Annotated in this window: 47 protein-coding genes and 2 tRNA genes (2 of these 49 cut by a window edge); 19 read left to right on the top strand and 30 right to left on the bottom strand. The window is 49.7% G+C overall.

Annotated features, from left to right (window positions below):
* From NV375_RS00810 to dnaE, 6 genes are all read right to left on the bottom strand, one after another.
* Positions 1 to 258, bottom strand: the beginning of a protein-coding gene (locus tag NV375_RS00810) for an efflux RND transporter periplasmic adaptor subunit (RefSeq protein ID WP_258806548.1). 981 nt of this gene lie to the left of the window's left edge; only the first 258 of its 1,239 coding nucleotides appear in the window; the start codon lies at positions 256 to 258; the stop codon falls past the left edge of the window.
* 99 nt (positions 259 to 357) lie between these two features.
* Positions 358 to 2,325, bottom strand: coding sequence for a monovalent cation:proton antiporter family protein (locus NV375_RS00805; protein WP_258806547.1), 1,968 nt, complete (start codon positions 2,323 to 2,325; stop codon positions 358 to 360).
* A complete protein-coding gene (locus tag NV375_RS00800; RefSeq protein WP_258806546.1) occupies positions 2,322 to 3,215 on the bottom strand; it encodes a DMT family transporter in 894 nt (297 codons plus the stop codon). The genes NV375_RS00805 and NV375_RS00800 overlap by 4 nt, the downstream gene beginning before the upstream one ends.
* A gap of 9 nt (positions 3,216 to 3,224) precedes the next feature.
* A complete protein-coding gene (gene tilS, locus NV375_RS00795) occupies positions 3,225 to 4,232 on the bottom strand; it encodes a tRNA lysidine(34) synthetase TilS (protein WP_258806545.1) in 1,008 nt (335 codons plus the stop codon).
* Between the two features lie 21 nt (positions 4,233 to 4,253).
* Positions 4,254 to 5,210, bottom strand: a complete 957-nt coding sequence (gene accA / locus NV375_RS00790; protein WP_258240589.1) for an acetyl-CoA carboxylase carboxyl transferase subunit alpha — start codon at positions 5,208 to 5,210, stop codon at positions 4,254 to 4,256.
* Positions 5,211 to 5,248: 38 nt separating this feature from the next.
* Positions 5,249 to 8,761, bottom strand: a complete 3,513-nt coding sequence (gene dnaE / locus NV375_RS00785) for a DNA polymerase III subunit alpha (protein WP_258806544.1) — start codon at positions 8,759 to 8,761, stop codon at positions 5,249 to 5,251.
* Between the two features lie 144 nt (positions 8,762 to 8,905).
* Between dnaE and NV375_RS00780 the strand changes: the two genes are divergently transcribed.
* Positions 8,906 to 9,772, top strand: a complete 867-nt coding sequence (locus tag NV375_RS00780; RefSeq protein WP_258806543.1) for an SMP-30/gluconolactonase/LRE family protein — start codon at positions 8,906 to 8,908, stop codon at positions 9,770 to 9,772.
* Positions 9,773 to 9,782: 10 nt separating this feature from the next.
* Positions 9,783 to 11,180 (top strand): serine hydrolase, encoded by a 1,398-nt coding sequence (locus NV375_RS00775; protein ID WP_258806542.1) that lies wholly within the window; start codon positions 9,783 to 9,785, stop codon positions 11,178 to 11,180.
* Here NV375_RS00775 and NV375_RS00770 read toward each other — a convergent pair.
* Positions 11,160 to 11,837, bottom strand: a complete 678-nt coding sequence (locus tag NV375_RS00770; RefSeq protein WP_258806541.1) for a hypothetical protein — start codon at positions 11,835 to 11,837, stop codon at positions 11,160 to 11,162. The two genes, NV375_RS00775 and NV375_RS00770, sit on opposite strands and share 21 nt — an antisense overlap.
* Positions 11,838 to 11,958: 121 nt before the next feature.
* Between NV375_RS00770 and NV375_RS00765 the strand changes: the two genes are divergently transcribed.
* Complete coding sequence (locus NV375_RS00765) at positions 11,959 to 12,552, top strand: YqiA/YcfP family alpha/beta fold hydrolase (protein ID WP_258240594.1); 594 nt, start codon at positions 11,959 to 11,961, stop codon at positions 12,550 to 12,552.
* 97 nt (positions 12,553 to 12,649) lie between these two features.
* Positions 12,650 to 14,659 carry a GGDEF domain-containing protein gene (locus tag NV375_RS00760; RefSeq protein WP_258806540.1) on the top strand — a complete coding sequence of 670 codons (2,010 nt, stop codon included), beginning with the start codon at positions 12,650 to 12,652 and terminating at the stop codon, positions 14,657 to 14,659.
* A gap of 65 nt (positions 14,660 to 14,724) precedes the next feature.
* Here the strand turns inward: NV375_RS00760 and NV375_RS00755 are convergent, their stop codons facing one another.
* Positions 14,725 to 16,950: an NADP-dependent isocitrate dehydrogenase gene (locus NV375_RS00755; RefSeq protein ID WP_258240596.1), complete on the bottom strand. Its 2,226-nt coding sequence runs from the start codon at positions 16,948 to 16,950 to the stop codon at positions 14,725 to 14,727.
* A 255-nt stretch (positions 16,951 to 17,205) separates the two neighbouring features.
* Here NV375_RS00755 and NV375_RS00750 point away from each other — a divergent pair, with 255 nt between their 5' ends.
* Positions 17,206 to 17,697: a DUF2165 domain-containing protein gene (locus tag NV375_RS00750; protein ID WP_258806539.1), complete on the top strand. Its 492-nt coding sequence runs from the start codon at positions 17,206 to 17,208 to the stop codon at positions 17,695 to 17,697.
* A 53-nt stretch (positions 17,698 to 17,750) separates the two neighbouring features.
* Here the strand turns inward: NV375_RS00750 and NV375_RS00745 are convergent, their stop codons facing one another.
* From NV375_RS00745 to NV375_RS00725, 5 genes are all read right to left on the bottom strand, one after another.
* Positions 17,751 to 20,327, bottom strand: a complete 2,577-nt coding sequence (locus tag NV375_RS00745; protein WP_258806538.1) for a TonB-dependent siderophore receptor — start codon at positions 20,325 to 20,327, stop codon at positions 17,751 to 17,753.
* Positions 20,328 to 20,511: 184 nt separating this feature from the next.
* Positions 20,512 to 22,710 (bottom strand): M3 family metallopeptidase, encoded by a 2,199-nt coding sequence (locus NV375_RS00740; protein ID WP_258806537.1) that lies wholly within the window; start codon positions 22,708 to 22,710, stop codon positions 20,512 to 20,514.
* 134 nt (positions 22,711 to 22,844) lie between these two features.
* A complete protein-coding gene (locus tag NV375_RS00735) occupies positions 22,845 to 23,192 on the bottom strand; it encodes a YkgJ family cysteine cluster protein (protein WP_258240600.1) in 348 nt (115 codons plus the stop codon).
* 37 nt (positions 23,193 to 23,229) lie between these two features.
* Positions 23,230 to 23,306: transfer RNA gene (locus tag NV375_RS00730), tRNA-Asp, on the bottom strand.
* Between the two features lie 27 nt (positions 23,307 to 23,333).
* Positions 23,334 to 23,410 (bottom strand) — tRNA-Asp (locus NV375_RS00725).
* A gap of 227 nt (positions 23,411 to 23,637) precedes the next feature.
* On the opposite strand from NV375_RS00725, the gene dnaQ reads away from it, so the two are divergent.
* Together dnaQ and rnhA are read left to right on the top strand one after the other, a co-directional pair.
* On the top strand, positions 23,638 to 24,339 hold the full coding sequence (gene dnaQ / locus NV375_RS00720) for a DNA polymerase III subunit epsilon (protein ID WP_258240601.1): 702 nt from the start codon (positions 23,638 to 23,640) through the stop codon (positions 24,337 to 24,339).
* Positions 24,336 to 24,809 (top strand): ribonuclease HI, encoded by a 474-nt coding sequence (gene rnhA / locus NV375_RS00715; protein ID WP_258240602.1) that lies wholly within the window; start codon positions 24,336 to 24,338, stop codon positions 24,807 to 24,809. Before dnaQ ends, rnhA begins: the two co-directional genes overlap by 4 nt.
* 11 nt (positions 24,810 to 24,820) lie before the next feature.
* Here rnhA and NV375_RS00710 read toward each other — a convergent pair whose 3' ends face one another.
* Both NV375_RS00710 and NV375_RS00705 read right to left on the bottom strand, forming a co-directional pair.
* On the bottom strand, positions 24,821 to 25,213 hold the full coding sequence (locus tag NV375_RS00710) for a rhodanese-like domain-containing protein (protein ID WP_258806536.1): 393 nt from the start codon (positions 25,211 to 25,213) through the stop codon (positions 24,821 to 24,823).
* Positions 25,210 to 25,959: a class I SAM-dependent methyltransferase gene (locus tag NV375_RS00705; RefSeq protein WP_258806535.1), complete on the bottom strand. Its 750-nt coding sequence runs from the start codon at positions 25,957 to 25,959 to the stop codon at positions 25,210 to 25,212. Before NV375_RS00705 ends, NV375_RS00710 begins: the two co-directional genes overlap by 4 nt.
* A gap of 56 nt (positions 25,960 to 26,015) precedes the next feature.
* Between NV375_RS00705 and gloB the strand changes: the two genes are divergently transcribed.
* Together gloB and NV375_RS00695 are read left to right on the top strand one after the other, a co-directional pair.
* Positions 26,016 to 26,729 (top strand): hydroxyacylglutathione hydrolase, encoded by a 714-nt coding sequence (gloB, locus tag NV375_RS00700; protein WP_258806534.1) that lies wholly within the window; start codon positions 26,016 to 26,018, stop codon positions 26,727 to 26,729.
* Positions 26,730 to 26,786: 57 nt separating this feature from the next.
* Complete coding sequence (locus tag NV375_RS00695) at positions 26,787 to 28,397, top strand: LysM peptidoglycan-binding domain-containing protein (RefSeq protein ID WP_258806533.1); 1,611 nt, start codon at positions 26,787 to 26,789, stop codon at positions 28,395 to 28,397.
* Positions 28,398 to 28,438: 41 nt separating this feature from the next.
* Here the strand turns inward: NV375_RS00695 and ligA are convergent, their stop codons facing one another.
* Genes ligA through smc form a run of 3 tightly spaced genes read right to left on the bottom strand, consistent with a single transcriptional unit; the run spans position 28,439 to position 34,947 of the window.
* Positions 28,439 to 30,451, bottom strand: a complete 2,013-nt coding sequence (ligA, locus tag NV375_RS00690) for an NAD-dependent DNA ligase LigA (protein WP_258806532.1) — start codon at positions 30,449 to 30,451, stop codon at positions 28,439 to 28,441.
* Between the two features lie 4 nt (positions 30,452 to 30,455).
* Positions 30,456 to 31,439, bottom strand: coding sequence for a cell division protein ZipA (gene zipA, locus NV375_RS00685; RefSeq protein WP_258806531.1), 984 nt, complete (start codon positions 31,437 to 31,439; stop codon positions 30,456 to 30,458).
* A gap of 40 nt (positions 31,440 to 31,479) precedes the next feature.
* Positions 31,480 to 34,947 carry a chromosome segregation protein SMC gene (smc, locus tag NV375_RS00680; RefSeq protein ID WP_258806530.1) on the bottom strand — a complete coding sequence of 1,156 codons (3,468 nt, stop codon included), beginning with the start codon at positions 34,945 to 34,947 and terminating at the stop codon, positions 31,480 to 31,482.
* A gap of 165 nt (positions 34,948 to 35,112) precedes the next feature.
* Between smc and cysZ the strand changes: the two genes are divergently transcribed.
* The 4 genes from cysZ to rimO all read left to right on the top strand — a co-directional run bounded on the left by cysZ (position 35,113) and on the right by rimO (position 38,984).
* Entirely contained in the window at positions 35,113 to 35,853 is a 741-nt protein-coding gene (cysZ, locus tag NV375_RS00675) for a sulfate transporter CysZ (protein WP_258806529.1), read from the top strand.
* A gap of 61 nt (positions 35,854 to 35,914) precedes the next feature.
* Positions 35,915 to 36,760: a hypothetical protein gene (locus NV375_RS00670; protein WP_258806528.1), complete on the top strand. Its 846-nt coding sequence runs from the start codon at positions 35,915 to 35,917 to the stop codon at positions 36,758 to 36,760.
* 33 nt (positions 36,761 to 36,793) lie between these two features.
* Positions 36,794 to 37,627, top strand: a complete 834-nt coding sequence (locus NV375_RS00665; RefSeq protein ID WP_258806527.1) for a S1/P1 nuclease — start codon at positions 36,794 to 36,796, stop codon at positions 37,625 to 37,627.
* Position 37,628: 1 nt separating this feature from the next.
* The gene (gene rimO / locus NV375_RS00660) at positions 37,629 to 38,984 is read left to right on the top strand and encodes a 30S ribosomal protein S12 methylthiotransferase RimO (RefSeq protein WP_258806526.1); all 1,356 of its coding nucleotides are present in this window, start codon (positions 37,629 to 37,631) and stop codon (positions 38,982 to 38,984) included.
* A 29-nt stretch (positions 38,985 to 39,013) separates the two neighbouring features.
* Here rimO and rmuC read toward each other — a convergent pair whose 3' ends face one another.
* Both rmuC and NV375_RS00650 read right to left on the bottom strand, forming a co-directional pair.
* Positions 39,014 to 40,360, bottom strand: a complete 1,347-nt coding sequence (gene rmuC / locus NV375_RS00655) for a DNA recombination protein RmuC (RefSeq protein ID WP_258240614.1) — start codon at positions 40,358 to 40,360, stop codon at positions 39,014 to 39,016.
* On the bottom strand, positions 40,353 to 41,864 hold the full coding sequence (locus tag NV375_RS00650; protein WP_258806525.1) for a fumarate hydratase: 1,512 nt from the start codon (positions 41,862 to 41,864) through the stop codon (positions 40,353 to 40,355). Before NV375_RS00650 ends, rmuC begins: the two co-directional genes overlap by 8 nt.
* A 120-nt stretch (positions 41,865 to 41,984) precedes the next feature.
* Here NV375_RS00650 and pabB point away from each other — a divergent pair, with 120 nt between their 5' ends.
* From pabB to NV375_RS00635, 3 genes are read left to right on the top strand one after another with little or no spacing between them, the layout of a single operon-like run.
* The gene (gene pabB, locus NV375_RS00645; RefSeq protein WP_258806524.1) at positions 41,985 to 43,397 is read left to right on the top strand and encodes an aminodeoxychorismate synthase component I; all 1,413 of its coding nucleotides are present in this window, start codon (positions 41,985 to 41,987) and stop codon (positions 43,395 to 43,397) included.
* Positions 43,394 to 43,993, top strand: a complete 600-nt coding sequence (locus tag NV375_RS00640; protein WP_258806523.1) for a CoA pyrophosphatase — start codon at positions 43,394 to 43,396, stop codon at positions 43,991 to 43,993. The genes pabB and NV375_RS00640 overlap by 4 nt, the downstream gene beginning before the upstream one ends.
* Before the next feature lie 11 nt (positions 43,994 to 44,004).
* A complete protein-coding gene (locus NV375_RS00635) occupies positions 44,005 to 45,378 on the top strand; it encodes an L-serine ammonia-lyase (protein WP_258240617.1) in 1,374 nt (457 codons plus the stop codon).
* On the opposite strand, the gene cysB is transcribed toward NV375_RS00635, so the two are convergent.
* Positions 45,379 to 46,353 carry an HTH-type transcriptional regulator CysB gene (gene cysB / locus NV375_RS00630; protein ID WP_258806522.1) on the bottom strand — a complete coding sequence of 325 codons (975 nt, stop codon included), beginning with the start codon at positions 46,351 to 46,353 and terminating at the stop codon, positions 45,379 to 45,381.
* Between the two features lie 94 nt (positions 46,354 to 46,447).
* Here cysB and NV375_RS00625 point away from each other — a divergent pair, with 94 nt between their 5' ends.
* The gene (locus NV375_RS00625; RefSeq protein ID WP_258806521.1) at positions 46,448 to 46,789 is read left to right on the top strand and encodes a translation initiation factor; all 342 of its coding nucleotides are present in this window, start codon (positions 46,448 to 46,450) and stop codon (positions 46,787 to 46,789) included.
* Here NV375_RS00625 and NV375_RS00620 read toward each other — a convergent pair.
* The 4 genes from NV375_RS00620 to NV375_RS00605 form a co-directional block, all read right to left on the bottom strand.
* Positions 46,786 to 48,462 (bottom strand): ATP-binding SpoIIE family protein phosphatase, encoded by a 1,677-nt coding sequence (locus tag NV375_RS00620; protein WP_258806520.1) that lies wholly within the window; start codon positions 48,460 to 48,462, stop codon positions 46,786 to 46,788. The genes NV375_RS00625 and NV375_RS00620 overlap by 4 nt on opposite strands.
* Positions 48,463 to 48,472: 10 nt before the next feature.
* Entirely contained in the window at positions 48,473 to 48,778 is a 306-nt protein-coding gene (locus NV375_RS00615; RefSeq protein ID WP_126769606.1) for an STAS domain-containing protein, read from the bottom strand.
* Between the two features lie 153 nt (positions 48,779 to 48,931).
* Positions 48,932 to 50,215 (bottom strand): amidohydrolase family protein, encoded by a 1,284-nt coding sequence (locus tag NV375_RS00610; protein WP_258806519.1) that lies wholly within the window; start codon positions 50,213 to 50,215, stop codon positions 48,932 to 48,934.
* Between the two features lie 2 nt (positions 50,216 to 50,217).
* Positions 50,218 to 53,304 carry an amidohydrolase family protein gene (locus NV375_RS00605; RefSeq protein WP_258806518.1) on the bottom strand — a complete coding sequence of 1,029 codons (3,087 nt, stop codon included), beginning with the start codon at positions 53,302 to 53,304 and terminating at the stop codon, positions 50,218 to 50,220.
* A 190-nt stretch (positions 53,305 to 53,494) separates the two neighbouring features.
* Between NV375_RS00605 and NV375_RS00600 the strand changes: the two genes are divergently transcribed.
* Positions 53,495 to 53,959 carry a cytochrome c gene (locus tag NV375_RS00600; RefSeq protein WP_258806517.1) on the top strand — a complete coding sequence of 155 codons (465 nt, stop codon included), beginning with the start codon at positions 53,495 to 53,497 and terminating at the stop codon, positions 53,957 to 53,959.
* A 10-nt stretch (positions 53,960 to 53,969) separates the two neighbouring features.
* Here the strand turns inward: NV375_RS00600 and NV375_RS00595 are convergent, their stop codons facing one another.
* The gene (locus NV375_RS00595; RefSeq protein ID WP_258806516.1) at positions 53,970 to 54,593 is read right to left on the bottom strand and encodes a cytochrome b/b6 domain-containing protein; all 624 of its coding nucleotides are present in this window, start codon (positions 54,591 to 54,593) and stop codon (positions 53,970 to 53,972) included.
* A gap of 110 nt (positions 54,594 to 54,703) precedes the next feature.
* Here NV375_RS00595 and NV375_RS00590 point away from each other — a divergent pair, with 110 nt between their 5' ends.
* Complete coding sequence (locus NV375_RS00590; RefSeq protein WP_258806515.1) at positions 54,704 to 55,087, top strand: response regulator; 384 nt, start codon at positions 54,704 to 54,706, stop codon at positions 55,085 to 55,087.
* Here the strand turns inward: NV375_RS00590 and tyrA are convergent.
* From tyrA to rimM, 4 genes are all read right to left on the bottom strand, one after another.
* Complete coding sequence (gene tyrA, locus NV375_RS00585; RefSeq protein ID WP_258806514.1) at positions 55,034 to 56,194, bottom strand: bifunctional chorismate mutase/prephenate dehydrogenase; 1,161 nt, start codon at positions 56,192 to 56,194, stop codon at positions 55,034 to 55,036. The two genes, NV375_RS00590 and tyrA, sit on opposite strands and share 54 nt — an antisense overlap.
* A gap of 95 nt (positions 56,195 to 56,289) precedes the next feature.
* Complete coding sequence (rplS, locus tag NV375_RS00580) at positions 56,290 to 56,649, bottom strand: 50S ribosomal protein L19 (RefSeq protein ID WP_126769592.1); 360 nt, start codon at positions 56,647 to 56,649, stop codon at positions 56,290 to 56,292.
* A 20-nt stretch (positions 56,650 to 56,669) separates the two neighbouring features.
* On the bottom strand, positions 56,670 to 57,440 hold the full coding sequence (gene trmD, locus NV375_RS00575; RefSeq protein WP_258806513.1) for a tRNA (guanosine(37)-N1)-methyltransferase TrmD: 771 nt from the start codon (positions 57,438 to 57,440) through the stop codon (positions 56,670 to 56,672).
* A protein-coding gene (rimM, locus tag NV375_RS00570; protein WP_258806512.1) for a ribosome maturation factor RimM crosses the window boundary here: on the bottom strand, positions 57,440 to 57,671 show its 3' portion. 299 nt of this gene lie beyond the right edge of the window; 232 of the gene's 531 nt are visible here — the last part of the coding sequence; its start codon lies beyond the right edge, outside the window; it ends in the stop codon at positions 57,440 to 57,442. The genes trmD and rimM overlap by 1 nt, the downstream gene beginning before the upstream one ends.

Below are 57,671 nucleotides of genomic sequence, written 5' to 3'. Positions count from 1 at the left end.
GAAATTAGGTGCGATCTCAATTACTTGCCCACTGACTTGCGTCACCAAGTTAGTCGTATGCTTGGCCATCACGTTACCTTGCCCGCTGACTAACAAATTAATGTCTTCGGGTTGCGCCTCTTGTACTTCAACAAGTACCGCAGGGCGCTCCATCGAGCGCATTGGTAGTTGCGGACGCAACATTCCTAGTAATACCACAAGGGCAATCGCCACAATGATGATCAAAGGGGGAAGTAAAGCACGTTTCTTAAAAGCCATTGAGATCATTCCATTCGAACATGAAGATGGCGCATAGTATGCGCCACCTTTAAGTGATTATTAAGGCAGATTATGTTGCGAGTTGTAACAACTGTAACATCAACCGTTCAGAAGGTAACTTTCGCCTGCTTCTATTGCGCGTGGACCACCGGCAAGCAATACCACGTCACCCTTCGCCAGGCTAAAATCACCTCGTACCTCGCTGAATTCGTCGTCACCACGGCGTACCGACTTCACTTGGACTGCAAGTTCATCTAGGCCGAGCTGACGGAGCTCTTTACCGCACGCATAAGCATTGTCACTGAGTTGTACCGCATGTAGAAACAACAGGCGGTCAATTTTTTCGGGATCCATATCGGTGGTTTCACCAGGGTAAAAGCCGTGCATGTCACCATAGTGTGAACGCCGAGCCTGATCCAAGCGCGACAAAATTCGACGAATCGGAATGCCTGAGCGACTCAAGACTTGCGATACCAACATGAGGCTCGCCTCTAAAGTGTCAGGTACGACTTGCGTCGCCCCAGCCTCCATCATTTCTTGGAGTCGTAAGTCATCCCGCGAGCGCACAATGATTTCGGCATGGTCGTTAACCTCACGAATCGCTTTAAGTACTTCCAGAGCTTTATAGTCTTCAGCAAAACTAATGATGATCAATTCGACCTGATCGGCGTGCACAGCTTTTAAAATGTCACGCCGCGCAGCATCACCAAAATAGACCTTTGCACCACCAGCAATAGCCTCTTGTACGCGCTTGGTATCATGATCAATGGCTAGATGGTCAATGCCTTCATTGGTTAAAAAGCGGCTAATGGTTTGCCCGACACGTCCAAACCCAAGTACGAGGACGCGTTTGGGCTCAGATACATCGGGTTGAGTGATGTCTTCTTCGTCACTTCGCGAGCGGCCACGTACCAGTGGTGTCACTAATTGCCGACAACGTTGAATAACCAGCGGCGTGACCGCCATTCCCAGTACACCGACCCCGACCAGTAGCGACGCGATGTCCTGCGGCAGTAATGCATAGGTCAGCGCTAAAGATACCAAGACGAAACCGAACTCTCCCATTTGGAACAGCATCAAGCCAGCACCCCAAGCGTCTTCTTCACGCTCGCCCATACCGCCCGCTAACAGGCGCACGACGACCATCTTTATCGCCCCAATAAGCAAAACGGCAAGTAAAATCCAATGTAGATTCTGCCAAAACACAGCCAGATTCAGCTGCATACCGACGGTGATGAAGAAAAGTCCCATAAGAATATCGCGAAATGGGCGAATATCCGCTTCAAGTTGATGCTTGTACTTACTTTCACCCAACATCATCCCAGCTAAGAAAGCCCCCAGCGCCATCGACAACCCAAACACGTGGGTTAAACCACCAGCAACCAATGCGACCAAAAGCGTCGCCAAGACAAACAGTTCATCGGTGCGTAAACGCGCGATCTCGCGAAAGATGTGGGGTAGCACCCATTTGCCTATTGCCATCAGAACGACCACAACACCAGCCCCTTTGAGCAACGCGATGCCGAGACTCTCCCAGATACCTACTTGTGCATTCTCAGCAGCAAGTAATGGAATAATGATCAACATTGGCACCACGGCAATGTCTTGGAATAACAAGACGGATACCGTGGCCTGTCCTTTACGGGTGGTTAACTGGGATGATTCGCCTAATTGCTTTATCACCACCGCTGTCGAGCTCAGCGCAAGTGTACCGCCAATAACCATTGCCGCCGTCCAATCGCCCATCCAAATGTAAGCTAATCCGGCGAAAATCAACGTGCAGATAATGACCTCACCAGCACCAAGCCCAAATACGAGCCGGCGCATAGCGATCATTTTCGGCAATGAGAACTCCAAACCGAGCGAGAAGAGCAATAGCACGACACCTAACTCGGCAACGAAATGATAGTCATTGGGATCTTTTATCCAAGCGGTTACATCGGGTCCAGCGATAATTCCGGCCACCAAATAAGCCAAAATAGCAGGCAATTTAATGCGCCGAAAAGCCCACACCAATGCCACCGCAATAGCTAGCAGCAGCAGTACGTCAGCGAAGGCTCCGTTCATACTTTTTTCCTTTGTAGATAAAGACCAAGACAAATCAAGCTTAGTCCAATTAAGGTCGTAACTTGAATAACTTCATCCAATATAAAGTAAATAAGTAACAAACTCATGAACGGACTCAAAAAAATCAACATTGATAGTTGCGACGTTCGTTCGGCTGTGCGCATGGCGGTTAACCAAAGTAAAAATGTGATACCCATCTCAAATAAGCCGACATAGGCCGCTGCCGCCAGAGCTCGCCACTCGTGCCAAGGCAACGGACGCGGGTCAAATAACACTGCCAGCGCTAACAATAGGCTGCCAAACGCAAAGCACCAAAACATTGCTGGGATAGGTGCATCTTTATTTTTGGTATTGATCAGCCAATAACTCGCCCACAACACGGTACTTAATAGCGCTAACCCTATTCCCAGCCAGTTGGTCGCAGCAAAATTCCATTGCCCGCCCGTTGCGATGAGTACCACGCCACCGTAGGCCACCACCATTGCCAACAACTCCCGCTTGGTTAAGCGTTGCTTTAACATCGGCACCGCTAACAAGGCCATGGTAATCGCCCACGTATAGTTGATGGCTTGGGCTTGCTGAGCGGGGAGTTGGTCATAGGCAGCGAAGAGCACCCAATAGTACACAAAGGGGTTAAGCGCACCTTGGCCCAAGTAGAAGAGCCAACGCTGCCGCCCTAGCCTTAGGGTTTCTATGCAGCGACCTTGCCAGACGAGCAGAGCAACAAAGGTAAGCGTGCTGGTCAGCGCGGCGAGAAACAACAGATGGAGTGGCGTGAGATAGCCCAGTGCAAGCTTAAACGCAGTGGCGACCGTCGACCAAAGCGCCACTGCGGCTAAGCCAAACATCAATGCACGACGTTGGTTCTGTGCCACTGGGGGAGCCGCCATGTTCTATCCTTAGCTGCTGGTACGTTGCTGCAATTGCAAGTAGCGGTCGCGAGACCGAGTCAGTAAAAAACGTCCCCATGCGACTTGGGGCTGTTTATCATTGCCGGTTTGCACCATTTGAGTGCGTATTTCTTCAAGTTGCGCATACGACGGCATAGTTGCACCATTTTGGTGCAGCCAAACGCGCAGTAAAGCTCGCTGCGTGGCCGCTGAATGCGATTTCAGTTGATCAACCGCCAGTTCCCCAGCTTCGTTCAACGCCGGTTTCAGTTGCTCATGCAGTAATTCTTCAAGAACATCTTGCTGTTCAGCGCAAAGCTGGGCACTACGTAACACCGAATTACCAAACTGAGGCCAGCGCTCTTCAAGTTTCGGCACCACCTCGTGACGCAAGAAGTTACGATCTATGGTTGTGTCATAATTGGTGTCGTCTTCGATCCAGTGTAATTTATGTTGTTCCGCGTAAGCATAAATTTCGGCCTTGCTTACCCCCAGCAAAGGGCGCAACCATGTCTGCGTGCCAGGACGATGGGTGGCTTCGCTAGCGATGGTTTGAGCCATTGCGGCCAAGCCTTTCGGTCCGGCACCGCGCTTGAGTTGTAGCAGAAACGTTTCGATCTGATCATTGCGATGCTGCCCGAGCAGCATTACCGCATCAGCGTCGGCAAGCTCATTGAGCCGCTGATAACGCGCTTCACGCCCCGCCGCTTCTTTGCTAATCCTTGCCCCCTGCGGCACCGGCAAAACTTCACAGTGCATTGGAAAGTTACGCCGTAAGCAATCCTTGCGGAGACCCTCGGCCCACTCGCCGGAACTCGGATGAAAACGGTGATCAAGATGAATAGCTAAATAATTAAAATGGGGATGCTCGCTGCGCCAGCGGTCGAGCAGATCAAGAATAGTTTGCGAATCGGCGCCGCCGCCAAGACAGGCAACGAGCTGTTGGTGCGGTCGCAGCGTTAGTTTGGCTAACGCTGCGGCAAATTTAGGATAAAGGTCGCGATACTCAGTGTTCACGTAAGTCGATGACGCCGCTGTTTAGCAATAACCAAACGACATGAGTTTCTGGTAACGCTGCTCGAGCAACGCGGTTTTATCCAGCCCTTTCAGCTCACCCAAGTCAGTCAACAAACGCTGTTTCAGGCTTTGCGCCATGGCCGTGTAGTCGCGATGCGCACCGCCCAATGGCTCGGGAATAATCTGATCAATCAAGCCCAGCTCAAGGCTGCGATCTGCGGTAACACCCATTGCTTCCGCAGCAATTGAGGCCTTCTCAGCGCTCTTCCACAAAATCGAAGCACAGCCTTCCGGCGAAATGACCGAGTACGTTGAGTATTGCAACATGTTAACGCGGTCACCGACGCCAATCGCCAATGCACCACCTGAGCCACCTTCACCAATAACAGTACAGACAATAGGTACGTTCAAGCGCGCCATCACTTTCAAGTTCCTTGCGATAGCTTCTGATTGCCCGCGCTCTTCAGCGCCGATACCTGGGTATGCCCCTGGCGTGTCGATAAAGGTAATAATCGGCATCTTAAAGCGTTCAGCCATTTCCATTAGACGCAGCGCTTTGCGATAGCCTTCCGGTTTTGGCATGCCAAAGTTACGAAAGATTTTTTCTTTCGTCTCACGCCCTTTCTGGTGACCAATAATCATAACTGGTTGACCATCAAGGCGCGCCGTACCGCCGACAATTGCACGATCGTCGGCAAACGCACGGTCACCAGCGAGCTCGTCAAAATCGGTAAAAATGTGCTCAATGTAGTCCAAGGTATAAGGGCGCATCGGGTGACGCGCCATCTGCGCAACTTGCCATGCACCTAGGTTACCGAAAATCTTTTCGATCAGCTGTTCCCGCTTCTCTTGCAGCTTAGCAATCTCTTCTTCGATGGAAATGTCGAAGTCACCTTTGGCACCGACTGCCTTCAGCTCGTCAATTTGTGCTTGTAGCTCAGCAATTGGCTTCTCGAACTCTAAAAATTGCAAATTCATTTGGACTCCCATATGCAACGCCAGTATGCCGTTGCGGATCAAAATTCTAGTGCGACCTGTTGCGGTCCAAGCTGCTGTTCCAGCTCATAAATTAATTCATCTTCTGGTGTTATGAACCATTCGGTTGCGGCTTGATAGCTCGCTTTGACATCGGGCCGTTGATAGTCGATCAACAGCGGGCAAGCGCCGCCCTTATAAGCTTGCAATGTCGCGAGGAGACGCTTCATACCTGCACCTTCAAGGTGTTCTGGCCGCACCGCAACGCGCAAACCTTTCGCATATTGCTCTCGCATACCCGTAATGGTCATCACTTCTCGGGCGGTCATTGTATTGCCCCCCGAGTAATCATCAAAGCTGACCTCTCCTTTTATGACCAAAATTTGGTCTTTCGCCAGCAAATGCTCGTAATTTTCATAATCTTGCGCAAAAAAGCGTACATCAAATCGGGCTGTTTTGTCATCTAGCGTCACAATCGCCCAACGCGCACCTTTTTTATTCACCATAACCCGCATGTCGATCACTAGCCCAGCGATGGTCGTCATTTGATCACGCCCTGTCGGCCGCACATCACTTAGGTTACAGGGCACATAATTGCGCAATTCACGGCGAAAGCGATTGATCGGGTGTCCGGTTAAGTATAGTCCAAGGGTTTCCCGCTCGCCGTCGAGCCATACGGCCTCGGGCCACTCAGCAACCTGCTCAAACTCATGTTCAATAGTGTCAGTATCGGCTGCACTCGTAAGGACCCCGAACAAATCTGACTGGCCAATGGCCTCCGCACGCGCATGCTGCTCTGCTTGGCGCATGGCTTTTTCCAAGGTTGCCATAAGCGCCGCACGGTGTGGTCCCAATGAATCCATCGCACCGGCACGAATCAAGCGTTCCAATACCCGGCGATTGAGTTTTTTCAAATCCACCCGACAACAAAAGTCGAATAGATCACTGAATTCGCCGCCTTCATTACGAGCGGCCAGAATGGCCTCAATCGGGCCCTCGCCAACACCTTTAATCGCGCCGATTCCGTAAACAACATGACCTTCATCATCCACGGTAAATTTGTACTGCCCAACATTGACGTCAGGTGGCAGCAACTTCAGTCCCATTTGTTCGCACTCGTCGACCAAAGTAACGATTTTGTCAGTGTTATCCATATCGGCCGACATCACTGCGGCCATAAACTCTGCGGGATAATGGGTTTTCATCCATAGCGTCTGATAGGACACTAAAGCGTAGGCAGCCGAGTGTGATTTGTTGAAACCATAACCAGCGAATTTTTCGACCAAGTCAAAGATTTTCATCGCTAGATCTGGGTCAATGCCGTTCTTTTCAGCACCTTCGGCAAAAACCGCGCGCTGCTTGGCCATTTCTTCTGGTTTTTTCTTACCCATGGCACGCCGCAGCAAATCGGCGCCGCCTAGTGAATAACCCGCCAAAACCTGAGCAATCTGCATGACCTGCTCTTGGTACAAAATAACCCCGTAGGTGGGCTCCAAAATGGGCTGCAGCAACTCATGTTGGTAGTCTTTATCGGGATACGAGATCTGCTCGCGACCATGCTTACGATCGATAAAGTTGTCGACCATACCTGACTGCAACGGCCCTGGTCTGAACAACGCTACCAAGGCGATAATATCTTCAAAACTATCGGGCAGCAGCTTCTTAATCAGCTGTTTCATACCGCTCGATTCAAGCTGAAATACGGCGGTAGTTTGGGCTTTCTTCAATAATTTAAAACACTTCGGATCATCAAGGGGGATCCGCTCAATGGCAATCGGTCCATCACCTTTGCGGGCACGTTTGCTATTCACCATATCCAATGCCCATTGGATGATGGTTAAAGTACGCAGACCTAAGAAGTCAAACTTCACCAAACCCGCAGCTTCGACATCATTTTTGTCAAACTGAGTAACCGGTTGCTTACCTTCTTCATCGCAATACAACGGCGAAAAATCAGTGATTTTTTCGGGTGCGATAACGACACCACCAGCATGTTTGCCGGCATTACGCGTTACCCCTTCAAGAATGCGAGCCATATCAATCAGATCACGCACATCTTCATCTTGATCGTACATTTCAGGTAGACGTGGCTCGACTTCAAAGGCTTTTTCAAGGGTCATACCCGGATCGCCCGGCACTAATTTGGTGATCTTATCGACAAACCCGTAGGGGTGGCCGAGGACACGGCCAACATCGCGAATTGATGCCTTGGCCGCCATGGTACCAAAGGTAATGATTTGCGAGACCGCTTCACGACCATACAATTCTGCCACATGGTCGATAACCTCGTCGCGGCGTTCCATACAGAAATCGATATCGAAATCCGGCATCGAAACCCGCTCAGGGTTCAAGAAACGCTCAAAAAGTAGATCGAGTTCCAGCGGATCAAGGTCAGTAATTTTTAACGCATAAGCAACCAATGAACCCGCGCCTGAACCACGCCCAGGGCCGACAGGTATGTTGTTATCTTTTGACCACTGAATAAACTCCATTACGATCAAAAAATAGCCAGGAAAGCCCATTTGATTAATCACGTCGAGCTCTATTTGTAAGCGCTCGTCGTATTCTTTACGCTTTTCTGTGCGCTCAACCTCGTCAGGAAAGAGTTGTTGTAATCGTTCTTCGAGCCCTTCTTGTGATTTCTTGACCAAGAAGTCCTCTGGCGTCATGCCACCGGTCGGAAACTCAGGCAAGACGTATTCGTCAAGCGTGATAGTGACATTACAGCGCTTGGCAATTTCCACCGTATTGGTAAGTGCTTCTGGAATATCTGCGAACAACTCCGCCATTTCAGTAGAGCTTTTTAAGTATTGCTCGCGGCTGTATTTTTTCGGACGGCGCTTGTCATCAAGGGTGTAGCCATCGGCGACTGCAACCCGTACTTCATGAGCATGAAAGTCATCCGGCTTGAGGAACACCACTTCATTAGTCGCCACCACTGGCACGTCATGTTCTGCCGCCAATGCCACCGCAGCATGCAAATAATCATCTTCTTGCGGGCGCCCAGTGCGCATTAACTCGAGATAGTAGCGATCAGGAAAATGCTGTTGGTAAAAGGCCAGTTCGGCTTCAGCTTCGGCTTTGCGGTTTTGTAAAAGTTTACGACCAACATCGCCGTCACGGCCACCGCTCAATAACAGTACGCCCTCTGCATGCTCAGCAAGCCACTCCTTATTCACGCACGGTCGCCCAGCGCGGTGCCCTGCTAGATAGCCGCGGCTAATCAGTTGGGTAAGCTGCTGATAACCGTCATTGTTCATCGCCAACGCAGTTAAGCGGAACGGAGGCTCTTGATGGTCCGGCGTCCAGCCCTCTGGCAGAACCCATAAATCGCAGCCAACAATGGGCTTTAGCCCTTTACCTTGAGTGGTGCGATAAAACCGCACAAGGCCGCACATATTCATTTGATCAGTTAGCGCCAGAGCTGGCATGCCAAGGTCTGCGGTCGCACCGCAAATGGGTCCAACTTTGGCAAGGCCATCGATCATCGAGAAATCGCTGTGTACCCGTAAATGAATAAAGGTCGGAGCTGATTCTTGAGCTTGTTCCGTCATGCGCAATCGGCTTTTCTTATCGTGAGACTATGCATCTATTGTGCCGCATGCTTCGACCGATGTCATGTTCTGATTCCATCTGTCATGGTGTCTTTTCTGTGTTAATCAGCTAAGCTCAGGCGACACCCATTTTGTGAGGTTAAAATGATGAAAAACCTACTGCTAAATACAATTTTTCTTATGGTTTTTGCGCCATTCGCCGTAGCGCAAGAACATCACGTCGAGGTGATTAGTGACGGTCACCAATTTACTGAGGGCCCTCTTTGGCATGATAACGCGCTATGGTTTTCGGATATTCCCGCCAACACCATTTGGCGTTGGCAGCCCGACGCAACCACCGAAGTTGCGGTGCGCCCCTCCAGCGAAGCGAACGGCTTAATCGTCGATCACGACGGTCAGCTAGTGATGGCACAACATTATGCACGACGCATCGCTCGGTTAAATAAAGATGGCACCCAAACAGCACTTGCCACGGAGTACCAAGGCAAACGTCTGAACAGTCCAAATGACCTTGTGCTTGGCGAGAACGGTGTACTCTATTTTACCGATCCGCCCTTTGCCATTAGCGCGGAACAACAAGAACTCTCTTTCTCTGGTGTTTTTGCGCTGTCTCCCACTGGCGATTTGACACTCATCGACGACAAACTGCATCGCCCCAATGGCATTATCCTTAACCCGCAACAAACAACGCTTTATGTAACTGACGCCTACCGCTGGCAAATTTTTGCTTACGACGTCACCGCCGAAGGAGTAAGTAACAAACGACTATTTGCCGAGCTCGACGGTGAATACGATCAAGGTATGGACGGCATGGCGGTCGCAGCCGACGGTACTTTGTACGTGGCAGGCCCCGAAGGAATTTACGTTTATGCGCCAACAGGCGAACTCAAAGAAACCATTTCGCTACCTAACTTTACGGCGAATGTGACATTAGTTGAGACCGATAAGCGGGTACTGTACGTGACCAATCAAACCGAGGTGGTTAAAATCACGCTTAACGATTCCCATTAAGGTATTCAGCATGCGACGTACTTCGATGACCACATTAAGCTCAGCCTTGTTGGCGCTGAGTGCTTTGCCGATAAGCAATGCGACAGAAACCGAAACTACCGAAAACGCTTATGCTGCAGGTTACCTCGCCGGCTTTACCTGTAGCGCAGTGTTTAATGGTAACAAAGAAATTAGCGCGATTCGTCGCGACGAGCTCACTGGGATCTATTCGCTCGTGGCTGACAAAGTTCAGCAATTGCAGCCTGAAATCAACCGTGACCACCGCTATGTTCGCGTTACCTACGATGAAGGACAACGTGCACGTATTTCGGTTTGGCGGCCAAAACTCGGTTGTGTCGACTTGCCAGTAGGCGCCAGCATCAAAGACCTCGCTAAGGTGGCAAATCCCTTTGCTGATGCGTTAGCTTCCGGTAGCGATGATGGCGCACCGTGGGCTGAACGTCCTCTGCAACTCAACGATGCACAACAACAAGCTTTAACTGCAGTGATTGATCGCGCGTTTGGCAAAGCGTACGGCAGTGGCGCCCGAACTTCGGCTGTGCTGGTGGTTAGTCCTGAACATATTATCGCCGAGAAGTATCAAACGGGTTTTACGCCAGAAACAGCACAACGCACTTGGTCGGTTGCCAAAAGTATCGGCGCCAGTGTCATTGGCGCCGCTGTGCAACAACGTTTGCTCGAACTTGACGAACCCGCAGGTATCGAAAACTGGTCCCATGATCTCGATCCACGTCGTGCCATAACCCTCGAAAACTTATTACACATGGCATCGGGTCTCGACAGTAATAAAGCGGGTAACCGCACCGACCGTGTCTACATGGGAGGCGGCCTGGTTAGCGATACCGCCACGGAAAGCGCATTAGAAGTCACCCCAGGTGAGCGTTGGAAGTACGCTAATAATGACACCTTGCTTGCCCTACGTACCTTACGCGAGCGGTTCGCCACATTCGACGATTACCTACGCTTCCCCTATGAACAATTGCTCGACAAAGTCGGCATGGAACACACGTTTTTAGAGACCGATTGGCAGGGAGATTTCATTCTTTCGTCGCAAGTGTGGACCACTGCGCGTGATCTTGCGCGACTCGGCGTTTTACACCTCAATAATGGCGTCTGGAACGGCGAACAAATCTTACCCGAGAACTGGCTGAGCTACATCAGCAGCCCTGCTCCAGCACAACCGCCGGCAGCAGCTCCCGGTTATGGCGCGCAATGGTGGCTGTACAACGAACGCTTTCCTGAACTCCCCAATGACACCATTGCGGCGCGCGGCAATCGCGGCCAGTTCTTAGTGATTATCCCCAGTCGTAATCTCGTCATTGTTCGTCGCGGCTACGACATCGCCGGTGAACCCGGTTTCAATGAGCACGACTTCACCCGAGATGTACTAAGGGCGCTCGCGCTCTAAGTAAATGCGATAAAAACCGTCACTGTCCGTGGCATCGAAGATTGTTGAATAGTCTTCGGTGTACCACGGCATCTCGATCAAACGCTTTTGCAAACGCATCATGGTATCAATTGGCGACTCTGTGCGTGCCGACACCAGTACCTCACATAACGTCATACGACAGGTAACGCCACCTAGATGCTCTTTATCAAGTCCAGTAACGTCCGTAAATACGCGCTCAACATCACTCGTTACTTGATAATTCCAATCTTGATCCACACCCTCACGCTGCAAACGTTGAGGATAACTTTGCGCACGTTGAAGCTGTGCTAGCATACGTTCGTTTGCATCGGCGTAGGCGTCATCGTCAGCCGCTTCCATCGCTGACGGCGATTGCTCGTCGTTGTCATCTGTCGCGCCATCGTTGGCCGTCGCTGTTGGTAGTACGCCATGCGCTTCGGCTTCAGGCATCCGTGTTGCAGTCACGCTACCATTAGATTCATCAGCTGCACTCGTGATTTCAGTTGGCCTTGCGGCGCTCGCCGTTGAATTGACCTCAGCACGTTTCCCAATAGTGGTTACCCCACTACTTGACGGCGTGTCTTGGTGCTCACGCCAAAGCAGCACTGCTAAAATGATAATCACCGACCAATAAATAAAGTGCATGAGCTTTGTCATGGTTGCTGTATCTCATAGTTGTTAAAAAATGATTTCATAAGCTAGCACAAATTGCTGCGATGTCACCAGTAACTATGATACAAATAGCCCCCACATAAGACTCAGTGCAATAGAGGTAGGCATGCAACCTGTCATTTTGTTTATTCATGGTTTCGGTTCCAATGGCTTTGGCAGTAAGGCGCAAATTATGCGTGACTATTGCGCTGCACACGACATCAGGTTTATTGCCCCGTCGCTATCTCATATTCCAGCACTCGCATGGCAAACCCTGACTGAGCTCGTCGAGCAACTCAATGCAATGTTAGCGCCTCAGCAATTGTGCTTGATGGGATCATCATTAGGTGGTTTTTATGCTCACGCATTAGCGCAGAAGTACGACCTCAAGGTCACACTTATTAATCCATCTATGCACGCAGGTAAATCGTTACGTCGCGCGTTAGGACAAGCGATCAATTACTTCGATGACAGCCCATATGAATGGCGCGAAAGCTACGTCGAAACGCTACAGCAGCTTGAGCCTCACTATCCATCGGCATTAACACCGCAAACCTGTTGGCTACTGGTACAAACTGGCGATGAATTGTTGGACTATCGTGAAGCGACAGCTGCCCTCCCCCATGCAAAACACACCATAGAGCAAGGCGGCGATCATGGGTTTGTCGGCTTTGCCCGTTATCCGAAGGAAATCGTTGCGTTTTTTTGTGCGCCAATTTAAGCATTTTCGGCACTAAAAGCGTGGACAAAATCTAGACAGCATGGCACTGAACGAGTAAGGTTAATGCATGTAACCGCAACCTTGGTATGGCACTGCAATGCACTATCAGAATAAACCTGCGATCACTTTAGTCGTTTTTGCATTGTCATTGCTAAACACTCCTGCTTACGCCGAAGTGCAAGAGGCTTATAAAGGACTCTTCGACGAGCAAGCAGTCGTTACACCTCCGACGAAGACATCACCACAAGATCCCAAGCTTGAAGCGCGCTTGAATGAACTCATGGACGGTGACTTCACGCCAAGTAATCATGCGGCATTAGAAGAGTTACTACGCACCGTTGATGTGGATACACCAATCGAAACCTTTGTCCGAGCGCAAGGCTATCAAATCGTGTTTTTGGCAATGGAACAAAAGCTTCCTGCAGCTCTTGCCATTGCCGATGAGGTGCTGATAATTGCGGAAAAATCCGGTAATCCTAATGCGATCGCCGAAGTACACATCGATATTGCTGAAGCCTACCTTGCCACTTCTGACTTTGCTGCAGCTCTTGCGAAAACCAAGGAAATAGAAGCTTGGCTTCCTGATGTTTCGAACCCACGGGTACGTTATCATGCAAATCATGTAATCGCTCGCACCTTACAGCAAAACGGGCAAATCCCCGCAGCGCTGGAATATTTGCTTGCCGCGCAAACTCTCATACCGCAAACAGACCCGAGTGAACAACAGCGGCGGCGCCAGTTTTTAAATCTTCATTTAGCGCGCATTCAAGCCAATTTAGGTCGTTGGCAAGCTTCCGCAGAAACTGCTGAACGCACCATTTCCGAAGCACTACGCACGGGCAATACTAATCACCTTGCCGATCTCTATTTAATCGCTGCCTACTCTCGTCAATATCAACAAGGCCCGTCTGATGAAATCGTTGCGGCGTTTCTAAAGGCTGCTGAAGTCGGTAAACAGCTAGATAATCCACGAGTTGAGATGCTCGCATATAATAATGCTGGAGCGGCAAAGTTGTTGATGGAAGAGCTCGACGAGGCAAAACGCTATTTAGAACAGGGGCTAGCGATTGCCAAGCAAATCGGCAACGTTAACGAGCGTTCGGTGACAGAGTTTAACTTAGGGTATATCAAAGTGCTTCAAGGCCAACATGAACAGGGCCTGCAAGAGATGTTAGCAGCTGCTGAAGTATTTAATAGTTTTGCGCAAAAACGTGAACAAGCCATCTTACTTTCGCATATTGCCAAGGCTTATGAGGTTGCGGGTAAATATCAAAAGCAAGCTGAAATACTAAAACAACAAGTACAAATGACCTCAGAGCTCGCGGCAGCTGAACGAGATCAGAAAGTGAACGAGCTACAGGTGCGTTATCAAGCTGCAGAAAAATCATACGAGATTAAACTACTCGAACAACAGGCCGACCTACAAACTCAAGAGCTTGCCGCGCAACAGCGTCAACAACAACTTTTTGCTCTTGCCGCCGGCTCATTGGTTTTACTCATTCTACTCTTCGCCTTTGGTTACCGTAAAACGCGTAAATTAAACGCCTTGCTGAATCAAGCGAACGCCGAATTGCACGAGCAGTCGCTACGCGATCCGTTAACCGGTCTTCATAACCGTCGTGCTATCTATGATCAGTTACTACGTGACGAAAAGCGTCTATACACGGGCAATCATGCAGTATTTATCATCGATATTGATCACTTTAAAACCATTAATGATAAACACGGCCACAGCGTTGGCGACGAAGTCCTCATCGAATTCGGACGGCGCGTCAAACAAGCGGTGCGGAAAACCGATATGGCAGTGCGTTGGGGGGGTGAAGAGTTTCTATTAGTGCTGGAACACGTTAACGCCGAACAAGTCTTACAAGTTGCGCGCAAATTGCTTAACGACATTAGCGAAAAGCCATTTCATACCAGCGCTGGGCGCTTGCACATTACCTTAAGCGGCGGTTGTCGGGTCATTGCAAGTAACCGAACTCCACCGAACTGGGAGGCCACAGTGAAAGATGTCGATACCCTTCTCTATCAAGCCAAGAGTGAAGGACGCAATCGCATACGCTATCAAGTCCCAGGTGCTGAGCCGGAAACTCTGGTAGTGCGCTAGTTAAAAAAAAAGCCGCAATCTAAATTGCGGCTTTTGCGTTATTTAACCTAACTTGTTCGTCAATCTTAAAGATTTGCTAGGGCTTCATTCAAAGTTGTCGAAGGCCGCATTGCAGTCGAAACAAGCTCACCATCTGGCTGATAGTAACCACCAATTTCAACTGGCTTGCCTTGAACGCCGTTAAGCTCATCGACAATTTGTTGTTCATTGTCGTTAAGGAAGCTCGCTAACTTACCCATACGTGCTGCCAAATCTGTATCTTCCATCTGTGCAGCCAAGGCTTCAGCCCAGTACATGCCGAGATAGAAGTGGCTACCACGGTTATCGATTTGACCAAGCTTACGTGCTGGCGACTTATCGTTTTCGAGGAATTTAGCGGTCGCTTTGTCCAACGCATCAGCTAAGATCTGAGCACGTTGGTTAGCGGTGCGCTGAGCTAAGTGCTCCAACGAAGCGGCAAGTGCCAAAAACTCACCCAATGAATCCCAACGCAAATAGTTTTCTTCAACGAACTGTTGTACGTGCTTCGGTGCTGAACCACCAGCGCCAGTTTCAAATAAACCACCGCCGTTCATCAAAGGTACGATAGACAGCATTTTAGCTGAAGTACCCAGTTCAAGGATTGGGAACAGATCAGTTAGATAGTCACGTAAAACGTTACCGGTCACAGAAATGGTGTCCTTACCTTCTTTCATACGTTGTAATGTATGACGAGTGGCGTCGACCGGCGCCATGATCTGAATATCAAGACCATCGGTGTCGTGCTCTTTGAGGTAAGTCGTTACTTTCTCAATCAACTGCGCATCATGCGCGCGATTCGCATCTAGCCAGAACACGGCTGGCATGCCACTCAAACGTGAACGATTGACAGCAAGCTTCACCCAATCGCGAATAGGTGCGTCTTTGACCTGACACATGCGCCAAATATCGCCTTTCTTCACGTCGTGACTGAATACTTCTTCACCTGCCTGATTCAGTACTTTCACAGTACCATCTGCTGGAATTTCAAAAGTCTTATCGTGAGAACCATATTCTTCAGCTTTTTGCGCCATCAAACCAACGTTCGGGCACGTTCCCATGGTTGCTGGGTCGAAAGCACCGTTTTCACGACAGAAAGTAATGGTTTCTTGATAAACACCTGCGTAGCAACGATCTGGGATCATCGCACGGGTATCTTGGCGCTCATCGTTTTTATTCCACATTTTTCCTGAGTCACGGATCATCGCCGGCATAGATGCATCGATGATGACATCACTTGGAACGTGCAGGTTCGTAATGCCTTTGTGCGAGTTCACCATGGCTAGATCAGGTTGATTCTCGTACACCGCTTGGATGTCAGCTTCAACTTCGGCGCGTTGGTCGGCTGGTAATTCAGCGATTTTGGCAAGTACATCACCGAAACCATTCGTCGCATCAACACCCAAATCTTTGAACAGATCAGCGTGCTTATCGAACAACGCTTTGAAGTACACCTTGACCGCATGACCAAACATGATCGGGTCAGAAACCTTCATCATCGTTGCTTTCAGATGCAACGATAACAATACACCCTCTTCTTTCGCTTTCGCTGTTTCACGTGCAAAGAACTCTTGCAGTTGCGCAACGTCCATGCGTGCGGCGTCAACGACTTCACCAGCTAAGACTTTTACCGAGTCTTTTAATACCGTTTGGCCGGCTGGTGTATTCAGAACAATCTTTAAGTCGTCAGCTTGGGCGAAAGTGGTCGATTGCTCGCTGCTATAAAAGTCACCATCATCCATGTGCGCAACACGGGTTTTGGAGTCGTTACTCCATGCGCCCATACGATGAGGGTGCTTCTTCGCATAATTTTTAACGGATGCTGGCGCGCGGCGATCAGAGTTACCTTCGCGCAACACAGGGTTAACCGCAGAACCTTTCACTTTGTCATAACGCGCTTTAATGTCACGTTCTTCATCCGTTTTTGGTTCAAACGGGTAGTCTGGCAAGGCGTAACCTTGGCTCTGCAGCTCTTTAATACACGCAGTCAATTGTGGGATCGAAGCACTGATGTTTGGCAACTTGATAATGTTCGCTTCTGGCGTTTTCGCAAGTTCACCAAGCTCTGCCAAAGCATCATTGATGCGCTGTTCTTCGGTCAAAAACTCAGGGAACAATGCAATTACACGGCCAGCCAATGAAATATCGCGAGTTTCAACTGACACACCTGCTGCCTCAGTAAACGCACGGATAATTGGCAGTAACGAATAGGTCGCTAAACGTGGCGCTTCATCCGTTTCCGTATAAATAATCTTTGATTTGTCATTCGCCATTGTCATTCCTTACTTGGTTGCACTTACCTAAATCGACAAAAATGCTTCGTCGCAAATAGGTTCGCAAAGGATGTAAAAAGTGGCGCGAAGTATAGCAAGAAAGCGGATTATAGACCAGTAAGCATAGCTTGAATTTGAGTATTCACCGGATGAATTATGCCCCCTATCTTTGACAGGCCGATGGCCAGGGTCTATCACTCTAAATGGCCATTTTCATGGTTTAACCGAACAAATAACAACAATGAGGAAACCAACATGGTACTTAAGTGGCTTAAAATTCTACTCACCGGTAGCTTGGGACTACTATGCCTATTTTACGCGCTGCAAAATATTGCCAACCTTGATGCGGTGTATAGTGTGATGGCGGCAGTTATGGGCATGGAAAATCACAATTACTATCCAACGACTTTTGCCTTTGCGATCTCGCAACCGACACTTATATGGCTGGCCGCAGCATTAGTGATTGCCGCCGAACTCACTGCTGGGCTGGTGTTTTTAGTCGCTGTATGGAAGCTCATCCAAGTGCGCAATGCGCCATCCAACCTCTTCCAAGCCGAGAAGTCATGGGTTCTTATCGGGGCAGGAATTGCGTTACTCGTTTGGTTTGGCTTTTTCCAAGTCATTGGAGGCGCTTTTTTCCAAATGTGGCAAACCGAACTTGGCGATGCTTCTATGCGTGGTGCCTTTATTTACCTTGCTTCAGTGGCTTTAGTTACCTGGTTCGTCTACCAACCCGAGCCCACGTAAATAACATAAAAAAGGGACGGTAACGCCGTCCCTTTTTGCATGCGATGTTGTGTTTAAAACTTATAACTGAATTTACCGTACACGAAGCTACCGCGCGGGTTGTGCACAGATGAGGCATAACCGTAGAGATCGCCATCACCGTCCCCAATTGCAAATGGAGGTTCTTCATCAAGAACATTGGTCCCTCCGAGAACTACCTGCATGTTTGTCGAGACATCGTAGCGCACTTGCAGATCCAACAGTGTTTGCGCATCAACGGTACGAGCCTCGCTGGACTCGACTTCCTGTGGTGCTTGATAATCTTCAAACTCACCAATGTAGGTCAAGGTCGCAGTGGCACCAAAAAAACCGCGTGTCCAGTCTGCTGAAGCGACCCAACGATGTTCTGGGTAGTTGTATTCGCCAGCATAATCGATACCGTTTTTCTCAAATTTGGTCATGTAAGACCAATCCAATGCCAACTTGAGGTCACCCATGTCATCAAGTGACATGCCATAGTTGGTCGAGAAGTCGATACCACTCGCCTCTTGGGAACTGATGTTGATGTAGCTATTATACAGTCGCGACAGCGGCCCTAGTGTTTCGCCTGGAAGCGGGTCTAAACGCACACATACCGTACTATTTTGGTTATTACACTCCGCCTGATAAACCAGCTCATAATCATTACGGTCGATCTTATTGTCTTGGGTGATTGACCAAATATCAGCGCTGATATCCCAGTCACGGGTGACCTGCCAAACAGCACCAAGGTTCCAGCTTTCCGAAGTTTCAGCTTCAAGGTTAGGGTTACCACCGAAGACAATCGTGTAATCGGTTGCTGCGCAGGCAGGGTTGTTTGGATCAACCTCTGGGCAACGATAAGTATCGAGGAAGAACTGTGATACTTGTGATGGACCTAGGCCAATCTGAGCCAACGACGGAGCACGAAAGCCCTCACCATACGAAGCGCGGAAGCTTAAAGTATCCGTTGCTGTCCAGCGCAGCTTCACTTGTGGGTTCGTTGTGGTACCAAAATCACTGTAGTCATCGTGACGCGCAGCAATACTCAATTCAAGATCATCGGTCAGCGGTGCGAGAAACTCAACATATGCAGCCCACTGGTCACGCTCGGCACTTGCCGAAACCGATTCGGTACCAAAGATCAACCCGCGCTGGAATTGATCATCAGGAATATCTTCAACGTCTTCTTCACGATATTCAAAACCTGCCGCCATCATGACTTGGCGACCACCAAGCTCAAACGCTTCACCGGTAATGCTGCCGTCCACTGCAGTTAAATGCGACTCACCGCGGCGCACGAGGCTTGTCGTGATCGCATCAATCACACTCTGTGGATTGGTAACACCGCCGAATGGATTATAGCGCCCGGCATTGATTTCTTGTTGCATCAAGTCAGTGCGTACCCAGCCTTGTGATTTGTCACCAGTTTGCAACGAACGACTGCGCGCTTTTTGTACGGCAACGTCCCAGTCCCACATTCCGACCATACCGCGCAAACCAGCTACTAAGCGCAACGTATCAGACTCAATACTCCAAACTCGGTTTCCTGCATCAACTGTGCGATAGCGGTTAATATCGACGCGTTCACCCCAAGGGTTATTGGGATGGTCGGCAGGCACGTAAAGCCCTGCATCAAGATCTAGTGGCGTCGCTGCACCACCGGCCATTGACGAGTTATGTTGCGCCGCTATTTCGAGATAGCCCTCGACGTTAGTGCTCAGTTGTCGGTTGGCGAGAATCAGTGCGCCGACCCGTTCAGCTTCTGGAATGGTCATGGTCCAAGGACCATAATCATACACACAGGTTTGCCCGAAGGCGTTTTCCGCAGGGCAGTCAGGGTCGATCACTACCTCACCATTAAGAATGAAGTTGCCCGGATAACCGCGTGATGAGCGGAAGTCATTACCACCATAAGGTGCTTGGTTTGCGGTACCAAAGCGCCCCATTTCGTAACCCATGATCGATGAGTTTTTAAAGTAATCCAGAATAACCGTAGTGTTACCTGATGAGTCGCCATTGCCCCATACAGTGCTAAACGTGGTTTCGTCATAAGAGGGTCCGGTAGTACCACCATAACCAGCATTAAACTCAGTACCCACGTAATCGTCACGCAGAATAACGTTGACCACGCCGGCAACTGCATCGGAACCGTAAATAGCTGAAGCGCCATCCTTCAAAATATCAATACGCTCAATTGCTGCAACTGGAATGGTATTGATATCAACAAAAGAATTCGCCACACCTTCCGCAAAAGCTGACACGTTCACCCGACGTCCGTTCACCAGCACTAAGGTCGCGTCGGCGCCAAAGCCGCGCAAGCTAACAGCCGCTCCACCATTAGCGGTGGAATCTTGACTGTTACCACGTGTTGAGAAAGTGCCTACACCGGCAGCTGGATTACGTTCAAGCAGTTGCTGTAAGTTGGAAAAACCTGATGCTTCAATTTCGTCGCGCGAAATGACATCAACCGGCGATGCCCCCTCAAGATCAGTGCGATTGATACGCGAACCCGTGACCTGAATACGTTCATCGGCTTCGGCATTATCATCCGCTACTTGAGCCATTGTTTGCGGCGAGTAAAAGGCACTCAGAGCAAGTGCACATAAAGATAATTGAAATGTTGTTTTCATGATTATATTCCCTGGATTAATTTCCACATGAGTTAACATATTCTTAAAGAATATGAACTTTATATATGGCATAACCCATGGAATTCAGCAAGATAACAATGTAATGAAAATGTAAAGCCCGACAAACCTTTACGATTTGTCGGGCTTCTTACTAGGCTAATTTCGACTAAAGTTGCAGTCGCGATTAGTCGATTGTTGGCGCAGTTAAACCACGACGCTCAAGCAGCGCATCAACGGTTGGCTTCTGGCCACGGAAGTCGATGTATTGTTGCATCGGATCTTTACTGTTGCCTTTTGACAAGATGGCATCACGGAAAGCTTGGCCATTTTCCAGCGTTAGACCGCCATTGTCTTGCACAAACTTAAACGCGTCAGCTGCCAACACTTCTGACCACATGTAAGCGTAGTAACCAGCTGAGTAGCCGCCAGCAAACACGTGCGCAAAGAAGTTAGACTTGTAACGTGGTGGAACAGCTTCCACCGCTACGCCGTTACGGGTCAGTGCTGCTTGCTCAAAGCTATTGACGTCGGCAATACCGGCAGCTGCGTCAGGTGTCAGCGTGTGGTATTCCAAGTCCAACAATGCTGCAGCAATGTACTCAAGGGTGTCATAACCCATGTTGAAGTTCTTCGCTGCCATCACTTTGTCGAGCAACTCTTGTGGAATTTGCTCGCCGGTCTCATGGTGTTTAGCCATATTCGCAATAACTTTCGGGTTCAACGTCCAATCTTCTTGGAAGGTTGACGGGAACTCAACGTAGTCACGTGATACTGAAGTACCGGCCAATGACGGGTAAGTTACATCTGAGAACATACCGTGTAACGCATGACCCATTTCATGGAACATGGTGCTCACTTCGTCAAAGCTCAATAGCGTAGGTTCGCCATCTGCAGCCTTGGTGATGTTCATATTATTTAGAATAACGGGCTTGTTACCAAGTAGGTGTGATTGGCCTACGAATGAGCTCATCCATGCACCACCGCGCTTACCGTCGCGGGTAAACCAGTCGCCATAGAACAAGCCAAGGCTCTCGCCATCAACGTCTTTGACTTCGTAAACGACGATGTCCTCCGCATACGTTGGAATGTCATCACGCTTTTCAAAAGTGATACCAAACAATTGATTCATGGCGTAGAACACACCATCTTCAACCACGCGGTTGAACTCGAAGTATTGCTTCACTTCGTTTGAATCAAGTGCGTATTTCTCTTCGCGTACTTTCTCGGCATAGAATGCCCAGTCCCACGGTTGAACGTCGAACTCACCGCCTTCGCCATCAATGACTTGCTGGATCTCAGCCATTTCCGCTTCAACGTTGCTGACGACAGCTGGTACTAAGTCACGCAACATTTGCTGAGCCGCACTTGGCGTCGCGGCCATGCTTTGCTCAAGTACGTAAGCGCCCCAATTTTCATAGCCAAGCAGTTGCGCTTTTTCCGCACGTAACTGTGCCATTTTCTTCACTAGTGGGCGGTTATCGGTCGCAGTGTTACCCGTGCCACGCTCGGCAGACGCACGCCAAACTTTCTCGCGAAGCTCGCGATTTTCAAGCGACTGTAAGATTGGCTGACGCGTTGTATTAGTGACAGTGATCACGTATTTGCCAGGCATTTCTTTAGCTTCAGCAGTTGCTGCTAATTGCGCAATCTGTGACTCGCTCAAACCCGCCAGTTCAGCTTTGTCTTCAACCACGACCATATTCTCGTCAACCAAGCTCATCAGGTTGTTACGGAACTCAGTCGTTAACGAAGATAGCTCAGAGTTAATTTCACGAATACGTGTTTTTTGCTCTTCGTTGAGCTCGGCACCAGCGCGTACAAAACCTTTATAAGTATCCTCGATCAGGCGCAGTTCTTCGCCTTCAAATTGATCACGGTTCTCATAAACCGCTTTAACCCGCGCAAACAGTTCTGGGTTTAAACTGATATTGTCACCATGGGCTGCATACTTCGGTGCCATTTTGACTTGCAGAGCGCGGAAATCATCATTACCCGCTGAACCAGCAACGTTGCCAAATACCGAACTAACGCGGCTAAGTAACGCACCTGATTTTTCCATTGCGACGATGGTATTCTCAAACGTCGCTGGTTCAGGATTCGTTGCGATCGCTTCGATTTCTGCCGCATGCTCTTCCATACCGGCTAATAGTGCAGGTTCATAGTGAGCAAACTCGATCTTAGTGAAATCTGGTGCGTGGAACGGCAGTGTGCTCTCCGCATAGAACGGATTAGCTTCGTTAAATTCCGCCACAGCGGTTTGCTGCTCGGCTTGTTGAACTTGTTGTTCTGCTTGTTGGTCAGTTGTTTGCGCTGCTTCTTTATCGGCACATGCAGCAACAGTAAGTGTTGCACCGATAGCAACGGCGATCAGGCTTTTACGCATGAGTAAGACTCCCCTGTGAATAGTGTAGCTCTCTACCTTAACAGATAGGGCTGAGTTATAACGTTCAATAATGTAACCGTTGGTAAACAGGGGCTCAAGAGCTTTTCGTAGCGCAAAACCAGCATTTGAGCGGATTACGCTACTTCTTTAACAGGAATTAATGGTGGCAGACCGTGTTTGGCCCGAGCTTTATCACAAAAAGGATTCGCTGCTTCGTCGCCCGCGACAAACTCACGACAAGGCGATGGACGGTTGCTGTAGATACTGCACCCAACTTGCTTGCCGATGGTACCTTCAAGGGCGACGCAACGCGGACTTGCTTGGTTAGTACCTTGCATGCACAGTAAATGCGGGTGAAAGTTTTCGGTGAGTTCAGAGGGAACATAACCGGCAGGAGCGCCAGTAGCTTCACCCCAGTAAAACGAAACACGATAGGTGGCGCAGCAAGCCCCACACGTCAAGCAGGCCGAAACCGTACTCATCGCGCAACACTCCACAACAGAAAAATCATGTTTGAAATGGCGGAGCGGACGGGACTCGAACCCGCGACCCCCGGCGTGACAGGCCGGTATTCTAACCAACTGAACTACCGCTCCGCAGCGGTGATTTGCGTTTCAGGAAAGTGGCGGAGCGGACGGGACTCGAACCCGCGACCCCCGGCGTGACAGGCCGGTATTCTAACCAACTGAACTACCGCTCCAACTTCCTGATTCTGGGTTTCCCGAGTGGGTCCCCCCGAATGCGGAGCGAATATTACGAGGGCTGTTCTTTCCCGTCAACCTTTTTTTTGAAGATTTATTCCGTTTGCCTGAAAAACAATCAGATCGTACTATTTTTACATGTTTTAAGCCTTGTCGCGGGTTCGCAAACCCCACACTTTAAGGTACTCTTTCATTCATTACTCGCGTACCAAAGGAAGCCATTACGATGCGACAAATCGTTCTCGATACGGAAACCACCGGCCTCGACCCTGCGCGTGGCCATCGCATTATCGAAATTGGTGCTGTTGAAGTGATTGGCCGCAAACTGACGGGGAACACGTTCCACGTGTATATCAATCCGCAGCGAGTGGTTGAACAAGAAGCCATTGAAGTTCACGGCATTACCAACGAATTCCTGCAAGATAAACCGGTTTTTTCACAAGTTGCCGATGATTTTCTTAAGTTCATCGATGGTAGTGAGTTAGTGATTCATAATGCGGCGTTTGACGTCGGCTTTATCGACCATGAATTTGCCCTACTACGTAATGGTTTTGGCAAGACGACCGATTATTGCAAGATTCTCGATACGCTCATGCTGGCACGCGAAATGCGCCCGGGGCAAAAGAATAATCTCGATGCCCTTTGTCGCGCCTTTGGCATCGATAACTCCAATCGGACCTTCCACGGCGCATTACTTGATGCGGAACTGTTAGCTGACGTCTATCTGATGATGACTGGCGGGCAAACAAAGCTCGAATTAGCGACACAAAAGAAAAGCCACCAACATAATGGCCAAACCGTCGACTGGAGTCGGGTCAGCAATAAGCCCCAATTGCGCGTCGTTAAAGCCTCTGCTGAAGAAGAGCAAGCACATTTAGAGCGTTTGAAGCTCATTGATGCACCACTTTGGCAGGAGCCCAACGCGTGAATGCAGCGCAGAAAAAGGTACACATTTATACCGATGGTTCCTGTTTAGGCAACCCAGGCCCGGGCGGTTACGGCATTGTCATCGAGTATGGCAAGCATCATAAGGAACTGAGTGCTGGATTTCGCTTAACTACCAATAATCGCATGGAAATGCTGGCTGCGGTCAAAGCCTTAGAAGCGCTTAACCAACCCTGCGAGGTCACCCTGACGTCCGATAGTCAGTACCTGAAAGACGGCATTCAAAAGTGGATTCATAACTGGAAGCTTAATGGTTGGCGTACGGCGGCGAAAAAGCCGGTAAAGAATGCCGATCTATGGCGCGCGCTGGATGCAGCGACCCAACGTCACTCAATACATTGGAAGTGGGTTAAAGGTCACGCTGGTCACCCACAAAACGAACGTTGTGACGAATTAGCAAGACAAGCAGCCAGTGGCTCAGATTTAGCTGATGACACTGGCTACGAAGGTTAGCCGGAGAACGGTTATTCACCTGTGACTTGCGGGTATTTTTTCTCTTCCCAAGCCTGCATGCCACCGTCAACCGAGTAAACCTTGTCAAATCCCATACGCTGCAATGATTCTGCGGCAAGTGCAGAGCGGCCGCCAGAACGACAAATTAAATACAACGGTTGCTCGGCAATACGTTGTAGCGCATCGTCATACCCTGCGACATCGGGATGTTGGTTTAACTGCATTTCTAATACACCACGCGGCATATTCACGGCCTGACGAATGTGGCCGGCGGCATATTCACCGGGTTCACGCACATCGATCACTCGAGCGCCTTCAGCAATTCGCTCCTGCAGTTGCTCAATATCAATCTCCTGCACATTACCTTTTGCCTTCGCACATAACTCTTGGGGACTTAACATCATAACTCCTTTATTTGCGTTTGATTCGCCAATGGAACAGTTTGTAAATTCGGCTGTACCCGCTTACGTTGGGCACGCTCGGGCAACAACGTTAAAGGGTACTCGCGTTTGCGCGCGACGATCACATAACAACTCGCCAACTGCGGCACCCAGTTATGAACCTTGGTGGCAAGTCGCTCAGGCCATTGCCACCGCTGTTGCAAAAAACCTGGCGCAAAATACTGGGCTTCGGTCACTTCAAAGTTTAACAACGCTAACCAATCCAGCACTCTCGATCGTGTAAAAGAACGACCGCACCACGGATAGTGGTTCACATTCGCTGGCCACAACTGCTGTACTTGGTGCCACGCTAGCGGGTTAAAGCCGACATAAATCAATTTACCATCAGCAATAAGACTGTGATTCACTTCTCGAAGTATCTGGTGGGGATCATTGGCAAATTCAAGTTCTCCAGCCAAAAGAACAGCATCTAAGCTCGCTTCCGCAAAAGGCAAATGGATCGATTCCGCACAAACCTGCACGTTACTGGCTGCTTCACTAGCAAGACTAAAGCAATGTTTAATCGCCGAATGCGGTAGCTGCAATTGCGCACTTAAGCGCCCTACTGTGGCGAAATGATAGCCATACAAACGCTCGATGTGCGATGCCACTATCTGCTCGACTTGGCAACGCAACCACTCCCCGTTGGCAATATCCTGCCAACCTTTCGGCGGTGCTGCGACGCGTTCTCGTAATGCTGGTTTTAACATCGTGCTCTCGGCCCTGTATACTTATTGCAATGTTAGCAACGAAAGATGAATGCGCCATGATCATTACGCCCATCCCTGCCTTTGATGATAACTACATTTGGGCTATTCAGCCAACTGCGAATGACGATGCCGTTATTGTTGACCCCGGCGATGAAAAACCTGTCTTAGCGTGGCTAGCAGCACAAGGCATCGGTCTCGCCAGTATTCTTATTACGCATCACCACTGGGATCATACGGATGGTTTACTACCACTGCTTGAGCATTATGCGGTGCCGGTTTATGGTCCAGACAATCCAAAAATCAAAGGCATTGAGCATCCACTAAAACACGGTGATCGTTTCACACCAGCAGGACTTGAGTGTGAATTTGAGGTACTGGAAACGCCGGGACACACGCTTGACCATCTTAGCTTTTATAGTTCGGGTTTATTGTTTTGCGGTGATACCCTCTTTAGCGCCGGTTGTGGTCGCATGTTTGAAGGTACCGCCCCGCAATTTTTTTCATCTTTACGCAAGTTGGCCGAACTTCCGCCAGCCACTCGAGTCTATTGTACGCACGAATACACGACCGCGAATTTACGTTTTGCACGCGCTGCCGAGCCGAATAATCAGGCTATTCAGTCCGCCGAAAGCGAAGTTCATCAATGGCGCGAAAAACAGCAACCTTCGCTGCCGTCGACCATTGAGCGTGAACTTGCGATTAATCCGTTTCTGCGCGCTAAAGACGCCGCAGAGTTTGCCAAGTTAAGGCAGTGGAAAGATAATTTCTAAAACCTTAAACTGCGTTAAAGTACGCAGCAAGTTAAACCTACCGATAGGAAGGCATGCATGAAAAAACTGATAATGCTGACGCTAAGTGCGTCGGTTTTGGCTGCTTGCCAATCAACACCGACGGACACCGCGACAACAACAACGACAACTCAGCAAGATCAAAGTGCTAATGTTAAAGTCCCACGCGCAAAACAAGCTGACGCCAAGTCGCAAACGCAGTTACTTAACCCTGAACTGATCGCGCCACTACCCGTAGTCGAAAAGGTGACGCCACAACAAGAAGCAGATCTTTGGCAGCGTATTCGCCGCCAACTCGCGATGCCTATTCCAGAAAACGCTCGGGTTGAAGCGCAGCGCAACTTCTATCTACAACATCCAGCCTACATGGATCGGGTCGCAAAAAGAGCGGCGCCGTTCATGCATTTCATCGTTGAAGAGATAGAAAAACGGAATTTGCCATTGGAATTAGCGCTATTGCCAATCGTAGAAAGTGCCTTCGACCCTTTTGCCTATTCCCATGGCAGTGCAGCTGGCATTTGGCAATTTATTCCTGGTACCGCTCGGCAGTATGGTTTAGACATCAACTGGTGGTATGACGGCCGCCGTGACGTTTACTCCGCAACTCACGCTGCACTCGATTATTTAACCGCCTTGAATAACCGTTTCGACAATTGGCTACATGCTCTAGCTGCCTATAACTCAGGGGGCGGCCGCGTCAACTCCGCCATTCGTCGTAACGCCCGAGCTGGCAAACCGACCGACTTTTGGTCACTTGATTTGCCACGCGAAACACGAGCTTACGTGCCTAAATTGCTCGCGCTGGCAGATATTTTACGACACCAAGACAACTATCAAGTGAGCTGGTTACCGATTGAAAATAAGCCTTATTTACGCGTGGTCGAAACCGATAGTCAAATTGACTTAGCGCTTGCCGCCGAAATGTCTGGACTCGAACTCGAACAATTACACCACTATAATTCCGGCTACAATCGCTGGGCGACCGACCCTGATGGCCCCCACCGCCTGCTGCTGCCATTAGCAAACGCCGAACGTCTCGAACAGTGGTTGGTGAATGCCGAACAAAGTGACTTAGTGCGCTGGCACCGTCACAAAGTAAAATCAGGCGAGAGTCTTATTGTGATTGCCAAGCAATATCACACTACGGCGCACGCCATTCAGCAAGCGAACAACCTCACTGGACATTTGATCCGCGCTGGTGATTATTTACTAGTACCTGCGGCTGCTCGTGAACTCGATGACTACAGCCTTTCCGCTGATCAGCGTTTATCGGCGACCCAGTCACGCCAGCAAGGCAGCTACAAAATCGACCATACAATAAAGCGCGGTGATACCCTTTGGGACTTGAGTCGAAAATATGACGTCAACCTTCGTCAACTCGCAAAATGGAATGGCATAGCACCAACCGATCCGCTACGCCCAGGACGTAAACTTGTCGTTTGGCAAGGTGATGAGAAAACTTCGGGTGTTACCCGCAGCATTCATTATCAGGTTCGTTCCGGGGATTCGTTAGCGCGCATCGCCAACCGTTTCAATGTGACGATCCGCGATATCGAAAAATGGAATCAGATCAATCGCAGTAACTATTTACAACCTGGTCAACGCTTAAAGTTGATTGTCGATGTTACGCGCATGACGAACGACATCTAAATCGTGCGGATGCTGGGCTCGTTCATTGCGAGCCCAGTCATTTAGTCCAGTAGTTTAACAAGGTCATCTTCATTCAACACCGGCACGCCCAACTGCTCTGCTTTGGTCAGTTTTGAGCCAGCATTGTCGCCTGCAATCACTGCCGTCGTCTTAGCCGAAACACTCCCAGTAACTTTAGCACCGCGCGCTTGTAACGCCTGTTTGGCTTCATCGCGTGTCATCTGCGTCAAGGTACCAGTAAGCACGTAAGTGTTTCCTGCCAGTGTCGCTTCACTTTCCGCAAGCCGTTCTACTTCAGGCCATGCAATACCTTGCGCGAGCAACTCGGCAATGACTTCTTGATTATGCGGTTCGCGGAAGAACTGATAAATGTGACTGGCGACCACGCTGCCAACATCATTGACCTGCTCGAGTTGTTCCTCATCGGCCGCCATTAATGCCTCAAGCGAAGCAAAGTGACTGGCTAAATTAGCAGCTGTCGCCTCTCCGACTTCACGAATGCCTAGCGCATACAAAAAGCGCGGTAACGTGGTTGTTTTACTCTGTTCGATGGCTGCAACAATGTTTTCCGCCGACTTGTCGCCCATACGCGGGAGCATCGCCAGCTCACGCGCTTTCAGCTTGAATAAGTCTGCGGGCGACGTCAACCACTCACGTTCAACTAAGAGTTCAATCAGTTTGTCGCCCAAACCATCGATATCCATCGCTTTACGAGAGGCAAAATGCTTCAAGGCCTCTTTACGCTGAGCTGCACAAATAAGGCCACCAGTGCAGCGGGCAACGGCTTCACCTTCAGCGCGTTCGACGTGAGACGCACAAATCGGGCATTGATGCGGAAATTCGATTTTCACGGTGTTCGACGGACGACGCTCTTTAACGACACTGACCACTTGTGGAATGACATCTCCGGCGCGCCGAATGATCACCGTATCACCAATATGCGCATCAAGTCGGGCAATTTCGTCAGCATTGTGCAGGGTCGCATTCGACACCGTGACGCCCCCTACCGAGACAGGTTCAAGTCGCGCAACAGGCGTAATTGCACCGGTTCGCCCTACTTGAAAGTCGACGCCTTGCAAGACCGTCATTTCTTCTTGTGCAGGAAACTTCCAGGCAATAGCCCAACGTGGCGCCCGAGACACGAAGCCAAGATCTTGCTGTTGATGAATGTTATCTACTTTGAGTACGATGCCGTCAATTTCATAACGCAGTTGCTCACGGCGGGCCATGATAGCGTTATAGTAGGCTTCGCAGCCTTCGGCATTGGTCACGCGCTGAACTTCGCCACTAATGGGCAAGCCCCAAGCAGCGAGTTGTTGTAAACGCTCAAAATGAGAGTTCTTGAGCTCTTTGTCGGCACTGACAACTCCCATGCTATAAGCGTAGAAGTGTAAAGGTCGTTGCGCGGTAATTCGTGAGTCGAGTTGCCGTAAGCTACCTGCGGCAGCATTACGTGGGTTGGCAAAGGTTTTCTCACCTCGCGCCAACGCTTTTTCATTGTACTCCGCAAAAGCTTGCACCGGCATGAAGACTTCACCCCGAACTTCGAGCCGTTTTGGGTAGTCACCCTGCAGCTGTAAAGGTAAGTTGCGGATAGTACGTACATTGGCGGTGATATCTTCACCGGTTTGACCGTCGCCGCGGGTAGCACCGCGGATTAACTTACCGTCTTCATACAAAATGCTCACTGCGGCACCATCGAGCTTTGGCTCACAGCAGTAGGCGATCGCCGTTGCACTATCCAAACGCTCGGCAACGCGCTGGGCAAAGGCAGCGAACTCGTCACTGTCGAACGCGTTATCCAGTGATAGCATCGGTATTTCGTGGGCAACTTGAGTAAATGCGTCAAGCGGCTGACTGCCAACTTTCTGCGTCGGTGAATGTGCGCTTTGCAACTCCGGATAGTCGCTTTCGAGTTGCTGTAGTTCGCGGAATAGGCGGTCGTACTCGGCATCGGGAACCGTCGGCTCATCAAGCTCGTAATATTCTCGATTGTATTGGGTGATCAGCATACGCAACTGCTGCGCACGCTCGACAACTGCTGAATCTGTCATAGGCCTACTGTCGGATTAAACGTTTACGTTCGTATTCACGAATACTTTGATGAATATGTTGTACTGCTTGACGGGTCAGTGGGTTACGATGTTCATCGAGCACTTGCCCACCCTCTACTGCTGCGGCAATTTTTTCAGCAGCATTATGCATCATGGTAAAAGCTTGCGTTGAGTTGCTCTTGATCGGCAGCGCTAAAAACAAGGCAATGCCTTTGGTTTCAAAGTGCTCCATGGCATCAATATCAAAAGTGCCTGGATTGAACATATTGGCAAGGCTGAACAACACCGGCCCAGTACCTGCGGTATCGACATGGCGGTGAAAAATATCAAACTCACCGTACTTGAAACCTAGCTCTGTCAGCTGTTGCAGTAAAACAGGACCGCTGATCTGCCCCACAACATGAAGCGCAATCACGAGATCAGGCTCTTGCGTTAGCGGTGGCTCATCGTCGGGCTCAAGTGGCAATTCCATACTCTGCTGCGCTGGTTCGGCCGCGGCAGATTTGGCCGGGTTGGCATGCGTAGATGTTTTGCTGGCGCCAGCTTTTGCGGTCGCTTTTGCGGCTTGCTCTGCTTGTTTCAGCTCGTCGGGTTGCGCCGCTACGGAAGGCAACTCAAAATCTTCGTCGTCGGCACTCGCACGAATACTATCCCGCGTTTTAGGCTGCGCTGCCGGAGCTTTTTCTGAAGCCGTTGATGTCGTTGTTGCAGACGACTTGGTATGCTTTTCCGCACCCTTTTCGGTAGGCTTTTCCATGTTCTGTTGTTGCGCTTGACGTTCTGAAGCACGGCGAATCACGCGAACTTCGCCGATGCCGTCATCATCAAAGCCTGCTGTTCCCTGCGCACGCTGGCGTTTTTGCTCAAGTTCTAACTGTTGTTCGAGTTTACGACGTTCATTGCGACGAATATTCCACATGCCGTGGCCGATGATCAGCGCGATCAACACTAAACCAATAATGCTAAAAACAATTTGCATGCTACTCATTGCAGGCTTTCCATAATTCTGATGTTCTGTTGTTGTTTTTTTATGAAGCTTCGGTCAAGGCCACAGCTTCATCGACATCTACAGCCACCAAGCGTGAGACACCAGGCTCTTGCATGGTGACTCCAGCTAAATGTGACGCCATTTCCATCGCCACTTTATTGTGACTAATATAAATAAACTGCACTGTTTGCGACATTTCTTCTACCAAACGGCAAAACCGCCCGACATTCGCATCATCTAACGGTGCGTCGACTTCGTCCAGCAGACAAAACGGGGCTGGATTCAAACGAAAAATCGCAAACACCAATGATAAAGCGGTTAACGCCTTTTCACCACCCGATAACAGATGAATTGTACTGTTTTTCTTACCTGGTGGTCGCGCCATGATCGCTACACCTGTTTCGAGTAGATCATCTTCGGTAAGTTCCAAATAAGCACTACCGCCACCAAACACTTTTGGAAACAGCTCTTGCAAACCACTATTGACGGCGTCATAGGTGGTTTTAAAACGCTGTCGTGTTTCGCGATCAATCTTACGAATTGCCGTTTCGAGTGTTTCTAAACTTGAGCTTAAGTCTTCGTGCTGCTGATCTAAATACTCTTTACGTTCTGCTAAAGTTTCAGCCTCTTCAATCGCAGCCAAATTTATCGCGCCCAAGCGGGCAATCGCGCTTTGCAAACGTTCGACCTCTTGCTGCCATTTTTTCTCGTCAGCATCTTCTGGGAGTTGCTCCAAAACCGGCTTCAATGGTTGCTGCATTTCATCGAGCACTGACAGTACGTTACGACTGCGTTCCTGCACCGCAGCGAGCTCCATTTGGCTACTTTGTAGTTGTTGTCGAGCCTTTTCTATCTGGGTTTCGACACCTTTTGCACCACTACTTACATCATGTAACTGTTGCTCAATTTCAGCTAACTTATTGGCCCAGACCCGCCGTTCCTCATCAACTTGCTCGCGCTGCTGCAACAGCTCTTCCAGTTGTAAGGCTAACACTTCTGTTTCTTCTTGATCTTCACTACCATCAGCCAATAGCTGTAACTGCTCTTGCGCTTGTTGCTGTTGTTGCTGTACGCGTTGCACCAAGGTCTGCATGTGCTGGAGTTGGCTCTTGTACTGCTCTACTTTTAGTTTTTTGTCTTGCCATTGCTGCTGATAGTGTTGCGCCTGCTCGCGTAAATGCTGACGTTCAGCTTGCAGGATCTCGCGCTTACTTTGCCATTCCTGTTCGTCGCTGCGCGGCTGTTGCTCTTCAGCATCAGCTAACGCGGAAACCACTTCCTCAAGCTGTAACTGCAAGGTTTCGGCGGTCTCAACAAGTGTTTGTTGCTGTTCTTCACTACGTAAAAGTTTACTTTCCAATTGGCTTTGTTGTTCAGCCTGCCATCGTTGTTTTTCGCGCCAAGTCGCTACATTTGCCTGCGCCTCGTTAAAGCGCTTTTGGGCACTCGACAGCTCTGCTTCCAGCACTTCACGCTGGGCATTGCTCTGCTCGAGTTGTTGCTGCTTAGCCGTACGCTGCGCACGGACCTTCGCCAATTGTGCGGTGGTCTGTTCAAGCTCTTGTTGTTGTAGGAGTTGGCTCTCTTGGGCTGCGATCTGCTGCGCTTGATAAGCACCAGCGGTCCACAATTGGCCCTCCTTGATCAGTGTTACATGTGCCGAGGCGTCGGCAGATAAGCCGCTCGCCTGAGTTGCATCTTCGCACAGACGCATTTGTTGCGGCAGAGCCCACTGCTGTAGCGGGCCCTTGATTTGCGCCGCGAGACTGTCTGACGGAGCCTTTGAGCTACCTAGCACCACCAACCGTGTACCAAGTTGTTCCGGCCAATGAGCTGGGGCTTCTTCAAGCACATAAGCATCTAGCCAAGCATGAAAGGCTTGTTCAGCGGCCAAGCGCCATTCATCACTCACATCGAGTAGCTCACGCACTTGTCCAAGTGGGCGCAGCCCCTGCTCGCCCAGCCATTCCGCCAAAATTGCTGGCCAATCCGCTTGTGCTGCGGCAAGTAAGGTTTGCAGCGAGCTTTCGCGCCCCAATAACTGCTGCTCTTGCTGCTGCAAGTCGGTCAGTTGTGCCTGATGTTGTTGACGCTGTTCGCGCAGTTGTTGGAGTCGTTGTTGTTGCTCAGTCACGCCAAGTTCAGCGTCGGCAAGCTTTTGTTCGGCCCGTGCATATTCCTGCGCTGCTTCATGCTCAGTCAGCTCTGCAAGCTCTCGTTTAAGTTGTTGCGCTTGCTCTACGGCGTCTTGACGCTGTTGTTGGGTACGCTGTAACTGGTCAGCGCAACGCTCGCGTTGCAACTGTAACTGCTGCATACGCTCGCGATACTGCTGCTGTTCGGCTAAGAACGCTTGGTAGTCGTTTTGTAATTGTAACCAGGCTTCTTCATGCTGTTGGAAAGCTTCTTGGGCCTGTTCAGCTTGCTCTGCGGCCATTTCCAACTCAGGTTGCAACTGCTCGAGCTGCAAATTGATGTCTACCTCTTGCTCAACGTCACGTTGATAGGTTTCATCCAACTGCGTCAGTTCAGCTCGTAATTGTTGCTGCCGTTGTTCCCGCTGCTGCGCTTGCGTGCGCAGTGCTTGCAATTGATGTTCGGTGCGCGTGACATCATTACCAAGTTGATAAAAGCGCTGTTGGATTTCATCCAATTTAGTTTTGGTTTCGTTCGCCTGCTCGCGCAACTCCACTGTGCCACGTTCACTACCTCGTTGCTCAGCGAGCCAACGCTCAAGTTCTGCCTCGTGCTCCCGAATGGTTTGTCGCAACCGTTCAGCTTGCTGTTCTTGGGTTAGCCAACGCAATGCTTGCAGTTCAGCTTTAAATTTACGCTCTTGTTGCTTTAAATCTTTATAGCGGCGGGCTGCGGCGGCTTGGCGTTGCAGTTTATCCAATTGGCTACCAAGTTCATCGCGCACATCGTTCAAACGATCAAGATTGTCACGGGTGTGCTGCATTCGGTTTTCAGTTTCACGGCGACGCTCTTTGTATTTCGATATACCCGCAGCTTCTTCAATAAATACACGCAGTTCCTGAGGTTTAGACTCGATAAGCCGCGAGATCATACCTTGTTCAATGATCGCATAACTACGCGGACCTAACCCGGTACCAAGGAATAAGTCCGTAATATCACGGCGGCGGCACTTGCTACTATTGAGAAAATAATCGGAGCGACCATCACGAGTGACGAGTCGTTTCACAGAAATTTCTGCGTAGTTAGCATACTCCCCCTGAATACGCCCATCAGAATTATCAAAAACCAGCTCGACACTGGCTTGCGATACCGGCTTACGTGCGCCAGAGCCATTGAAAATAACATCGGTCATGGCATCGCCACGTAAATTTTTCGCCGAGCTTTCACCGAGCACCCAGCGCACCGCATCAATCACATTAGACTTGCCACAGCCATTCGGCCCGACAACACAGGTCATCTGGTGCGGAAATGGCACTTTGGTAGCGTCGACGAACGACTTAAAGCCTACAAGTTTGATATGTTTGAGGCGCATGGGGTCCTGTTTCTAATTATTATGTCAGGGTTTGAGTTAGCAGACCTTCATAATGCTAGATTTTGTAACATTTTCAAGGTTAGTTCGAGATTATAAGTTTGTATACTGCGTAAAGCTCTCGCAAACACTATTTTCTTTTCGGTCGAAACCAGCAAGGAGTTAAGCATGGCGCAAGCAGGTTACAGTGATTTTGGCGCAAGTTACGTTGCCCGCGGCTTTGAGCTTGCCTTTCAAAAAGGCGTCCGCCGCTATGCGCTGATTCCATTAACGATTAACGTTCTGCTCTTTAGCGTCGCTATTGCTGCGGTCTTTCATTACACCACGCTTTGGGTTGCGGACTTTATGGCATGGTTACCAGAGTGGCTGCATTGGTTGGAAATCATTCTTTGGCCACTCATCATCATTGCTGTTTTGCTGTTATTTGCCATGACCTTTACTAGCGTGGCCAATATCATCGCCTCGCCCTTTAACAGTTTACTGGCTGAGAAGGTCGAAGAAAGGCTCACCGGAGTGCCCGCTGCTAACGGCGGGGTGAGTGGTATGATGAAAGACATTCCACGGACGCTAGGTCGAGAGTTTCAGAAAATACTTTATTTTATCCCACGCTCCTTGGGATTCTTCTTACTGCTTATCTTTGTGCCAGTCATCGGCCAGGTGTTGTGGCTACTTTGGGGCGGATGGATGATGACAATTCAGTACGCTGACTATGCGTTTGACAATCATAAAGTCCCATTTCGAAATATGCGCGGTAGCCTACACCGACATCAAGGCAAAAGCCTTACTTTTGGCGTCGTGGTAGCCTTTTTAGCATCAATCCCATTGATTAACCTGATCATGATTCCCGTTGCCGTTTGTGGCGCAACCGCCATGTGGGTGGATCATATGCGGGCAGAAAATTTAGGCTAGCGCTTCGCTTTAGCAATCGTTATGATGGTTAACCTAATGTTAGCCATACGAGGTTTTAAGTGTGCGTCTTGTGATACAAGCACTGACATTGAGTGCCCTAGTTCTAGCGACACAAGTCGCCAGTCTCCCTAAGGCACACGCACAGAAAGCCAGCGCAACCAAGGACTCAATTGTCTGGGGCGTGAATAATGCGCCGCCGTTTCACATCACCGATGGCTATTACGCTAACCAAGGCGTTTGCGATGTAATGATCGATGCATTTCAACGTGCGTTACCTGACGTTGAACAGCGCATAGAATACTATCCACAGGGCCGTATTGCCGCGCAAATTCGACAGGGCGAAAATCTTTGTTTCCCGTGTATGATTCGCAACGTCAGTCCGGCCGAGATTGTCACCTATTCCGATCGCGTGCTCGAGTATCCTGCGCATGGCATTATCACCCGACCAGAGTTAGCGAAAGAGTTCACCAAGCAGTTTGGTAATCCCGTTGACCTTGTCGAGTTGCTAAAACAACGCAATTATCGTTTCGCCCAACCGATGGGCCGCCGCTACGGCGATCTGCAACCTTATATTGAACGTTTTTTGCTCAACACTGAGCACTTTTCCGAGGTTTCCGGTAAAGACGCAAACGCCAACATGCTCGCTATGGTCAATGCCCGCAGGGTCGACTTTGTCATCGACTACCCGATGTTGTTGAACTACCATAATCAGGTATTACCGATCGATTTGGTGTTCATTCCAATTTTACAAAATCAAGCGACACACGTTGAAGGCGCAGTCGGCTGCCCGCCAACGGCTTGGGGCAAGCGCGCCATAGAACTCATCAATCAAGCCATTCCGCAAGTTCGGCAAGATGACGCCTTTCAAGCAGCAAAAGATCGTTGGCTTCTGCTCCAGAACCCGTAAAATATCAGCATCATTTAATTGACGGCTGACACTATGAATTTATCGAAACTTGCTCTTGCCGCTGCTGGTGCATTCGCTTTAGCATCCGCGGCAAGTTTGGTCGCTACGCCCGCACATGCCTGGGGCAAAACTGGACACCGCATTACCGGTAAAATTGCGACACACTACCTCACCGACGAAGCCCGCGCAGCGATTGCTGATTTACTTGGTCCGGAATCACTGGCCGAAGCCTCAACCTACGCTGATGAAATGCGCTCCAATCCAGATAAATTTTGGCAGGAGACGGCGAACCCTTTTCACTATGTGACCTTGCAACAGCCGCATGACTACCATGCTGACGATTGCCCACCAGAGGGTGACGCTTTTAGCGCGCTTGAGGACTTCACCGCAACGTTAACGAGTGACAGCGCAAGCCGACAAGAAAAACAACTAGCGCTGCGCTTTATTGTGCATATTATTGGCGATTTGCATCAACCGTTGCACGTTGGCTCTGCAGCGCTCAATGATCGTGGTGGCAATGACGTTAAAGTGGTGTTCTTTGGCGAACAAAGTAACCTGCACCGAGTCTGGGACTCGGGCTTAGTCGACCATCAACAGCTGTCTTACAGTGAGTTTTCTCACTGGTTGCAGCGCCGCATTACCGCCGAGCAAGCAACCACCTGGGCGACACCAGATCCGTACACATGGATCAATGAAAGCTCTAAGTTACGCGACGAAGTCTATCCACAAACTGACGAACCGTATTTGGGCTGGGATTATGTCTATAATTACACCCCGATGATGAAGCAACGTTTACAGCAAGGGGGCGTGCGTATCGCTGCCTATTTAAACGACGTCTTTGCTAAAGCTGCGCGTAAAGAAGGTTAATATGAGCGTTGAATCTTATACCCCTGATAGTAACGTCACGCTAAAGCAGCCGAAAATTGGTTTTGTCAGCCTTGGCTGCCCGAAAAACCTTGTTGACTCGGAACGCATTCTTACGCAGCTACGTACAGAGGGCTACAATATCGTCAACACCTACGATAACGCCGACATGGTCATTGTGAATACCTGCGGCTTTATTGATAGTGCAGTGCAAGAATCACTCGATGCTATCGGTGAAGCATTGAACGAAAACGGTAAAGTTATCGTCACCGGCTGTTTGGGCGCTAAAGACGATGAAATCCGTGAGGTGCACCCGAATGTGTTAGCCATTACCGGCCCTCATGCTTATGAAGAAGTCATGGGACATGTCCATCAACACGTGCCGCAACCTGAGCGTATTCCGTTCGAAAATCTAGTTCCCGAGACGGGGGTAAAGTTAACACCGAGACACTTTGCTTACTTAAAGATTTCTGAAGGCTGTAACCACCGCTGCACATTTTGCATTATTCCTTCGATGCGTGGTGATCTTGTGAGCCGCCCAGTCGGTGACGTCTTGGCGGAGGCGCAGCGACTTGCTAATGCTGGGGTGAAAGAGTTATTGGTGATTTCACAAGATACCAGTGCCTATGGCGTTGACGTAAAGCATAAAACAGGCTTCTGGGATGGCCAACCGGTAAAAACGCGCATGCTAGAGCTCTGCCAAGCACTAGCTAAACTCGGTATCTGGGTGCGACTGCATTATGTTTACCCTTACCCGTCGGTGGATGAGGTTATCCCATTGATGGCCGAGGGAAAGCTGCTTCCATACCTTGATATTCCATTACAGCATGCGAACAAACGTATTTTGCGTCTAATGAAACGACCAGGTTCAGCAGACCGCACGCTCGAGCGGATTCAAAACTGGCGTAAGATCTGCCCTGACCTAACCATTCGTAGTACTTTTATCGTTGGCTTTCCGGGAGAAACCGAAGAAGAGTTCAAAGAATTATTGCAATTCTTGCGTGACGCACAACTCGATCGCGTAGGCTGTTTTACCTACTCTGACGTCGACGGTGCCAAAGCGAACGACTTACCTGACCCAGTGCCTGAAGCCGTTAAACAAGAGCGTTACGCACGTTTTATGGAAGTTCAGCAAGCCATCAGCGCCGCTCGTCTGCAACAAAAAATCGGTCGCACATTACCAGTGCTCATCGATGAAGTTGATGCTGAAGGAGCTATCGGGCGCAGTTATGCCGATGCCCCGGAAATTGACGGCTTGGTATACCTGAATGGCGAATATGAGGTGCAACCGGGTGAACTCGTACAGGTTCAGATCGAGCATGCCGATGAGTATGACTTGTGGGGAACCCTTGTACGCTAATTCTGCGCTAGCTAAATGGAGAGCGACGTCTAGGCGTCGCTGTCATCATCAAGCAGTTTACTATCAAGTTTTTTCGACGTTTGCACGCCCATTTCTTTAAATTTCTCAACCCGACCAATAAGGTTTCCGCGGCCCGTTGAAAGCTTGTTCATAGCACCGTCATAATGCTTACGCACGGTATCAAGGCTATTCCCAATTTTCTGCATATCTTCAATAAAGCCAACGAACTTGTCGTAAAGCTTACCCGCGTCGTCAGCAATTTTTTGCGCGTTGCGGTTCTGGTGTTCGTATTGCCAAATATTATTCACCGTCCGTAAGGCAACCAATAAGTTAGTCGGACTCACCAGCATAATATTATGCTCAAGCGCTAAGCGAATAAGTTCAGGATCACGGTCAACTGCAAGCAAGAAAGCTGGCTCAATGGGGATAAACATCAGCACGTAATCAAGAGTTCGCACGCTATCAAGCTGCTGATAATTTTTCTTCGATAACCCTTTGATGTGCGTTCGTAACGAGTTGACGTGTTCCGCGAGAGCCGCCTCACGTTCTTTGTCATCGTCACTGTTGAAGTAACGCTCATAAGCGACCAGCGATACTTTCGAGTCAATCACTACGTCTTTTTCGTTAGGCAAATGCACGACAACATCAGGCTTGAAGGACTTACCGTCTTCGTCTCGATGATGGCTTTGCGTTTCATATTCGTGGCCCTCACGCAATCCGGATTGATTCAAGATCCGCTCAAGAACCACTTCCCCCCAATTGCCTTGCGCCTTAGTGTCGCCTTTCAACGCGCGTGTCAAAGCATCTGCTTCGGACGCCATTTGTTTATTTAATTCTTTTAGCGAAGTAATTTCGGTCGTTAACGAGGCACGTTGTTTGAGCTCTTCGGTATATTGATTTTCCACTTGCTTCTTGAAAGCTTCGAGTTGCTGTTTGAAAGGTGCCAGTGTCACTTCAAGCGTTTGTTTACTGCTCTGTTGCAAGCGTTCCGACTTTTGTTCAAAGATCTGTTGCGCCAGCCGCTCAAACTCTTTTTTCATACGCTCTTCACTGGCCTCTAGCAAGCGCTGCTTTTCTTCGGCATGCTTCAGCGTGCTTTCCAACTTACTTTGGTTTGCCGCTAAATCTGCTTGGAGTTGGCTACGTTGCTGTTGCAGCTGGCGTTGCTCTTGCTCAACCAGTTGTAAGCGCTGCTGGGTTTGCGCAAGTGAATTCTCTAATTGCGCTTCGCGCTGGCTCGCTAAACCCGCTTGGTGTTCAAGCTGCTGGGCAGCCTGCTGTACTTTTGCGCGTTGCCACAACCAAGTGCCAACGGCACCAACGGCCAGCGCCGCAGCGCCAGCCGTTAGCCATTGCCAAAGTTGCAGACTAAGCATCAGCGGCTTCCAGTTTTACCCGCCATATCGCTGGGCCGGTTTCGTGAGCATTTTCACCGGTGCTATCGACAGCCACAGTGACTGGCATATCTTCGACTTCAAACTCGTAAATAGCTTCCATACCCAAATCTTCAAACGCCACCACGTTGGCTTTCTTAATTGCTTTGGCAACTAAATACGCAGCACCACCCACAGCCATCAAGTAAACAGCTTTATGTTGTTTGATACTTTCAACGGTTGCAGGACCACGTTCAGCCTTTCCGATCATGCCCAAAATACCGGTTTTATCGAGCATTAAATCGGTAAATTTATCCATCCGCGTGGCAGTCGTTGGGCCAGCTGGGCCAACCACTTCATCACCAACGGGGTCAACCGGGCCAACGTAGTAAATAAACTTGTTCTTAAAGTCGACCGGTAATGCTTCGCCGTTATCCAGCATCTCTTTAATACGTTTGTGTGCAGCATCTCGGCCGGTGAGCATTTTGCCTGAAAGTAATACCGTCTCACCGGTTTTCCAGGTCTCGATATCAGCCTGCGTCAACTCATCTAAATTAACGCGTCGTGCATCATCACCAAGCTCAAAGGTAATATCTGGCCAGTCTTCCAGTTTCGGCGGCTGCAGATCAGCTGGTCCTGAACCATCAAGGTAGAAATGCGCATGACGTGTCGCAGCGCAGTTTGGGATCAAAGTAACAGGCTTGGATGCTGCGTGAGTTGGTGCGGTTTTGATTTTCACATCCATGACGGTAGTCACACCACCAAGGCCTTGGGCACCAATTCCTAGCTTATTTACCCGCTCGTAAATGTCCAGACGCAATTCTTCTTCGGCGTTCTGCGGTCCGCGCTCCAATAGTTCTTGAATATCCACCGGGTCCATCAACGCTTCTTTCGCAAGTACCGCTGACTTCTCGGCGGTACCGCCAATACCAAGACCAATCATTCCAGGCGGACACCAACCAGCACCAAGTTTTGGCATTGTTTCAACCACCCAGTCAGCGATCGAATCGCTGGGGTTAAGCATCACCATTTTAGATTTGTTCTCTGAACCGCCACCTTTGGCAGCGATCATCACTTCAATTTTGTCGCCTGGCACCATATCAATGTGCACAACAGCAGGTGTGTTATCGCCCGTGTTTTTACGTTGCCCCGCAGGGTCTGCGACGATCGAAGCGCGTAGTGGGTTTTCCGGATTGGTGTAAGCTTGACGCGTGCCCTCGTCAACCATCTGCTGCACGGTCATATCGGTTTTGTCCCACTGCACACCCATGCCCACTTTCACAAAGCAGGTTACAATACCGGTGTCCTGACAAATTGGGCGGTGCCCTTGGGCAGCCATGCGTGAGTTCGTCAATACCTGAGCAATTGCATTTTTTGCGGCTTCACTTTCCTCTTTGTGATACGCCTTTTCGAGCGCCTGAACAAAGTCGAGTGGGTGATAATACGAAATATACTGCAAGGCATCAGCGATGCTCTCAATAAAGTCAGCCTGACGAATAATGGCCATGATTTCCTCTACATCGTGCGGTTACAATTGCCCGCTATCATAGCGTTTTCAGGTCACTCTGACCAGTTTTAGCCGCGCTTATGTTAAGCTTACGACAAATGTTTTTGGAGTGACGATGTTGTGACTATTGTTGCTGTCCCTTTCTGCCTAAAAGAGTGCCTAAAAGAGTGCCGAAAAGAGCACCTAAAAGCGGACATACATGCGGGTCAAAAATCCGCTACTGATGTTAGTTTTGCCGAACTGTTTAGTGCTATCGCTATGCAGCCTGGAGCCCTATTACTCGATAGCTGCGGGCACCCAAACAGCCGTTATGACTTCATATTTTGGCAGCCCGATGAAGTTGTTACCGCGCGCGAGTCGTGGCCACAACGACTACGACAGCTTATGGCACAGTTGCCGGACTACGATGGGCCTCGCGAGTTACCATTTCAGGGCGGCTTGGCTGGTGCCTGGAGTTACGATGCCGGCCGCGCCCTCGAACAGCTCCCGGAACGTGCTATGGCGGATATCGCCCTACCTGAAATCACGGTAGGTCTTTACGTACGGGCGCTGATACGTGATCATGCCAGCAACCGCATTTGGTTATTGGCACCAGAAAGTGAAATTGCACATTGGCAGGCCTTTTGGCAATCCGTATGGAAAGCACAAGAAGCGGTGCAAACCAACGCCACTGACTTTGCCTTGACGAGTGCATGGCAAAGCAATATGTCGCAAGCGGATTATTTGACTAAATTCGCCCAAGTCCAAGACTATTTGCGCGCTGGAGACTGCTACCAAATTAATCTTGCACAGCGTTTTAGTGCAAATTATCACGGCGATGAATGGGCAGCCTACCAACGCTTGCGTGAAACGAATCAGGCGCCCTACTCTGGCTTTTTGCGTTGGTCAGGTGGCGCGATCCTTAGTCATTCGCCCGAACGCTTTTTGCATGTTGATGAACATGGCAAGGTTGAAACCAAGCCCATCAAAGGTACGCGACCACGTGACCCAGATCCAAGTCGCGATCAAGCCCTCGCAGCAGAGCTCCAAACTGCCACCAAGGATCGCGCTGAAAACGTGATGATCGTTGATTTGTTACGGAATGACTTGAGTCGCGTGTGTCGCCCGGGAACAGTTCAGGTACCGAAGCTCTTTGCGATCGAAAGTTACGCCGCAGTGCATCATTTGGTCAGTACCGTAACAGGCGAATTGGACGCCACGCAGCAACCATTAGATCTTCTCGCCGCATGCTTTCCTGGCGGCTCAATCACTGGCGCACCAAAAGTTCGCGCAATGGCTATCATCGACGAGCTCGAGCCCCACCGACGCAGTTATTACTGCGGGAGTCTCGGTTATATTTCACGGCATGGCGTTAGCGATACCAACATTTGCATTCGCACGCTCGTCGCCGAGCGTGGACGTATTCATTGTTGGGCCGGAGGCGGCTTGGTGGTCGACTCAGAAGGCGCAGCAGAATACCAAGAAACGTTGGATAAAGTGGCTAAGATCTTACCGGTATTGGCGTCCACCCAAAAGGACAAGGCACCTTCATGACCCGCGACGAATTTCTTCACCGCTTTCAATTGCACCATAAACGCCGTCACGAACGCCCAGTGCTCAAGCGGCTACGCCCTGCTGCGGTGTTGATTCCATTGTGGGAGCGCGCGGGCGAACTACAGGTCGTGCTCACCCAACGTAGCAATCATTTGCGCCACCATGCCGGGCAAATTAGTTTTCCCGGCGGTCGCCAGGAGCTCGACGATGCCGACCTTTACGCTACCGCATTACGTGAGGCTCATGAAGAAATTGCGCTCAAGCCAAGTGATGTTGAATGCGTTGGGGTGCTACAAGATTACCCTGTTATTAGCAATTTTTTGATTCGCCCCTACGTTGGCTTCATCACGCCAACGCAGCCGTTACGTGCGGATCCACGCGAAGTTGAAGAAATTTTCACGGTGCCATTAGCGCACTTAATGCAGCAACAGCAGCATTTCGCCTATCGCTTAAGGCGCTTTATCTACGATCAGGTATACTTTATTCCATATCAACATAGAAATATTTGGGGTGCGACGGCTGGAATTTTGCGAGAATTGGCCGATCACGTGTATCCTGAGCGTCACACATTGTATCGCTCTCTCAACGAAGGTTAACGATTACATTTATGATTAGTGTTTTTGATATCTACAAAGTGGGTATTGGCCCGTCAAGTTCACACACAGTAGGACCTATGCGTGCGGCCAAGGAATTCCTGCACGATGCAGCAAAAACCTTAGATCTCAACGAAGCTACCGGCATCAAAGTTGAGTTATTTGGCTCGCTTGGGCAAACCGGTAAGGGGCATGGCACCGGCAAAGCCGTTATTCTTGGGCTCGCCGGTGAAGACCCAGAAACGGTCGACACCACCGAAGTGGATGCTTTTTTGGCGGATACCGAAAAAACGCAGCGGTTGAAACTGTTAGGCGAGCACGAGATCAAGTTCCCGCGGGAAGGCGCTATCACTTTTCATCGTCGTAAGACCATGCCGCGCCATGCCAATGCGATGGAGTTGCGACTGTATAAAGGCGATGAAGTTATCTATAAAGACCTTTATTACTCTATTGGTGGCGGCTTTATCGTGCGCGATGCCGACTTCGATGACACTTTGGAAGAAGCCATCGAGCAGTCAAGCAAGCCGATTCCCTACCCATTCGACAGCGCAGCCGATTTACTCGAGCAATGTAATGAGCATGGCTTACGGATCAGCTCATTAATGCTCGCCAATGAAAAAGTGTTTCGCAGCGAAAAAGAAATTCGCGAACGCCTGATGCACATATGGCAGACCATGGACGAGTGCATCGACCGCGGTATTAAGACCGAAGGTATTTTGCCCGGCGGACTAAAAGTGCGGCGCCGAGCACCAGGTCTTTACCAACGCCTGAAAAACGAGAAGTCCGCTGACCCAATGCAAACCATGGATTGGGTCGATTTGTTCGCGCTTGCCGTGAACGAAGAAAATGCTGCCGGCGGGCGTGTTGTCACGGCTCCAACGAATGGTGCGGCTGGGATTATTCCAGCGGTAATGAAATATGCCGACAAATTTATCTCTCCGTTAGACGAAGAGACCGTGGTGCGTTTCTTACTGACTTCAGCTGCAATCGGTATTTTGTACAAGAAGAATGCCTCGATTAGCGGTGCCGAAGTAGGTTGCCAAGGCGAAGTAGGTGTAGCCTGTTCCATGGCAGCCGGTGCTCTTGCAGAACTCATGGGGGGCAACGCCAGTAATGTCGAAAATGCCGCTGAAATCGGTATGGAGCACAATCTCGGCCTTACCTGTGATCCAGTAGGTGGCCTCGTCCAAGTTCCTTGTATTGAGCGGAATGCTATGGGCGCTATCAAAGCCATTAACGCCGCCCGATTAGCTCTGCGTGGCAGTGGCGATCACAAAGTCTCGCTCGACAAAGTGATCAAAACCATGTGGGACACGGGTAACGACATGAAGACAAAATACAAAGAAACCGCGCGTGGCGGGCTCGCTGTGAATATTATCGAGTGTTAGTTACAGCGTAGGTAACTGTATTTTTGTAAATAAGCGATCAACAGCGTCTTGCGTACGCTGTTGCATCGCCTCTTCGACCACTGGCTTGGTCAAGTGCGGCGCAAACGTCTCAATAAACTCAAACATGTAGTTGCGCAAAAACGTTCCTTTGCGGAAGCCTATTTTGGTTGTACTCGGGGCAAACAAATGTTGCGCTGGCAAAGCCACTAAGCCTTTGTCGTGGTGCGCATCAAACGCCATGGTTGCAACTACCCCAACCCCTAAGCCTGCTTTCACATAGGTTTTAATCACGTCAGCATCGGTGGCAGTAAATACAACGTTAGGCGCGATTCCTGCAGCACTAAAAGCGCGGTCAAGTTCCGATCGCCCAGTAAAGCCATGCACGTAAGTTACGATCGGAAACTCACCAAGCTCCTCAATCGTAACTTGGCTCGAGCTTGTTAACGGATGATCTTTCGGAACGATGACAGACCGATTCCAATGGTAGCAAGGCAACATGATCAAATCTTGATACAGATGCAAGGCTTCGGTCGCAATGGCAAAATCAGCAGTGCCTTTCGCAGCGAGTTCGCTAATGTGCTCCGGCGAGCCCTGATGCATGTGTAACGAGACTTTTGGATAGCGCTGCATAAATTGCTTGATCTTGGCTGGCAAGGCATACCGCGCTTGTGTGTGAGTGGTGGCGATGTTGAGCTTACCTTGGTCAGGTAACGTATGTTCATTAGCTACCGCTTTTATGCTGTCTACCTTGCCCAAAATTTCGCGTGCAATCGCGATAACTTCTTCACCTGCTGGAGTGACCTTGGTTAAATGCTTACCACTACGCTCAAACACTTGCACGCCCAGTTCATCCTCAAGCATGCGGACTTGCTTACTAATACCGGGTTGCGAGGTATAGAGACTCTCGGCGGTCGCTGAAACGTTTAAGTTGTGATTTAATACTTCAACAATGTAGCGCAACTGCTGTAATTTCATGGCCGAGTCCTAACGTTACTGACGGGCGGTTGACTTATTCTAAAAATATATAACACGTTAACTAGTTATTCCAAGCTTAAAATATGAGGTTCTTGTGTCAAGCTTATCCGATCAATTAAAAAACTTAGGTTTTTCAGCGAGCACGAATTCATCTGAGCAAGCTCAAGAAAATTCACAAGAAAGCGCGCTCGACACAAGCATTCCTGTGCGTATTCAACGCCAAACCAAAGGCCGCAAAGGGAAAGGTGTGACAGTAATTTTTGACCTTCCCGACGACGCCAAGCTACTTAACGACTTTGCCAAAGCGCTACGAAAACAATGTGGTGTCGGCGGTAGCGTAAAGAATGGCACCATCGAACTACAAGGTGACCAGCGCGAAGCGAGTATGGCGTTTTTAAAGGGGCAAGGCTTTAAAGTTAAACTCGCTGGTGGTTAACCAAGTTGCGATAAATCGTAACGGAAGCGAACTTTGCGGCCATCTGACGACCATTCAAGGTTGTCTGCTAACTGCATCAACAACGCCAAGCCGCGACCGTACGCTTGCTCGTCGTCCGTCGCTTCGGCATCAATAGCTTCGCTGGAGAAGCGCCAAGCAGCACCGTTGTTTTCTACTTCAAATTGCAGCTGATTTGCTTCACTAAAATAGGTGAGCTGGATGGTGATTTGTCCATCCTCCAGTTGCGACAATTTTTCTTGGCGTAACTCATAATACGTCTCAAAGCCTTGGTCTTGCGCCTTGATTGCCGATTCAAGCCCGAGCAGGCCATGCTCAAGCGCATTGTTAAACACTTCTGCTAACAGCAAATAAATAGTCGTTCGATGCGCCGTTAGCGGTGGTAACCGACCCAACGCCGAGACTAATGTTGATACGACATCTGTTTGTTGTAGTTCACGACGCGAAAGCGTTGTCGAAAAATGAAACGGAAAAATATCGCGATTGCTTTCTTCGCGTCGCGGCTCAAGACCCGTTTCACGACACTCTAAGATCGCGAGCGACAAGTCATCGCGTAAGGGCTCTTCACCGCGAAAGTGTTCAAGCTCGCTCAGCAGATCGGTAAAACGCTCCCGTTCTGGATAACGGCGCAGCAAATCTTCTAGCGCATCAAGACCTAAAAATTCCCGTTGCTGACTCAGTAACTCGATGACGCCATCGGTATATAACGCAATAGAGTCGCCTGAACCGACTTTAAGTGTCGTAACATCACTTTCAAAATCTGCGGTCGGTACAATTCCCAAGGCCATATGTTTCGCCGTCAGGCGATGTTTTATTTCACCATCACTGCCAAACACCAGCGCTGGCGGCATACCGCCATTCCAATAAGTGATGCGCTCGCCATTTGCCGAGAGCTCCATTAAAAAGCACGCACAAAACATATTATCGGGGAGCAACCGCGACAACCGGAAGTTGAACTCAGTCACCATCTCGGCGATCGAAACATTCCGCTCTGACATCGCAAAGAACGCTTGCGAAACCGGCAGCGCCCCAGTCGCCGGAGCGAGTCCATGACCGGTAAAATCGGCCATCATCACATATAAGCTGCCGGTCGGTGATGGTGCGACCAAGCATAAATCGCCATTAAACTTCTCCGCGGGCGCCAGTAGTGTACGAATATGCGGATAATCGAGATAATTACGGCTCATCGCATTGCGAAAAATATGCTCGATCAGTTCATGCTCACGCTCAATGCGCTGCATATACCACGAAAGACTCTCTTCAAATGAGGCTAATTGGTTTTCGACACGATGCGAGGCACACCACAATGAAAGCCGCTTTCGAACCATCGCAGGTGAGCAATCACCCATCAGCACATCGCCTTGCCAAGCATTAAGTACCTGCTCACTCAACTCAGCTTGGGTGATAAGCAACAAATGGGAACTGGTAGGCAGTTCCTTAACCTGGCTTGGCACTTCCCGACCAATAATGACCGTCGGACGACGTTTCTTTAGCTTATTTTTTGTAGCTGCAATAGTGGCTGGAAGGCCTAAGGATTCTTTGACAATCAGGAACGGAAAACCTGCAAGGAGGTCAATCGAATCATGCGCAAAACGCGAGTCATCGTGAAAGATGACCAACTCTAGGGGCGTGGTTTCAGAAGCTTGACTCGCCATGGATTAGGCATCATTCTATTTTAAAAAGTTTATCAAACCGCGATATCTCGAGAATGCTTTTCACCTGTGGGTTGGTATTGATGATGGCAACCGATTCAACTTGATTAATAATCGCTTTGCGCATGTTCAACAACATTCCTAATGCCGAACTATCAAGGTACTCCGTATTTCTCAAGTCAATATAGACTACCGGCTTTTCATCACCAAGAGAGCTATAAGCGCGACGAAATTCATGCACGACGCCGAAGTCGAATTTACCGTGTATGGATATCGTTAGTTCCTTGCCATCGCTCGATAAGTGACGGGTTACCGACATTTTAGACCTGCCCTAATTGTTATATTTTGATAAGAGACTTGTAAATAGTGCCAACAGAAGTCACTAAACACAAGCGTTGAGGCCCCTTTTCCACTGGCAAAGCCACAAAAAAAGCCGATTCAGCAGAATCGGCTTTAACGGTTAACATTTTACTTAAGGTTTTTGCTTATATTTATTATAGAGTTGCAGATGGCGATTGTTTAAATCAACCATTCGTCCCTCAATAAATAAGGTCTCTACATTTTGACCAATTGGATCTAGTAAGTCACCGGCAGAGATCACCAAGGTAGCCTGTTTACCCGCTTCTAAGGAACCTAAGCGGTCAGCCACGCCAAGAAACTCTGCTGGCTTTAAGGTGATCGCTGCAAGCGCTGCTTCACGGTCCAGACCGTAAGCAACAGCATTCCCTGCGGCAAATGGCAAGTTGCGCACATCCCAATAACCAGGGTAGCTAATGGCGAAATTCACTCCTGCCGCTGCCAATGCTGCTGGGGTCGAAAAAGCTTGGTCGAAGCCTTCGTCGTGGCGACTCGGCAAACCGAACGGCGCACCGAAAACCACGCGAACTTCAGCTTCGGCTAGCTCGTCGGCCATACGCCACGCATCGCGAGCCCCCATCAGTACCCAGTCAAAGCCCCATTCTTGCGTCAGCTCCATAGCTTCTTCAATCTGGCGTTTATCGTTGGCATGGACGAAGAGCGTCGAGCTACCGTCAAACAGACCGAGCATGGCTTCCCAGCGCAAATCAGTTCCTTGTAGCTCACCGGCAAGTTTGGCGTCATAATACGCCTTAGCTTGCACAAAAGTGCGCTCTAAGTTCTTACGCGCTTCGGCGTTGGCCTTGCGCTGCTCCTCCGGTGAACGACGCTCCCACCAAGACGTGTTAATGCCAACCCGCGGCCAATTCACATGCACACCAACATTTAGGCGCTCACCAGCGTCTTCGTAGGTCCAACCATCAAGCTGAAGTAGACTCGAACGCCCAGTGACCAAGTTGCCTTGCGGTACAATTTGCGCATGCGACACACCGTTATAGCGGATCGTCGGGATCACCTCTGAATCCGGGTTATAAGCGACATGCCCCGAGACTTCCGGCGTCACTGCGCCAACTTCTTCAGCATCTTCGGTTGCCCGCACGGCTTCAATTTCACGCAAGCCAATGGTGGTATCAAGTGCAATAACGCCTGGGTAGACATGCTTACCCGTCAAGTCGAGTACCTGCGCACCTTCTGGCACCGCAAGGTCGCTACCGATAGCACTGATTTTGCCGTCGACGAAGAGTAAATCGGTATCTTCCTGAACGCCATTGGTCACCGTATGCAAAGTACCATTTTGCAGTAAGATGGGTTGCTGTTGCGCTTCACCCGGCACGATGTCGTGTGCGGCAACAGACAGCGTTACGGTTGCCGCTGCTACGGCGGTTAATAATTTCTTCATGATTAGTGTCCTCCGTGGCTATGGGCCGTAAATGTGCCAAGCCAGGTATCGTGTTCGGTATCACAGTGCCAAGCTGGCTGTTCGCGTTTGTAACCATTGCTGTCGCCATTGCTGGCGTTCGGATCAGCAAGTACTTTTTGCATCAGCGCTTGTTTTTCGGCTTGCAAGTCGGCACGCAGCTCTTGGTCACGCTCGCGATTAAAGTAGTTACGCGCATTGATCCAAGTTTGCTCAACCCGCGCATACGAGCTTAACGGATGGTTGTTCCAGATCACGAAGTCAGCATGCTTGCCGGTTTTGATACTACCGACATAGTCATCGATTTTAAGCTGTTTCGCTGGATTCAATGTCACCATTTTTAAAGCTTCATGTTCATCCATGCCACAGTAAGTGACGGATTTCGCAGCTTCTGTGTTCAAACGACGTTGCAAATCGTTACTGTCCGAATTAATGCTGGTTAACACGCCCTTCTCGGACATTAAGCAAGCGTTGTGAGGGATAGCATCATAGACCTCGAATTTATACGCCCACCAATCCGCAAATGACGAGCCGCCAGCACCATGTTTAGCCATTTCAGAAGCAACTTTATAACCCTCTAAAATGTGCGTGAAGGTGGTTAGCGTGAAATTGAAATCTTCCGCTAAACGCAGCAACATCAGAATCTCGGATTGCACGTAGCTATGTGCATGAACAAACCGTTCACGGTCGAGAATCTCAAGTAGCGTTTCCAAGCGATAGTCCGGGCGCGGTGGTGCAGTTTTTGCCCGCTCGCTGCGACTAAGCTTCTTATACGCTTCCATTCGTTCACGGTATTCAAGCGCCGCAGTGAAGCCGTCACGCATTAAGGTTTCGACACCCATGCGTGTTTGCGGATAACGCGTACTTAACCACGAAGGATAACGACTTTGTTTAACGTTCTCGCCGAGCGCGAACTTAATCGACGGCGGCGCAGCGTCAAACTTCATTTGATCAGCTGTTGCCCCCCAGCGCAGTTTAATGACCTGCGCTTGTCCGCCAATCGGATTGGCGGAGCCGTGCAACAATTGCGCCATGGTGGTACCGCCAGCCAATGAACGATAGATGTGAACATCATCTGGGTTCACCACGTCACCAATGCGAACTTCTGAGGTAATCGCTTCAGAGCCCTCATTCACACCACGGTCAATGGCGATGTGCGAGTGTTCATCGATAATTCCAGGCGTGACGTGCAAGCCAGTAGCATCAATGACCTCGTAACCCGATGGGGTGCGAAGATCTTGACCAAGGCGGTAGAACTCTCCGTCACGCACAAGAATGTCGGTATTTTCGAGTACGCCATCATCGTCAGCGGTCCAAACCGTCGCATTCTTGATATGTAAGTTTTGCCGAGGTGGTAGGCCATCTAGACCATAGGCAACGTTCGGATAGGTCAAACGACTGACATAGTTTACCGCAGCGGCGTCTGTGCTTTCGGCGACGTCTTCAACTGCTGCTTCTGCGCGGCTAGCCGAGAAGGCAAGCTCTTGACCTTGCGGTCCAACCGCCACGCCGGCATAGGCTTGTTCAGCAGTTTGTTCGAGCTGTACCCGCCAAACACCCTGCGCGCCGTTCAGTTCAGCGTCTACGACAAAACTCAATGTGGCATCATCGCGACGCACCGAGCGCAACTTGTGGCTATTGCCGCCTACTTCCAGAGCGCCGTTTACCCGATCAGTGCCCTTAAGTTCAAAGCGCAATTCTTGTCCGCCAAGCTCCGTGACAATGGTTCCGGCGAAGTCGGCTTTGCGCAACGGCGCTAATTCGTTTTCTGCACCTTGCAGCCAAACCGACTTAATGGTGCCATCGGTGAAAAGATCACCTTCGGCAATCACGAAGTCCGCCATGTAACCTGGCGTTAATTTACCTGCTTTATCACTAACCCCCGCGATCTGCGCAGGAATAGTAGTCAATGCCGCCAACGCCTGCTCTTTATCAAGACCATGTTGAATTGCTTTGCGGAGGTTAGGCCAAAAATCGCCCGCCTTCTTCAACTGGTGCAAGGTAAATGAGAAGTCGATATCAGCAGCAGCCAATGCTGCAGCATTGCCCGGGGCTCGCTCCCAGTGACGTAAATCCGCCAACTCAACATCTAAGTCATCGTTGACCCCTGAAACTTCTGGAGCAGCAGGGAAGTTCAACGGCAAAATAAGCTTGGCTTGCGTCGCTTTTACGGCGTCTAGTCGGGCATATTCATAATTCGAGCCCACAAAAGTGACGGGTACCTCAAACTCGCTCAACACTGAGTGCGCACGTAATAAGGATTTGTCGTCACTCACCGCAAAGACCATACCTTCTTGCTCAATCGGTCCGAGCTCAGCCAAGGCAGCATTGTACTCTACCGGGCCGTTGTAGGCGTCCTTACCATACGCTTGCTCATACCAATTGGCGTCAGACAGCGTTTGTCTGATCAAAGCGATAGAGCCCATTAATGAGTTCGGGTACTGCTGTTGTGATGTCCCTTTATCGAAAGAGCCAAAATGGCGGCTTTCAGCGTTGTAAACAACATCATTAGCGATTTTATCAGCCAATGATAACGTCACGGCTTGTCCCTGAAAAATGCCATCTAAACGAGCACTTTGCACGGCGGTAAAGCCCTGTTCAATATAATCTTTTGCAGCTTTAGTATCGGTTGCTGCGGCACTGACCCAGCGTTGTTGCGCATGAATAGCATCATTCGCTGCATTACCGCCCTCACGCTTGTTATTGTACTCAGGACGGGTCGAGAACCATGGTCCCTGCTGCTCTTTTTTCGGCGCAGGCACCCCATAATTGCTATACGCATCGATGAAGCCTGGATAAATCGTATGCCCAGTTAAATCAATTACCCGAGCGCCCTCTGGGGCACGGTTATTTTCATTAATGCGCTCAATTTTACCGTTGCGAATCACGAGGGTCGCATTTTCAATGCTACGACCAGGTTCGGTAATGATGGTCGCATTTTGTAATGCGACAAATGTTGATGAGTTGTCATGCAACCCTTGCACAGTTGTGGTCTGCGAGGCACTTGCCAACACTGGTAGTGCGGCACACATCGCTACCGCCAACTTGCTGAGGCGGTTACTGCTAATCATCGGCATCCCCTTTGATAGGTTGTTCTGCAGTTTAAGTTTTGGGTTTAAATCAGTTACTTTCTTGCTTACAGTAAGTGGATTCATGCGTTGAGTGCAATGCAATAAGGGACAAACAGCTTAGTTCAATCGGTAAAGCGTTGTATGCTAGTCATAAGCTCACTTAACCTACCATTTCAACAGGAGTTCTTTTATGTTTGCCAACAGCCTAAAAACAATTACCGTTGCTGCTGCGCTTTTAGCAAGCACCGCAGTCATTGCCCAACATGCGTTTAATGACGCCGACAAAGCTGTGGAGTACCGACAAAAAGCGCTCTCAGTTATGCAAAATAACTTCGCCTACATGGGCGACATGCTGAAAGGTGATATGCCGTTCGATGCTGCCATTTTCGCCGAGCGTGCCGAGACATTTGCAGCGCTGGCATCAGTGCCATGGGTTGGCTTTAGCCAAGAAGGTGCAATGCCTGGCAACAACACCGATGCACTTCCAGCCATCTGGGATAACTGGGAAGACTTTCAAGAACGCACCCAACAACTGCAAGTCGATGCAAATTCACTCGCTGCTGTCGCTGCCTCGGGCGATCAAGATAAAATGCGGTCAGCTTTTATGACCGCCGCCAAAAATTGCAAAGGGTGCCACGATCAATATAAGGACTAACGTCCTCACCTCACCACCAGAAGTAGTAAGCACTGGCTGCTATCACAGCGGCCAGTGTCCAGCCGAAAAGACCATTCACTAACCGCGGTGGCCGTACATTTTGTCGCTTGCCATGCACCATGGCGCTCAGTAAGTTCACGCCTTTCATACGGTAAAGCAAAATCGCCAACACATGTAATGCGATAACGGTGAGTAGCACATTGAAGTTGATTTCATGCAGATCGGTCAATTGCCCCTGCGTAGAACTGCTGACAAGGCTGGCAAGAGGTCCGGAAAAGAAAATTTCATCAGTCGCGAATAGACCTGTCGTTACTTGCACGAACAACAACGCCCACATCAACAACACCGCCCAACCTCCGGCTGGATTATGGGTCGCAGTCGGTTGGTAATTTTTGCGTTGTAAGTCTCTAAGGTGTTCAACCACCTTTTGCGGCCTATGCACAAAGGCAGTAAACCGTGCGTTTTCACTTCCAATCAGGGCCCATACTACGCGGGCAAGCAGTAACGCCCCTACCGCAAGCGCTATCCGCATATGCCAGTCCATATACCCTTGTTCCGCAGTCCACCACAATCCGGCAATCGCAATGACCAGTAACCAATGATAACCGCGTACAAAACTATCCCAAATTTTCATTGCGTGACCTTTTTCGTTATCCACCGCTTAATGTTTGCTGTTTGGTGCTTTAAACTGTATTTTCGAACAGCAAACAGCGAATAGCAAACAACGTTTTTGGGGGAGGTTTTATGACGAATACACAGACTCATGTTGTGATTGTCGATGACGACCTTATCTCGCTCGAAGTCATGAAAGCGATGCTCGGTCACTTTCCTGAGGCCTCTATCAGTACGGCTCAAAGTGGTCAGGAAGCGCTCGAACTTATTCTAAATAAACGCCCAGATCTCGTTCTACTCGACCATGAGCTACCCGACTTTAACGGGGTCGAACTCTATTGCAAAGTGCATGAACAGTTGGGTGACAAAACGCCAGTGACCGCTATGATCTCGGGTCATAACCCAAGCGACTTCCGCGACGAATGTGAAGCAGCTGGTATCAACACCCTATTGCAAAAACCATTAGCGCCGAGCGACGTTGCTGAGCTGATGCGCATCGCCGGCACTAGCGAGTAGACGTTGGCTATCTTCGAGGAACTTCTGCGAAAATTCACCAAAATAGTCACTTATTTCAGCAAATTTGCTGACGAAACCTGACTTATCGCCCTGTTCAAGTTGCTCAAGCACCTGCGCAAAGGTATCTAAGTACCTACGCATCATGGCGAAGTTTTCCGGATGAGCCAAAATAATGTCGGCATACAAGTCAGCATTCTGCGCAAATAGCCGGCCAACCATCATTAATTCCAAGCGATAAATTGGCGAGCTCAGATCGAGAAGTTCCTGTAAGTCGGCTTTCTCGCCGGCCAAATGCGCGCCATAGACGAACGTTGATAAATGCCGCATCACTTGGATGAAACCCATGGCTTCATCATGTCGCTCGGCTGTGGTTTGGTACAACTGCGCTCCCCAGCGAATTAATGTATCTAATAACCACTGATAAGCAGACGACATGCGCCCCTCGGTGACCACAATGAGCTGCTTCGCAAGTGTTGCGACTTGTGGGCCAAACATCGGATGGAGGCCAACCACAGGTCCCTTGTGCTGGGTCAACATCGCTTGCAAAGGTTTAGCTTTGACACTGGTGACGTCAGCTAAAATACAATGCGCTGGCAATTTTGGAAGGTTATTAATGACACTGGTGGTCACTGCAATAGGAACACTGACCAATACCAGATCAGCATCACTACACGCAGCCGCTAATTGAGCTTGTTCGCCTTCGCCGATGCAGTGCACGCGGGCACCAGCCTCACGAAATCGCTCCGCAAACAAGCCTCCGAGCGCACCGTAACCACCAATGACGACGATGTTTTTGTCTTCGAGATGAACATCAGCAGCTTGTTGCTGCTGATAGGACTCACGAATCACACGCCGCAGTACGTCTTCGATCAGGTCAGGCGATAAGCCAATAGCTTCAGCTTCAGCACGACGCGCAGCGATAAGCTTCGCTTCGCGTTCAGGTACGAATAGCGGTTGCCCGATACTACGCTTTACGGTCCCAACTTCGGCGGCGAGCTGACGACGCCGTTGTAACAGCTGCAATAACGCATTATCGGATTCATCAATTGCTTCACGCAATTGCTGTAGGCGTTGCTCTGGGTCATTCGGTACTGCAGCGTCAGACATCTTCGACTCCTTACTTCTCTCGAGCTTACATTGTGCCTGATTTTAGGCATAAAAAAACCCGCCAGCGGCGGGTTTTTTTCAGATCAAAGCTGATCTTAAGACAGCTTCTCACGGATACGTGCAGATTTACCTGAACGCTCACGCAAGTAGTAAAGCTTAGCACGACGTACCGCACCTTTACGCTTCACTTTAATGCTATCAATGATTGGGCTGTGCGCTTGGAAAGTACGCTCAACGCCTTCACCATTTGATACTTTACGAACCGTGAATGAAGAGTGCAAACCACGATTACGCTTAGCGATAACCACGCCTTCAAATGCCTGAACACGCTCACGGTTACCTTCAACAACTTTAACATTAACGACCACTGTATCGCCCGGTGCGTAGTCCGGAAGGTCGGTTTTCATTTGTTCGTCTTCGATCGCTTTGATCAAATTTTGACTTACTTTTGCCATGTTAGCCTCACTTGCCTAGATTAACTACCCGCATCAGCGTCGGCTTGGTATTGATGAATAAATTCATCCAAAAGCTGTTGCTGCTCGTCAGTCAGAGCTAGGTTGTTTAACATTTCTGGACGTCGCAACCAGGTTCTACCTAGAGCCTGCTGCAAACGCCAGCGTCTTATTTGTTCATGATTACCACTCAGTAATACTGGTGGTACCCCCTCACCATCTAAAACTTCTGGTCGTGTATAGTGCGGACAATCTAACAAGCCGGCAGCGAAAGAATCTTCTTCTGCTGAGTCTTGGTGCCCAAGCACTCCAGGAACTAAGCGTGCCACACTGTCAATCATGACCATGGCAGGCAACTCGCCCCCGCTTAACACGTAATCACCAATCGACCATTCTTCATCAACATGCCGCGTTATTACGCGCTCATCGATGCCTTCGTAGCGACCGGCAATTAAGATGAACTTGTCACGTTGTGCCAATTCTTGCACACCCGCGTGATCAAGCTTGCGACCCTGAGGTGACAAATACATCACCTTGGTATCGGCCCCTAGTTGTTGTTTTGCGGCAGCAATCGCATCAGTGAGCGGTTGCACCATCATCAACATACCAGGTCCACCGCCATAGGGGCGGTCGTCAACGGTGCGATGTTTATCGTGAGTAAAATCGCGTGGGTTGGTTAGTTGAATAGCTAACAGCCCTTCGCGTACCGCTCTACCCGTAACACCGTTGTCGGTAATTGCTTGGAACATTTCAGGAAACAGCGTAATCACGCCTACCTGTAGTTTCCCAGCCATTAAAAGTCCGACGGCCAATCCACAACAATACGTTTGTTTGCTTTGTCGACTTCTTGAACGTACTGACTCTGAATAAACGGAATCAAACGTTCTGAGCGACCAAACGCATCATTACTGTTCGCTTTCACCACCATCACATCATTCGATGCTGTGGCCATTAACTGGTCAACCGTACCCATGTTATAACCGTCAGTATTCACTACAGTCATACCAATGAGGTCACGCCAGTAA

It is taken from the genome of Pseudidiomarina sp. CB1 (genome assembly GCF_024752025.1).
GTDB lineage: Bacteria > Pseudomonadota > Gammaproteobacteria > Enterobacterales > Alteromonadaceae > Pseudidiomarina.
The sequence above is the reverse complement of the archived record's forward strand: the minus strand, read 5'-3'. Positions and strand labels throughout refer to the sequence as shown.

Excerpts from the sequence above, each read along its gene's own strand:
- NV375_RS00590 (WP_258806515.1), top strand. The coding sequence starts at position 54,704 with ATGACGAATACACAGACTCATGTTGTGATTGTCGATGACGACCTTATC.
- NV375_RS00610 (WP_258806519.1), bottom strand. The coding sequence starts at position 50,215 with ATGAAGAAATTATTAACCGCCGTAGCAGCGGCAACCGTAACGCTGTCT.
- NV375_RS00760 (WP_258806540.1), top strand. The coding sequence starts at position 12,650 with ATGCACTATCAGAATAAACCTGCGATCACTTTAGTCGTTTTTGCATTG.
- NV375_RS00755 (WP_258240596.1), bottom strand. The coding sequence starts at position 16,950 with ATGGCGAATGACAAATCAAAGATTATTTATACGGAAACGGATGAAGCG.
- smc (WP_258806530.1), bottom strand. The coding sequence starts at position 34,947 with ATGCGCCTCAAACATATCAAACTTGTAGGCTTTAAGTCGTTCGTCGAC.
- rplS (WP_126769592.1), bottom strand. The coding sequence starts at position 56,649 with ATGGCAAAAGTAAGTCAAAATTTGATCAAAGCGATCGAAGACGAACAA.
- dnaE (WP_258806544.1), bottom strand. The coding sequence starts at position 8,761 with ATGACGGAACAAGCTCAAGAATCAGCTCCGACCTTTATTCATTTACGG.
- rimO (WP_258806526.1), top strand. The coding sequence starts at position 37,629 with ATGAGCGTTGAATCTTATACCCCTGATAGTAACGTCACGCTAAAGCAG.
- NV375_RS00735 (WP_258240600.1), bottom strand. The coding sequence starts at position 23,192 with ATGAGTACGGTTTCGGCCTGCTTGACGTGTGGGGCTTGCTGCGCCACC.
- NV375_RS00595 (WP_258806516.1), bottom strand. The coding sequence starts at position 54,593 with ATGAAAATTTGGGATAGTTTTGTACGCGGTTATCATTGGTTACTGGTC.
- cysZ (WP_258806529.1), top strand. The coding sequence starts at position 35,113 with ATGGCGCAAGCAGGTTACAGTGATTTTGGCGCAAGTTACGTTGCCCGC.
- NV375_RS00665 (WP_258806527.1), top strand. The coding sequence starts at position 36,794 with ATGAATTTATCGAAACTTGCTCTTGCCGCTGCTGGTGCATTCGCTTTA.
- NV375_RS00615 (WP_126769606.1), bottom strand. The coding sequence starts at position 48,778 with ATGTCGGTAACCCGTCACTTATCGAGCGATGGCAAGGAACTAACGATA.
- NV375_RS00775 (WP_258806542.1), top strand. The coding sequence starts at position 9,783 with ATGCGACGTACTTCGATGACCACATTAAGCTCAGCCTTGTTGGCGCTG.
- NV375_RS00770 (WP_258806541.1), bottom strand. The coding sequence starts at position 11,837 with ATGACAAAGCTCATGCACTTTATTTATTGGTCGGTGATTATCATTTTA.
- rmuC (WP_258240614.1), bottom strand. The coding sequence starts at position 40,360 with ATGCTTAGTCTGCAACTTTGGCAATGGCTAACGGCTGGCGCTGCGGCG.
- cysB (WP_258806522.1), bottom strand. The coding sequence starts at position 46,353 with ATGAAATTACAGCAGTTGCGCTACATTGTTGAAGTATTAAATCACAAC.
- ligA (WP_258806532.1), bottom strand. The coding sequence starts at position 30,451 with ATGACAGATTCAGCAGTTGTCGAGCGTGCGCAGCAGTTGCGTATGCTG.
- accA (WP_258240589.1), bottom strand. The coding sequence starts at position 5,210 with ATGAATTTGCAATTTTTAGAGTTCGAGAAGCCAATTGCTGAGCTACAA.
- NV375_RS00710 (WP_258806536.1), bottom strand. The coding sequence starts at position 25,213 with ATGATGTTAAGTCCCCAAGAGTTATGTGCGAAGGCAAAAGGTAATGTG.
- NV375_RS00800 (WP_258806546.1), bottom strand. The coding sequence starts at position 3,215 with ATGGCGGCTCCCCCAGTGGCACAGAACCAACGTCGTGCATTGATGTTT.
- dnaQ (WP_258240601.1), top strand. The coding sequence starts at position 23,638 with ATGCGACAAATCGTTCTCGATACGGAAACCACCGGCCTCGACCCTGCG.
- NV375_RS00780 (WP_258806543.1), top strand. The coding sequence starts at position 8,906 with ATGATGAAAAACCTACTGCTAAATACAATTTTTCTTATGGTTTTTGCG.
- NV375_RS00745 (WP_258806538.1), bottom strand. The coding sequence starts at position 20,327 with ATGAAAACAACATTTCAATTATCTTTATGTGCACTTGCTCTGAGTGCC.
- trmD (WP_258806513.1), bottom strand. The coding sequence starts at position 57,440 with ATGGCTGGGAAACTACAGGTAGGCGTGATTACGCTGTTTCCTGAAATG.
- NV375_RS00805 (WP_258806547.1), bottom strand. The coding sequence starts at position 2,325 with ATGAACGGAGCCTTCGCTGACGTACTGCTGCTGCTAGCTATTGCGGTG.
- NV375_RS00695 (WP_258806533.1), top strand. The coding sequence starts at position 26,787 with ATGAAAAAACTGATAATGCTGACGCTAAGTGCGTCGGTTTTGGCTGCT.
- NV375_RS00750 (WP_258806539.1), top strand. The coding sequence starts at position 17,206 with ATGGTACTTAAGTGGCTTAAAATTCTACTCACCGGTAGCTTGGGACTA.
- NV375_RS00650 (WP_258806525.1), bottom strand. The coding sequence starts at position 41,864 with ATGGCCATTATTCGTCAGGCTGACTTTATTGAGAGCATCGCTGATGCC.
- NV375_RS00635 (WP_258240617.1), top strand. The coding sequence starts at position 44,005 with ATGATTAGTGTTTTTGATATCTACAAAGTGGGTATTGGCCCGTCAAGT.
- NV375_RS00600 (WP_258806517.1), top strand. The coding sequence starts at position 53,495 with ATGTTTGCCAACAGCCTAAAAACAATTACCGTTGCTGCTGCGCTTTTA.
- NV375_RS00605 (WP_258806518.1), bottom strand. The coding sequence starts at position 53,304 with ATGATTAGCAGTAACCGCCTCAGCAAGTTGGCGGTAGCGATGTGTGCC.
- NV375_RS00765 (WP_258240594.1), top strand. The coding sequence starts at position 11,959 with ATGCAACCTGTCATTTTGTTTATTCATGGTTTCGGTTCCAATGGCTTT.
- NV375_RS00640 (WP_258806523.1), top strand. The coding sequence starts at position 43,394 with ATGACCCGCGACGAATTTCTTCACCGCTTTCAATTGCACCATAAACGC.
- NV375_RS00620 (WP_258806520.1), bottom strand. The coding sequence starts at position 48,462 with ATGGCGAGTCAAGCTTCTGAAACCACGCCCCTAGAGTTGGTCATCTTT.
- gloB (WP_258806534.1), top strand. The coding sequence starts at position 26,016 with ATGATCATTACGCCCATCCCTGCCTTTGATGATAACTACATTTGGGCT.
- tyrA (WP_258806514.1), bottom strand. The coding sequence starts at position 56,194 with ATGTCTGACGCTGCAGTACCGAATGACCCAGAGCAACGCCTACAGCAA.
- zipA (WP_258806531.1), bottom strand. The coding sequence starts at position 31,439 with ATGAGTAGCATGCAAATTGTTTTTAGCATTATTGGTTTAGTGTTGATC.
- NV375_RS00705 (WP_258806535.1), bottom strand. The coding sequence starts at position 25,959 with ATGTTAAAACCAGCATTACGAGAACGCGTCGCAGCACCGCCGAAAGGT.
- NV375_RS00740 (WP_258806537.1), bottom strand. The coding sequence starts at position 22,710 with ATGCGTAAAAGCCTGATCGCCGTTGCTATCGGTGCAACACTTACTGTT.